Origin of the sequence: Prevotella sp. AM34-19LB (assembly GCF_003468525.1) — a bacterium.
Taxonomy (GTDB): domain Bacteria; phylum Bacteroidota; class Bacteroidia; order Bacteroidales; family Bacteroidaceae; genus Prevotella.
Genome location: NZ_QSIG01000011.1, coordinates 1 through 57,671 on the forward strand (window position 1 = coordinate 1; position 57,671 = coordinate 57,671).

A 57,671-nucleotide genomic window follows, 5' to 3' on the forward strand; every position below is an offset into this window, starting at 1 on the left:
AAGATACGAAAAATATTTCATATATGCAAATATATAATGTTAATATTCAATAAGTTATAGTGATACACCATAGATATTGACGAGTAAAAGATTTAATGCGTCTGCCCTGTAGTTGTACGATAACAAGGGGTTGCCACTAGGCTCGACAGAGGTGCTGACAGCAGTCAGCAGACCTGCTGACTAGGCTCGGCAGAGGTGCTGAGCCTAGTAGCAACAGTTGGGAAGATACTTGATTGCACCCGACAAGATACTTACTTCAACCCAAAAGGATACTTACTTCAACCCAAAAGGATGCTTACTTGCACCCCAAAAGATACTTACTTGAACCCCAAAAGCCGTTTACTTCAACTTCCTATCATCATTCCTTCTTTCTCAAACGATAGATCGTAACAGGACCTTCTTTGGTAGCATACATTCTGGCTGCCGGTTCCTCACAGAGATCATTCAATACCTTATTGGCATGATAGCGGGTGACACCGAATTTGCGAATCATATCCTTCACCGTGATATATCCCTGCTGCTGGCAAATCTCCACAATGTCGGCAAACTCCTGATCCGCCTCCTTCGGAGCAAATTTCACATTCCAATACTGGCGACTACAACCGTTAGAACGACGTTTCAATCTTTCCAGGAATTCCTTTGTGGGCTGAATTTCCAAACCGCAGACAGCTACTTCGTTGGCAGGAATCAGGTCGCCCTCATGATAGGTCTTCTTCCATTCATTTCCCTCCTTATCCTTATGCTTCACCACGCCCAGTTTAGGCTTGACGATAAACATATCACCTACCCTCACCTCGTTGCCGTCAGCCAAGGCATAAAGCGTTTCATCCTCCAGCGTTTCCAATGCAGAGATAAAGGAGGAAACATTCATCGCACAATGATCGCGAACACGTTTCTCCATCTTCTCCTGGTCAACGACATCCCGCTTCACAAACATCGGATGTATCTGATACTTACCGCTTTCGTCCTTGAAGGGCGTGCGATGCTCCAAATAATTGATTGAACCTGTTGCTCTTGCCATATTCTTAGTTTTTTGATTCTTTAAAAGATTATGCACCCACCCAAGTGGTATTTGGACGCAACACAGAACGTAGATTTCATTCTTGCCGTGGGTATGAATTCACACTACCTGCTACTGCAGGTTTACGAATCTTTGCTTCCATCATAATGCTTACCAAAAATAATCCGATGAACTCTTAGTTTCTGATACTCAGTAATACGCTTTTTTTTATGAATTACGAAGATTCTCAATGATTTTCAAAGGTAGCAGAGTTGCCTTAGCAACCTGTTCTGCAGAAAGTCCCATAGCCAGCAAACGTTGGGCTGTTTCTGTATTAGCTTCTATTTTACCTTCTCTTTTACCTTCTCTTTTCGCAGTATCAATGGAATTCTTGATGTCACGATATGCCATCTTACTTGCTTCATACTCCCTCATTTCCTGCGGGGTAAACTTGGCAATCTCGGCTTCCTCAAAGAGACGGTCGAAAATCTTATCGCACAGCTCTTTCGGGCGCTGGGTAAGCTTATAGAGGTTCTTCAGCGCATAAAGCCATTTGTCATATAGCGTTTCCAATTCTTCCAGGGTCTTGTCGAACTTGGCAATCTCTACATAGATAAACTCCAGCTTATCATAGAATACCTTGTGGGTAGCAGTATCGCACAACTGTACATGATGGCGGATTTTCTCCTTGTCGAAGGCATCCTCGTTCATGTTGAAGTTGAGCAGGGCAACAGTATAGACATGATTGAGCTTGAAATCCCAGTCACTACCCTTGGGAGCCTGTTCACGAATAGGGAAAGTCGAGTAGAAGAGTGAGCGGTCCTTGAAATATGTTTGATAGGCATTCTGCATTTCTACGATGAATTTCTCGCCGTTTTCTCCTTCACAATACACGTCGAAGATGGCCTTTCGATCGGTATAGACATCTCCCACGTGCTCAGGATTCAGATACGCCACATCCTTCACAACCTGTCTGCCATTAAACAGGCTGTTGAGGAAGCAAATGAGCAAATCCTTGTTCATTGCCGTTCCAAAAATTCGCTTGAAGCCGAAATCGGTCAGCAGGCTGATGTATCTTTCCTCAATCTGTTTCATAAAATTGTCTCCTTATCATTTATCACTTGTTTGTTCCGAGATATTCGGTTTTCTTCTAAGTCTGCTGCAAAGATAAGGTTTTTATTCTTATTGAGCAAGAAAATCGTGGGATTTTTTCTTGAATTCAGCACTTCTGCTCCTCATACAGATATCAGGCTACTTCCAGAAAATCGGGAGAGCGGGATATCTTGACCACCACTGCACGGTGACGCACAAACTGCATACGGATGCGAGCAATGCTCTCCATATTCATGTAAATAATATTCAAAGAAGAGAGAATCAGGCGGAAACGCCCGAAAAATGGGGAAAAAAGAGATGGAGAATTTTCCCTTAAGGGTTTTTATTTTTTTCCTTAAGGGAAAATATATTTTTCCTTAAGGAAAAAGAAAGTTTCTCTTAAGAGATTTTTCCACCAAATTTAACTTGTAAAGTTATTTATTACTAACAAAGCTATACCCCCACTCCATAAACTCATCTCTCGCAGCATATCCCTTGGAACGGCTGTGAGGACAGTAGAGGTGAGCAAGCTCCTGCCAGCTCATCACTCTACGTTCTACGAACCTATCTTTTACTCTATTTCCTCTATTCTTGCCAACTCCCAGCCCTTAAACTGCATGATAATCTTATGAAGCGTTGTGCCCTGGCGAAGAGACTCAACCCTTGGAGCATCGGCATATCGCCTAATCTGTTCCACAGCATCCAACCATTGCTTCTCCGACTTCTTCATAGGGCTACCATCTTCCTTCAAGACATCCTTCAACTCTTCATCAAACTCCTTTCTGGAGAGAACCTTGAGTTCGATGATATAGCTGTGCTGACTGGCATAATGGGTATGATCAGGCAACAGGAAGAAATCACAATAGCCATGATTCAACTCCAATTCGGGAGCCGTGATGTAATAATCGTTGAGATTCAAGTATGCCATAAAGAAACCTTGCAGATTTCGCTCCGATTCTATTCCGTCACGCACAGAAGAAACCTTAGCGTAGGCATCAGCCATGAAACGCAGTCCTTCCTCCCATACTCCTTCATAAGCCATGTCGTAATAGTAATCCGTCAATCTGTTGGTATCTACATACGACTTTGCCTGATACTCTTCTTCCAAATATCCGTAATATTGTTTGCGAACATTATTATTAGGAATGCCCAAAATCAACTTAGAACCACGTGTACCCTTGATGGTCAACATACCATAATAAAACAGCAAACTTGGGAAGATTTCAGCCTTCGGTATCTGATAGGCAGAGAACTGTTCCTCCAGTTGGGCAACAATCTGTCCCTCTTCCGCAATCTTGTGGATGATACCCTTGCGCTCGCCATCCAACTTATCGAATTGTAAGAGCTTCTTCATCTTGCCATAATCGGTCTTGGTATTCGGGTCTATCATCTGCCGAGGAGAGCGTCCGTAATCCATGTAGTTGCGGAGATAGTAGAGCACCATGTCGCAATTAAACATTCTGACACTCTTATTCAATGCTTCTTCTGCAAAGCAATAGTTGTCGTACCAAGGCTTCATATCGTTGACGATGGCTTCCACATCACTATCTGCAGGAATGCTTCCCATCTCCTTATAATAAGTGAACATCTCGACTACATCCTTGGTAGAGAAGCCCAGCATCTCGTCGAACTCTGGCTTTACGGAGATATTCCATCCCACATTATACCCACTTGTCACATCATCCAGGGTTACAGGACTGACACCCATCATGAAGATGCGCTCGAAGTTTCCCTTGAACTTCTTGAAGACATCCCGATAGAAACCATCAGCATGAGTAATGGCATGATACACTTTCTCACCATGCTCATTGAGCACTACATTAGTAAAATTATCATATTCATCGATGATAAGATAAAGCTGAAAATGATTTGCCTTGGCTGCATCAAAGATTATCTGCATCTTATCAGCATACTGTGTCTTAGTCTTGATTTCCTGAACCTTCTTATCACCATAATATGCAGCATACTGCTCTGCAAAACTATCCAACTTGATACAGAGATAGGCGTTGAATCTTTCCTCCAAAACTTCTATCTTACCTGTAATTTGAGAAAAATCCAGGAACAGTACCTGGTAAATTCCTTGCAGGGATGTAGGATGCTGGCCTATCCACAAATTACCGAAGAGTTTTTCGAAATTCTCCTTCTGATTACAGTCATAGTAAGAGTAGAGCATACTGAGAAACAGGCTTTTTCCAAAACGACGGGGACGAACGAAGAAGAGATTGCGAGGCTGCTTCTCCAGCTCTGGCAAAAACATCGTCTTATCGACATAATATAGATTCTGACTCATCACCGTGGCGAAATCAGACACTCCGTATGGTACTTGTTTTACTTGCTGTTTCATCATGCTATGAAATTTAACCAGTTTATATGTGCAAAGTTACGGCTTTATTTTGAAACAACCAAAGTTTTCACGGCTTTTTTGTTTAAAATCGAGTAGCAGGAAAACGAAGTAGTTTTCTTCCTACTCTCGTTTTCCGAACTCTTACACCACCGTACGTGCCGTTCGGCATACGGCTGTTCCTATTTTTGGTGCCACTCAAGATATATCCTCATTAAAGTAGATTTCTCTTGGCATATGTCCTGCTAGTTTGAACAAGAATCTCCACAAGCCAACTTATTCTTGCAGTCTGCTACTTATGGCTTTACATTGATAAACTTTTGGTAGTCAGCTTCACTTATTTCAAAATATTGTTTGTCAATGTCCGCATCATGCGAGTTCTTTATGAACTTAAATCTGATAGAACAACCATCTGTTGCTTTATAAATAATGAAAGACAGTTTCAGTGGATACAACTTACTCATAGAAGTCTGGATGATGTCTTCGTCTATTATATTTCTTTCTAATTCACTTTTCATTGGAGCTAGAAGATTCAATATAATTGGTGAATTGGAAAGGTTTCGAAGTATCTTCATATCTTCCTCGGTAAACATTAAGAAAATCTTTTCTTTCCAATATTGCCAATCTTCACGAATATTAGGATATCTATATGCTCCGTTATATTTTTCCCATACCAAAACATAATAAGGAATATTATTTAGTTTTATAGTTTTAAATTGAAGACTAATAATATTGTTAAAACAATCTGACAAGAAGATGGCATTTTGTTTTGTCTGAGTTCTGATTTTTTTGCTAAGTTTTTTAGCTTTTATGCAGTTAACCCAGTCAATCCATTCACCTGTATTGTGGTCATAAGCCCAACCAATAACTTTGTTAAGTATTACCCCTTCATTGTTAAAATAAACTTTAGGCCGGTTCACTCTTTTTTGTCCTAAGCATGTTATAGAAAATACAATGCAAAGTGAAAGAATTAAATAACGTTTCATCTTATCCTAATTTCCGCAACACTATAATTTAACACTTTTTACAAGCACCCTAGCAACAAAAAGTTGCACAGATTTTTGCCATATCAGAAATTTCACTTATTTTAGTGTTGCATTTAAAAACAAATAAAACTCTGAATGACATGGCAAAAGTACAAATAAAATCTGAGAAAATCACTTCTTTTGAAGTTTTTTTTCGATTATAGAGTTATTTGATGCTGCAAAATTACGACTTCATTTTGACATACCAAAAGTTACCACTGCTTTTTTGGTGCACCCTTAACATTTGATTATAAATCTCAAAAATTACTAGAAAAGTTTGGTAGTTTCGAATATTCAGCGTATCTTTGCAACAATAATAAAAGAAAGGAAAGCTATATGGAAACAAAAGACAAGAAAATACAAGTTCATACCATAGACTACAAAGACATCGACAAGTTTTTTCCTGCTCGTAGCGAAATTACAATGTCTCCACTTCCGAAAGGACACATAGCACGACTCGCTACCATCCACAAGGTTAAGGCTCAATAAAAAACTTCAAGATGAAAAAGTCTATTACACAAAAATATCCAGCAAAGGCTGAAAGCATCCTGTCAAGTTGTTTTGTGATAAAACCTGCAACAAACAATAAACTTGAATATTGCGAAGCCAAGGATGTTCTTTGGGATACAGGTGCTACAAACACTATTATATCAAGAAACATAGCAGATGCTTTAGGACTGGAACCTATCCAAAAAGCCATAATTGCAGGAATTGGCGGAAATGTAGAGGCTTACACTTATAAAATAAGCCTATATTTTGCCAAAGAAGGTGCTTGGATAAAAGATTTGGAAGTTCTTGCCTGTGATTTGGAAGACAATGACATTATCATTGGCATGGACACTATTACACGAGGAGACTTAGCTATCACCAACAAAAATGGAGAAACATGGTTCTCTTTCCGTATTCCTTCACAAGAGCATATTGAATTTGAGTAAGACGTTTATTATCTAAAAAATCCCTGCCATAGGAAGCCTTTCCTACAGCAGGGATTTTTCTATTGGGAATCATCAAGAATGACTTAACTGTCAATTCTTAACTACTAACTATCAATTCTTAACTATTAACTATCAACTATTTATACTCTCCCCAAGCCTTGATGTCGATATCCTCGAGCTTAGTGGTGCAGAATGCATAGATGAACGCACTCGCCAGACGGCTGTTGGTAATCAATGGCACGTTCAGGTCGATGGCTGCACGACGAATCTTGTAACCATTGCTCAACTCGCTGCTGGTCAAGTTCTTTGGAATATTCACTACCATATCAATCTCGTGGTTGTGGAGCATCTCCAAAGCCTTAGGCGCACCGCCTTCTGCCTCCTCTGATGGCCAGAGTACACGGGTGTTCTCAATGCCGTTCTCGGTGAGGAACTTGCTACTACCACCAGTTGCATACAGCTTGTAACCATGCTTAACCAGCATCTGGGCAGCATCGAGCAAATCTACCTTCTGCTTGGCAGAACCTGTAGAAAGCAGGATGTTCTTGGCTGGAATGCGATGACCCACAGAAAGCATACTCTTCAAGAGAGCGGTAGATGTATCGTCGCCCAAGCAACCTACCTCACCTGTACTGCTCATATCCACACCCAATACAGGGTCTGCCTTCTGCAGACGGTTGAAGCTGAACTGGGATGCCTTGATACCTACATAGTCGAGATCGAAGAGGTTCTTGTGGGGCTTCTCTACTGGCAAACCGAGCATCACACGGGTAGCCAACTCGATGAGGTTAATCTTCAATACCTTGCTCACGAATGGGAACGAACGGCTGGCACGCAAGTTACACTCGATAACGAGAATATCATTGTCACGAGCCATGAACTGGATGTTGAACGGACCGTTGATGTGCAACTCCTTGGCAATCTGACGACCTACTCGCTTCACACGACGAACTGTCTCAACATACAACTTCTGAGGAGGGAACTGGATGGTTGCATCGCCTGAGTGAACACCGGCAAACTCGATGTGCTCGGAAATCGCATAGGCAATCACCTCGCCATTCTTTGCCACTGCATCCATCTCAATCTCCTTGGCATGTTCGATAAACTTACTTACTACCACTGGGTGATCCTCACTTACGTTGGCTGCCAACTGCAGGAATCGCTTCAGCTCTTCCTCATTAGAACATACGTTCATCGCAGCACCAGAAAGCACGTAGCTAGGACGAACCAATACTGGGAAACCTACACGCTCGATGAAGTTGTCGATGTCCTCCATAGAGGTCAGGGCGCTCCACTCTGGCTGGTTGATGCCGTTGTTGGTCAACATCTGAGAGAACTTGGCACGGTCCTCAGCATTATCGATGTCCTTGGCAGCAGTACCCAGGATTGGCACGTTCTGTGCATCCAGGTGCATAGCCAAGTTGTTTGGAATCTGACCACCGGTAGATACGATGACGCCATGAGGCTGCTCCATCTCGATGATATCCATCACACGCTCGAAGGTCAACTCGTCGAAGTAGAGACGGTCGCACATATCGTAGTCGGTAGATACGGTCTCTGGGTTGTAGTTGATCATCACTGAGCGCCAGCCTTCCTTGCGGATGGTGTTCAATGCCTGAACGCCACACCAGTCGAACTCTACGGAAGAACCGATGCGGTAAGCACCTGAACCGAGTACGATGATAGAACGGTGGTCGTTCTCGAAGGTGATGTCGCTCTTCACGCCAGCGTAAGTTACATAGAGGTAGTTGGTCTGAGCAGGATACTCTGCTGCCAGGGTATCAATCTGCTTCACTACAGGCAGGATGCCATAGCTCTTGCGCTTGTTGCGAACCAGGAGGGCAGCCTTGTGCATATTGCCCAACTCCTGCTCCAAGCCAACGGCACGGGCTACCTGGAAGTCGGTGAAACCATAAACCTTAGCAGAACGGAGCAGATTCTGACCGATGGTATTGATGTTGCACTTCTTCATCGCCTCGTCGATGTCGATGATGTGCTTCAACTTCTCCAGGAACCACTTGTCAATCTTGGTCAAGTCGTGAATCTGATCTACGGTATAGCCCTTGTGCATTGCCTTTGAAATCACGAATACACGCTTATCTGTTGGCTCCCGCAAAGCTGCATCGATATCGTCGATTTCAAGCTCCTTGTTCTCTACGAAGCCGTGCATGCCCTGACCAATCATACGAAGACCCTTCTGGATGGCCTCCTCGAAGTTGCGGCCGATGGCCATTACCTCACCTACTGACTTCATAGATGAACCCAACTCCTTATCTACGCCACGGAACTTAGACAAGTCCCAACGAGGAATCTTACAAACTACGTAGTCCAATGCTGGCTCAAAGAAGGCTGATGTGGTCTTGGTTACAGAGTTCTTCAACTCGAACAGACCGTAACCCATACCGAGCTTGGCTGCAACGAAGGCAAGAGGATAACCGGTAGCCTTAGAAGCCAAGGCAGATGAACGGCTCAAGCGGGCATTCACCTCAATCACGCGATAGTCCTCGCTCTTAGGGTCGAAGGCATACTGCACGTTACACTCACCCACGATTCCGATGTGACGGATAATCTTGATGGCGAGGGCACGGAGCTTATGATACTCAGCATTGCTCAGGGTCTGAGATGGAGCGATGACGATACTCTCACCGGTATGGATTCCCAGTGGGTCGAAGTTCTCCATGTTACAAACTGTGATACAGTTGTCGTAACGGTCACGAACCACCTCATACTCAATCTCCTTCCAGCCCTTCAAGCTCTTCTCTACCAATACCTGTGGAGAGAATGAGAAAGCCTTCTCAGCGAGCTTGTTCAGCTCCTCCTCGTTGTCTGCGAAACCGGAACCGAGTCCACCCAAGGCGTAAGCAGCACGGATGATGACAGGATAACCGAGCTCGGCAGCAGCCTTGCGGGCCTGCTCGATGTTCTCGCAAGCCTCGCTCTTGATGGTCTTCACGTTGATTTCATCCAGCTTCTCTACGAAGAGCTCACGGTCCTCGGTATCCATAATAGCCTGAACAGGAGTACCCAACACCTTGACATTATATTTCTCCAGAATGCCCTGGCGATAGAGTTCCACACCACAGTTGAGGGCAGTCTGACCACCGAAGCTGAGGAGGATTCCGTCTGGCTTTTCCTTCTGGATGACACGCTCTACGAAGTATGGCTGCACTGGCAGGAAGTAAATCTGGTCGGCAACACCTTCTGATGTCTGTACGGTTGCGATATTCGGGTTGATGAGCACAGTCTCGATACCTTCCTCGCGCAATGCCTTCAGGGCCTGCGAACCTGAGTAGTCGAACTCACCTGCTTCACCGATCTTCAAGGCTCCAGAACCTAAGAGGAGCACCTTCTTTATATTTTCGTCTTTCATCTTTTTTCCTAATTATTTAAGTGTTTCTACAAACTTATCAAACATGAACTCAGTATCCACAGGGCCTGAGCAAGCCTCTGGGTGGAACTGGCTTGAGAACCAAGGGTTCACCTTGTGGCGGATACCCTCGTTAGAGCCATCATTCATATTTACAAAAAGCTCCTCCCAGTCGTTGCCCAATGTCTTGGCATCCACGGCATAACCGTGGTTCTGAGAGGTGATGTAGCAATTGTTGGTTCCTACCATGCGCACTGGCTGGTTGTGTGAACGGTGACCATACTTCAACTTGTAGATAGTAGCACCAGCTGCCTTTGAAAGCAACTGGTTACCCATACAGATACCGCAGATAGGCTTGCGGCTCTGGCTGATTTGCTTGCGAATAATGTTTACTGCATCCTCACACATGTCTGGGTCGCCAGGACCATTGGCAAGGAACAGGCCGTCGAAGTCCATATCGGTGTAATCGTAATTCCAAGGCACACGAATCACCTCAACGCCTCTGTTGATGAGGCAACGGATGATGTTTGCCTTCACACCGCAGTCAACGAGTACCACCTTCTTGCCGGCACCCTCGTTGTAACGGATAATCTCCTTGCAGCTCACCTGGTCAACGAAGTTACACCCTCGTAGTTAGCCTCAGGGATATTGTCTGGTTCATCATCAAAGAGAATCTTACCCATCATCACACCATGCTCACGAAGCACCTTAGTCAACTCACGGGTGTCGATGCCTGTGATTCCTGGCACCTTTTCGCGCTTCAACCAGTCGGCAAGACTCTCCACAGCATTCCAGTGGCTGTACTGCTCGCTGTAATCATTCACGATGATGGCAGAAGCATAAATCTTGTCACTCTCCATGAAGGTTGGCAAACCGTTCTCCTCGAAAGTAAATGGTGACACACCATAGTTTCCCACGAGAGGGAATGTAAGTGTCATCAACTGACCGGCGTAAGAAGGGTCGGTCAAACTCTCTGGATATCCCATCATGGCTGTGTTGAACACAACCTCGCCCGCTACAGGAGCATCATATCCAAAAGATTTGCCATGGAACTTGGTTCCATCGCTCAAAACTAAGGTTACTTTTTTCATATCTGACATTTGATTCTTTTATTTCATACTTATAAGAGCAAATGAATTCTTCACTCTTCGTTCTTCACTCTTCACTTATTTATGATAAACGTTTTCGATATAGTTCACAAACGACTGGTTGCAGAGTTTCGTGCCGCCTGGGGTTGGATAATGACCGGTGAAATACCAGTCGCCCTTGTGGTTTGGAATCGCCTCGCGCAAGCCCTCGATGCTCTGGAACACGAGCTGGATAGGAGTGGTCATGCCCTCTGGGCGAAGCATCTCTACTATCTTCTCGTTGATTTCCTCGATGGTGAATGGCTTGTAGATGGCGCGCACCGGGTTCACCTGCTCTTCCTTCGGCTTGGCAAGTTCTAACTTGCATGCCTCGTAGGTCTGCTCGATGAGGTCCTCCATCTTTCTGTCTTTCAGCAGCTGGATGGCTGCACGGAACACGCAGAACTCTTCCAGTCTTGCCATATCGATGCCGTAATAATCCGGATAGCGGATCTGAGGGGCACTGGATACGACTACTATCTTCTTAGGATGCAGACGGTCGAGGATGCGCAGGATGCTCTCCTTCAGGGTAGTACCGCGCACGATACTGTCGTCGATGATAACGAGATTATCCACATTCGGCTCGATGCTTCCGTAGGTTACATCATACACGTGGCTCGCCAGGTCGTTGCGGCTGTTGCCCTCGGTGATGAAGGTACGGAGCTTGATATCCTTCCATGCAATCTTCTCCGAACGGACGAAATCGCCGAGAATATCGTATAATTCTTCCTTAGATGGAATATGGTCGAGGTTGGCAATCTGTTCTATCTTGCTTTCGTTGAGATACTTCTTGAAACCACTCAGCATGCCATAGTAAGCCACCTCGGCTGTGTTCGGGATGTAGCTGAACACGGTGTGATCTACATCGTAATCCACAGCTTTCAGGATAGGCTGGGTCAACTGCTCGCCCAATTGTTTTCGCTCCTGATAAATATCCTTGTCGGAACCACGACTGAAGTAGATGCGTTCGAAAGAGCAGGCTGAATCACCCTTCTGCTCCATGATGCGCTCGATGCTGCACTCGCCGTTCTTCTTCACGAGAAGTGCCGTGCCCGGCATCAGTTCCTGCACATCCTCTGCCTCCAGGTCGAAGGTGGTCTGAAGCACAGGTCGCTCGCTGGCTACTACCACGATTTCATCGTTCTTGTAATAGAATGCAGGACGGATGCCCCATGGGTCACGCATGGAAAACATCTCGCCCGAACCGGTGATACCGCAGACCACATAACCGCCGTCGAAGTTCTTCATCGTGGTCTTGAGCACGTTGCTCATCTTCACGTGGTCTTCGATGTAGTTGGTGATGTCGGTGTTCTCCATCTCCATCGCCTTGGCTGCCACGAAGTTTCGCTCCACCTCTCTGTCAAGTCGGTGGCCCATCAGTTCGAGCATGATGTAGGTATCGCTGTAGATGCGAGGGCTCTGTCCCTGCTTGGTCAGTTCCTGGAAGATTTCATCTACGTTGGTCATGTTGAAGTTGCCGCAAAGGCAGAGGTTCTTTGCCTTCCAGTTGTTGCGGCGCAGGAAAGGGTGTACATACTGTATGCCACTCTTTCCGGTGGTACTGTAGCGCAGGTGTCCCATGTAGAGTTCGCCTGCGAAAGGCAGTTCCTCTTGGGCAAACTTAGCATCAGCAAGCTGCTCGGGAGTCAAGTCCTTGAAGTTGGCATTCGCCTTGCCGAAGATTTCGGTCACGGCGTTCTTGCCCTCCGCACGCTCACGAAACATATACTCGTGTCCTGGCTTTCCGCCCAGTTTGACACAAGCCATACCAGCACCCTCCTGTCCACGGTTGTGCTGCTTCTCCATCATCAGATAGAGCTTGTTGAGTGCGTACATCCAAGTACCGTACTTCTGCTGGTAATACTCCAGTGGCTTGAGCAATCTGATCATTGCCACGCCACACTCATGTTTCAATGGTTCCATACTCTTTAAATTATCCTTTATCTTATTTAGTTAAATCTGAATATACCTATCCGAGGGATACCCCTCCAAAAAAAGGGAAACGTCAAGAAACGACGATTCCCTTTATATTTTTATTCGACAGTAACTGACTTGGCCAAATTTCTAGGTTGGTCAACATTCTTACCCTTACATACAGCTACATGGTAAGCTAGCAGCTGCAAAGGAATGGTAGCCAACAATGGCTCCAGGCACTCCAGAGTCTCAGGGAGTTCAATCACTTCGTCGGCAATCTTGGAAATGGTTTCATCGCCCTTGCTGACAATGGCAATGACACGACCCTGACGGGCCTTAATCTCCTGGATATTAGACAAGACCTTCTCGTACATGAAGTTGTGGGTAGCAATGACAACCACTGGCATATCGCTGTCAATCAAGGCGATAGGACCATGTTTCATCTCCGCTGCCGGATAACCCTCAGCGTGGATGTAGCTAATCTCCTTCAACTTCAAAGCGCCCTCCAGGGCTACAGGATACTGGAATCCACGGCCCAGATAGATAAAATTGCGAGCGTACGTAAAGGTACGGCTCAAGTCAGCTATCTTATTGTTGAGCTTCAGCACCTCCTTCATCTTTGAAGGAATGTTCCAGAGCTGCTCTGTAATCTTCTGATATTCGTTTTCGCTGATGGTTCCCTTCTCCTTACCGATGGCAAGTGCCAGGAGGATAAGGACGGTAACCTGACCAGTGAATGCCTTGGTTGAGGCAACACCTATCTCCGGACCTACGTGAATATAGGTACCCGTATCTGTCTCTCGTGCGATGGAAGAACCGATGGAGTTACAGATACCATAGATAAACGCACCGCTCTCCTTGGCAAGCTTGATGGCAGCCAAGGTATCAGCGGTTTCACCACTCTGGGAGATGGCAATAACCACGTCGTCCTTCGTTACCACAGGATTGCGGTAACGGAACTCAGATGCATATTCCACTTCTACTGGAATGCGGCAATAGTTTTCTATCATCTGTTTGCCGATGAGTCCAGCGTGCCATGATGTTCCGCAAGCCACGATGATGATTCGCTTGGCGTTGAGGAGCTGCTGGCGATGGTCGGTGATAGAACTGAGCACTACGCCCATCTCTGTCTCCGTCTTGCAGGTTGTATCGTCGCCGTCGGTCATCACACGGGTTTCCACGGTGCGGCTCACCACACGGCCACGCATACAGTTGCGCAGACACTCAGGCTGCTCGAAGATTTCCTTCAGCATGAAGTGAGGGAAACCACCTTTCTCAATCTGACCTAGATCGATATCCACGGTCTGTACCTCAGGGTTGAGCTTTACGTTCTGGATGTTCACCACCTGCAATTCCTGTCCGAGGCGCATCACGGCGATGTTGCCATCCTCCAGGTAAACCACCTTGTCGGTATATTCGATGATAGGGCTGGCATCCGAACCGAGATAGAACTCTCCGTCCTCGCCAATACCCACCACCAGCGGGCTCTGCTTGCGGGCAGCGATAATCTGGTCAGGGTTACGCTTGTCGAGAATAGCGATGGCGTAAGCGCCAATCACCTGACGGAGCGCAACCTGAACGGCGGTCAACAAATCAAGATCCTTCTTCACCTGGATGTATTCAATGAGCTGTACGAGCACCTCAGTATCGGTCTCGCTCTTGAACTCCACCCCCTTTGCCATCAGGTTCTTCTTGATGTCGGCATAGTTCTCGATAATACCATTATGAATCATGGCAAGGTTCTTGCTTGAAGAATAATGAGGATGAGCATTCACAGCTGAAGGCTCTCCATGGGTAGCCCAACGTGTATGGGCAATACCTACATGTCCTGAAATATCCTTGTCAGCGCAGAACGCTTCCAAATCTGCCACCTTGCCCTTTGCCTTATATACATTCAAAGAGCCGTCATTGCTAATAAGGGCAACTCCCGCAGAATCGTATCCGCGGTACTCCAGACGCTTCAAGCCCTTGATGAGGGCTGGATAAGCGTCTCCCTTACCTAAATATCCTACTATGCCACACATACTTATCTATATTTATGTTGTATTTCCGTTTGTTATTCCTGACCTTTTATCCCTTGCTGTTATCGCAGGATGTTGACAACCAATGATGCAACTGATGTCAAAATACTTACAGCAGAGAACCAGAGTGATGTGGCAGAACCAATAGCTGAGTTCTGTGCCTTCACCTTGTTAGGCTCTACATAGATAACATCATTCTGCTGCAGATAGAAATATGGAGAGTTGATGATGTTAGCATCATTCAAGTTCAGATAATGAATATGCTTCTCTCCCTGAGCATCCTCACGGATCAGCATCACATTCTCGCGCTTACCATAGATGGTCAAATCGCCAGCAGAAGCCAAGGCCTCGATGATGCTCATCTTTTCCTGAGGGACGGTTACTACTCTTGGAGCATTGACTTCACCCGTAACTACTACACGGTAACTTGCCATTCTTACCGTAACGATAGGATTCTCCTTATCTGACATGTATGGACGAACCTTATTCTTGATCAATTCCTCGCACTGGTTCTTGGACAAACCAGCTACATGAAGCTGACCAACAACCGGGAACTGAATATTACCATTGTTATCTACCAGGTAACCCAAGAGGGTTGGGGTACTTGTCAACTGTCCTTCCATACCAGTGGTCTTGGAGACAGTAAGGTTGAAAGGCATTGCAGCCTTTGGATCGGTAGTAGAAACGGTAATAGTTAATTCGTCCTTAGGCATAATCTTGGCGTCATAAAGCATCTTTGAAGCTGCTAGACTCACCTGATCAGCATTCTGGAAATAAGCTACGTTCTTGGTGCTTCCGCAACTGCTAAGCATCAAGACCATTGTCAAAGCGACAAGCGCTGAATAAATGACTTTTTTCATTCTCAACAAATTTCGTTATAAAATATTGGTGCAAAATTACAGCATTTTTTTGAATACTGCAAATTTTTGCACCAATATTTACTCCATCACATTATTTTTCTTAAAATAATGCCCTTTTTACTAGTCTTCAATGCCGTTTGATGGCAAATTGAAGGTATAGCTGTTATCGAAGATCTTCTTCACCTTGTTGATTTCTACGAAGGTGGTTCCTCCACCCTCACCGAAGCTACCACTCAGGTAAGCAATCTTATCTTCCTCGCCCAGGTAACCCTTCTGGCGGAGCATACGTACCGCTGCGGTAAACATAGCCTTGACAGAAACCTGATCCTTCTGATGGATTGGAATAATACCATAGCTCAGGTTCAACCAGCGCTGAAGCTTCTCCTTGTAACAGATGGCAAGCACAGGGTTAGGACCACGGAACGAAGCCAGGCAGCGGGCAGTCTGACCCGTCTCACCATCGGTGATGATGCCGGCAACGCCCAACTTCTTGGTTGCCTCAATGGCTGCATGAGCCAGGAAGAGCTTCTGGTCGATCTTTCCATCCTCCATCGGATCAATGTCGTTGAGAGGCGACTTGTCCTTCTCTGCCTGCTCTGCAATGCGCGCCATGGTCTGAACAGCCTCTACCGGATACTTACCGCTGGCTGTTTCGCCCGAAAGCATCAGGGCATCTGTACGGTAGAAGATTGCGTTGGCAATATCTGTAACCTCGGCACGTGTAGGACGAGGATTCTTAATCATGGTGTGGAGCATCTGGGTAGCTACGATTACCGGCTTCTGAGCCTTCACGCACTTGGCAATGATGCGGCGCTGGATACCAGGGATTCTCTCAATAGGCACCTCAATACCCAGGTCACCACGGGCAATCATGATGCCATAGCAGGCATCGATGATCTCATCGATGTTATCTACACCCTCCTGGTTCTCGATCTTAGAGATGATCTTGATGTCGCTGTGGTGAGCATCGAGAATATCCTGCACGGCCTTTACATCTGCTACATTGCGCACGAATGAGTGAGCAATGAAATCAATATCCAGTTCGATGGCAAGCTCGATGTTTCTGCGGTCTTTCTCAGTAAGCGCAGGCAGGTCGATGTGCTCGCCCGGTACGTTCACGCTCTTGTGAGCCCCCAGTATTCCCTCGTTCTGCACCTCAGCCACGAGCATAGGACCCTGAATATCAACAACCTTCATGTCGAGTTCGCCATCATCAAACAAGATGTCGTCGCCCACCTTCAAATCGGCAGCAATATCAGGATAGCTCAAGTTCACGGTATCATGAGAAGAATCTACATCAGGACGACCGAAGATTTTCACCACGTCACCTATATTATAATGTATAGGCTCCTTTACGTCGGTAGTGCGCACCTCCGGACCCTTGGTATCAATCATGATACCAATATGTGGAGATACAGCTCTAACGTTCTTGACAATGGTACGGATTCCATCTTCTGTAGCATGTGCGGTATTCATACGAACTACGTTCATACCCGCAAAAAACAGTTTTCGGATAAAATCTTGATCGCATCTGCGATCGCTGATGGAAGCAACAATCTTTGTTTGTTTCATATTTGTAATTACCTTATAGAAATTTCAATGTTATCGTGACATTTCTGCCACTTTTCTCAAATTTTGTGCAAAGATACAAAGAAAATCTGAAATACGAATCATCTGAAATACAAAATATATATAAAATATGGCGATTGTAACAGATTGAAAGGAAGCGATAACAAAAAATCCAGCCAAAAGGATGTTTATCTCCCTTTGGCTGGATTCCTTACTGATTCATCCGGTGCCTAGATATCCAGGTCTGGAGCCTTCTCGGCACCAGCTGCTGCTTCAAACTTAGGCATTACATTGAAATTGAAGATGCCGGCGATGATGGCATTAGGCATCTTTCTAACCGTCTGGTTATAAGACTGTACAGCCTCATTATACTTACGGCGAGCCTCGCTGATTCGATTCTCAGTGCCTTCCTCCTGAACCTGGAGAGCCTTAAAATTCTCGCTTGCCTTCAACTCAGGATATCTTTCAGCCACCAGCATCAGCTTGGAGAAGGCATTTGCCAACTCACCCTGAGCAGCTGCATACTGCTTCATGCTAGCCTCCGTGAGATTATTCACATCCAGCTTCACCTGGCCTACAGAAGCACGAGCCTTGGTCACCTCCTCGAAGGTCTCCTTCTCGTGCTTGGCATAAGCCTTTACGATCTTAGCCAACTGAGGCATCATATCGGCACGACGCTGATACTGAGCCTGCATGTTAGACAACTCGGTAGTAGCCTTCTCCTGCTCTCCTACCATACCATTATAACCACTGAACACCCAGAGCACCAACACTACGATGACGCCTAAGATAATCCATCCTGTTTTCTTCATACTTTTCAATTATTGATTAATGATTATTGATTAATTATTATCTACCAATTATAAACTATTAGCTATCAGCAACTACCAGCTTCCGCCGGAGCCGCCGCCAGAGAATGTTCCGCCGCCAAAGGAGCCGCCCGAGAAGCCGCCTCCTCCACCACCGGAGAAGCCTCCGCCGCCCATGAAGAACGGCGGCAACCAGTCGTCATCATCATTTCTTCTTCGCGACTGTTTTCTCCCCTTTCCCTTCGGTCTTGGTTTAACCAGACCCACCTGCTCCAGGATGTAACGGACGAAGTAATAGATCGGGATTCCGAAAAAGAGAAGGAACAGGATAACGACCAGTGCCCAATCCTCTTCATCATTCACCGTCCCCTCATCTACCGATTCAATTCCGGTGCGCCCGTTTTTCACCTTATTATATATAGCACGGCTCACAGAGGCAACAGCCTCGCCTGGGGCATCCTCGCGCATGTATTTCACGATGCAGGCACGGGCAATATCATCGCAGTCCACATCCGTCAGCTCTCCCTCCAGTCCGCTGCCGGGAGCGATGAAGTACTTGTGGTCTTCCACTGCAATCACGATAACCAGTCCCCTGCGGCTCTTCTTGTAGCCGATGCCATACTTGTTGCCCACATCCTGCGCCATCCTGAAAGCATCCTGGTTAGCCACCCTGCCCACGATGATGAGCACATTCTGCACACCACACTCCAGCTTCAGCTTCTGCAGGTAGAAATTAGCCGAATCCTTGAGCGCCCTATCCACATAGCCATCGGGATCGGAAACATACTGCGTGGAGTCCTGGAGGAAGGGAATCGGCACATTATCCGCATTCCACTCCTCTTTGGCAGACAGCGATAATACGCTGAAAGCCATCCATATCATCACTAAAAAATGTCTCTTAAAAGCCATAAATTCTCAATTTTAGTGCAAAAATACAGAATAAAAACCTAATATGCAAATACTTAGAGCATTTTTTTTGCAAAAAAAGCCTTAACTATTTTGTTATATCGCAAAAAACTTGTATCTTTGCACACCGATTTGAGATTATTAAGTATAAAAATAAATAAAAGAAGAGAAATGACCAAAGCAGATATCATAAATGAAGTAGCAATCGCTACTGGTATGGCTAAGAAGGAAGTTAGCATAGTAGTAGAGTCGTTCATGGAGGAGGTGAAGAAGAGCCTCATCCAGAACAAGGAGAATGTTTACCTGCGTGGCTTCGGTAGCTTCAACATCAAGCACCGTGCAGCTAAGACCGCTCGCAACATCTCTAAGAACACCACTCTCACCATCCCAGCTCACGATTTGCCAAGCTTCAAGCCATCTAAGAGCTTCATCGAGGAGATGCAGAACGCTCAGTAAGAGAATTAACATTTTTATAATAACAATATTTTAAAATTTTAAAATCATGCCAAACGGAAAGAAAAAGAAGGGCCACAAGATGGCTACTCACAAGCGTAAAAAGAGATTACGTAAGAACAGACATAAGAGCAAGTAAGCTTTTCTAGAAGCAGAAAATGCTCTCAGTCGGTTCCACAGACTGAGGGGGCGTGTCATATCAACATGGATAGGCATGCCCCTTTTTGTAAAGTGTTATTAGTAACTTTAAGTAAAAAGATTATTGAAGAGTATGACAAGCGAAGTTGTAATTGACGTCCAGCAGAAGGACATTTCTATCGCTCTCATGGAGGATAAGCAGCTGGTGGAATACCAGAATGAACCACGTGAGGCTTCGTTCTCTGTGGGAAACATCTACATCGCAAAGGTTAAGAAACTCATGCCGGGACTTAACGCATGCTTCGTAGATGTAGGTTATGAACGCGACGCCTTTCTTCATTATCTTGACCTGGGAAGTCATTTTAATTCCTACCAGAAGTACCTTAAACAAGTACAGAGCGACAGAAAGAAACTTTTCCCATTCTCTAAAGCCAGCAAACTGCCTGAATTGGAAAAGGACGGCAGCATTCAAAATGTTCTCAAAGTGGGACAGGAAGTGCTGGTGCAAATCGTAAAGGAACCAATCTCTACCAAGGGTCCTCGTCTTACGGGCGAAATATCATTCGCAGGACGATACCTGGTACTCATGCCATTCGGTGATAAAGTTTCTGTCTCGTCGAAAATCAAAAGCGGTGAAGAACGCTCCCGACTCAAACAACTCATTCACAGCGTAAAACCAAAGAATTGCGGTGTAATTGTCCGCACTGTGGCTGAGGGAAAGAGAGTCGCTGAGCTCGATGCTGAGCTGAAAGTCCTGGTGAAGCGATGGGAGGATGCTATCGCCAAGGTGCAGAAGACCCAGCAGCGCCCGCAACTCGCTTTCGAGGAGACCGGAAGAGCCGTCGCTCTCCTGCGTGACTTGTTTAACCCATCTTACGAGAACATCTTCGTCAACGATGAAGGTGTGATGAACGAGGTGAAGGACTATGTTTCTCTAATAGCCCCTGAAAAGGCGGGCATAGTCAAGCTCTACACCGGTAAGGTGCCTATCTTCGACAACTTCAGCATCACCAAGCAGATCAAGGCTGGTTTTGGAAGAGTTGTCAACTACAAGCATGGTGCGTATCTCATCATCGAGCATACCGAAGCCCTGCATGTGGTAGATGTAAACAGCGGCAACCGTACTCGTGAGAAAGGTCAGGAAGCGAATGCTCTCGATGTAAACCTCGGCGCTGCCGATGAATTGGCCAGACAATTGCGACTCCGTGATATGGGAGGAATCATTGTGGTGGACTTCATCGACATGAATCTTGCCGAAGACCGACAGCTGCTCTATGAGCGCATGTGCAAGAACATGCAGAAGGACCGTGCCAAGCACAACATCCTGCCTCTGAGCAAGTTCGGACTGATGCAGATTACCCGCCAGCGTGTACGCCCTGCCATGGACGTAAACGTAGAGGAGACCTGCCCTACCTGCTTCGGTTCGGGCAAGATCAAATCGAGCATCCTTTTCACCGACCAGTTGGAAAGAAAAATCGACCGCCTAGTCAACAAGATTGGCGTCAAGAAATTCACTTTGTATGTGAATCCTTACGTAGCTGCCTTCATCAACAAGGGCTTCATTTCCCTGAAGCGCAAATGGCAGTTTAAGTATGGTTTCGGCTTCAATGTAATTCCATCTCAGAAACTGGCGTTCCTCCAGTATGAATTCTACGACAAGGACAACCAGTATCTGGATATGCAGGAAGAACAGGAAACAAAGTAAGTTTTTAATTCTCAGAAAAAAAGCTCCATTCGCCATTTCAGATGCGAATGGAGCTTTTATTATTTCAGTTTCTCTACACCTTATTATATATAAGGCATTTTAGTACTCTATCTCATTATTCACCATTTTCTCTGTGTCCCAAGGTGCAGGAGCACCGCCGAGATAGCGATGGAACCAATCGAGGTGCGCATTGTAATAGAGCGGCATCGACTTCAGGTTGCTTGGCCAGTGACCATCATACTTCAAGACTATCAGTCGAGAAGGAATGTTCAGGGTCTGCAATGCCGTGAAATACTGCAAGCTCTGCGTATAAGGTACACGATAGTCCAACTCGCCCGTCATCACGAGGGTTGGCGTAGAGAAGTTCTTGATATATGAGGATGGCGACCACTTCTCGTAGAGATCGGAATTGTAAGGCTGTCCCTCCAGCTCAAAGTTAGGGAACCATACCTCCTCGGTACTGCCCCACATAGAACGCAGGTCATATACGCCCATCATGGAAGCCAGACACTTGAATCGCTTGGTATGGCCCTGCAGCCAGTTCATCATGTAGCCGCCATACGACCATCCCATCGCTCCCATCCTGGTGGAGTCAACATATTCCAGGGTTGCCAGCTTGTCGGTAACCTTCATCACATCCTCAAATACCTTTCCGCCCCAGTCGCCGGAAATGGCACGTGTAAAGGCCTGCCCATATCCAGTAGAACCGTGAGGGTTAGGATAAGCCACCACATAACCGGCAGCAGGATAAACCTGCCAGTCGCCACGGAAGGAATTCATCCACTGCATCTGTGGACCGCCATGCACATTGATGATAAGCGGATACTTCTTGCTGGCATCAAAGTTGTGTGGTTTCACGATGAACACCTGTACCTTGTCGCCGCCAGCGCCATCCACCCAGATGCTCTCAGATGGACGGATATCCACCTCATCCTCCAACTTCTGGTTGAGGAAAGTTATCTGCTGTTCCTTGCCGCGAGCCACAGGAGTTCCATTCCACTTCTTCATCTGCTGACGATACAGAGCCGATGGCTTGCCTGTCGTACTGTAAGTATAATACACCATCCCCTTATTGTCGAAATCAAACTCAGAGATAGCCTTGCCTGTCACTACTGGCGAAATGGTCTTTCTGGCAATGTCGAGCTTGTAGAGTGGTTGTGCACCCCGTACCTCACCCAGGAAGTAGATACTCTTGCTGTCTGGTGCCCATTTGTAATCATCCACCCAGTTGTCAAACTTCTCTGTCAGGATAGTAGATTTCCTTGCAGCACGGTCGTAGATGGCAAGACGGAAACGATCAGACTCATAGCCAGGTACTTGCTGCAAGCGGTAAGCGATATACTTGCCGTCGGGCGAATAGGTTGGAGTACCATCCCATGCCTTGTTTTCCTTCGTGATGCAGACAGGTTCTCCCCCATTCACAGATACCGTCCACAGGTCGGCATTGGTGCTAGCCTCCTGATGCTCATCGTGGTTGGAGACAAAACAGATTTCCTTGCTGTCTGGAGAAAAATCATAGGCGATTCCGCCACCGGCCATGAATATCAGCGAATAATTACCCGGAGTCAGATCCCTGTAAGTCTTCGTCTGTGTATCGAAAAGGATGAGATGACTGCATCTGCCATCGCTATAGCTCGTCCAATGGCGATAGAGCAACTTGTCGGCAATATGCGCCTGCACAGGTCCCTTGTCCTTCTTCTCCATCCGGGCTATGTTGGCCTTGGCATCAGCTCCCAGGTCGGGATATACCTCGGCTGTAAAGGCGATGTATCGCTCATCTGGAGAGATAACCGGATTATCTATACCCAACTCATAATCAGTTACTTGTTCCGCCTCGCAGGTAGCCAGATTCATGCGATAGACCTGAGCCGTCCCCTTCTCATAATTGGTAAAGAAGATACTCTTTCCATCCTTACTCCACACGGCAGAACTGCTTTTGCCATCCTCGGTGAAAGCCTTGGCATGAGAGCCATCTGCATTCATGATGTAGATGTCGGAGCTAGACTTCTGGTTCTTCAGGTCGGAAGAACTGGAGGTATAGCAGATAGTTTTACCATCTGGCGAAAGGCTCACAGAATATACACCCTTCACCTTGTACAAATCCTCGATGGTAAACGCCCTTTTCTGAGCGTTTGCCGAAAGCAGCGCCATCACGAGTGCTGCCGAAAACATCAATTTTTTGTTCATATAACCTATAAATATTAAACTTTCGATGCAAAAGTAACAAATATTTTTGGATTTCCTGCAACCTTTTGCTATCTTTTATCGTCTAATCTATAATTAATATTGATAATAGCATAAAAAGAAAGGAAAATATTATGATTTTAAGTACAACTCCAACCATAGAAGGCCACCCTATCCGTGAATATCGTGGCGTAGTGACTGGCGAAACCATCATCGGTACCAACTTTGTGAAGGATTTCTTTGCCAGTGTTCGTGATGTAATCGGCGGAAGAAGCGGTTCTTACGAAAGCACCCTCCGCGAGGCAAAGGATACAGCCCTCAGAGAGATGGCCGACCGTGCCGCATCCCTGGGCTGCAACGCCATCGTAGGCATCGACCTGGATTACGAAACCGTGGGCAACAGCGGTTCCATGTTGATGGTAACGTGCAGCGGAACAGCGGTGATTATCTAAGTTCTGCGACTGTACAAAAGAACAAAACATGCTTGAAATGGGGCGGTAACGACCTAAAAAATCGAGTTACCGCCCCTGTTCAGATATATTTTTATCTATATAGTGTGGTGACATACACCTGATGAAGGTCACCAACTTTCTTCTATTTCATTTATTCTATCACCCAATCCTCTATACTTCGCTGGTTTTCCGAGAAGTTAATACCCACTTTCACAACCTTCCGCCCATCATCAGCAAAAGCTTTGGCATAGTCCTTGTCGATGATTTGCGCCATGGCGATGTCGGCAGACTTCTTATATTTCAACTCAAAGATAAAAATACTCTTATCCGTCTTGAGCACAAGGTCTATTCTTCCATCAGAAGTGGTATGCTCCACCTTCACATCTTCGCCAAGCATGGTGAAGATGGTGAATATCACGGCTTGATAGTGACGCTCATTATTGTTGATAATCGTATATGGGAACTTATCATAGAATGCCTTCAAGTGAGGCATAAAGGCTCCCATGTCGTCATTGATGAGCACATTCTTGGAATAAGCATACACAATGGCATCATATCTGTTCATGTCTTGCGCAGTATAATACCTGACGAGACTTTTCGAGAAGCCTTGTCTTACTTCCTGATTTGGGAAACAGAGATGATACAATTTTCCTCTTCGCTCATATTCTTTAATGGTAAGATAACCACTTTGGAAAAGAACTGGAATCGGGTCTGTAAGCTTTTCTGTAGGGGTATCAAAACGATCGTCATTAACCCAAAGGTCGTCCAGATTGAGCATGTCCAAATTTTTCTGCTGCAACAACTCTACCAGGAACGTAGGCGTACCGGATGTAAACCAATAGCTATTAAACTCCTTATCGTCCAAAGCATTGATGATGCTGTAAGGATTGAAGATATCCTCGCTATTGATACTGAAGTGGTAGCCATCATAATGCTGCTTGAGTTGTTCTAAGGTCTCCTCATAAGTAAGCCCATTATGTTCAGCCATCTCCTCAATACCCTCACGGAAATACTGAGACAATTCACTCTTGGTAATACCACAACAGCTGCTGTATTCATCCTTCAACGTGAGAATCTTGAGATTATTCAACTCGCTGAAGATGCTGAGCTGACTAAACTTAGAGATGCCTGTGATGAATACAAAGCGAATGTTTCCCTCTTGCTGCTTCAAGGGACTGAAGAAATCTCGCATGATGTTGCGGATGGTCTTCTGCAAGTCTTCGTCACTTACAGAATCATGCATCGGGGCATCATACTCATCGATGAGAACGACAACTTGCTTACCGGTTTGAGCCGTGGCAGCCAGCAAGATATTCTTGAGACGTGCGCCAAAAGACTTCTCATCTATCGGATTAACCTTTAAACCATATTTTTTCTCTTCTATTTCTAGTATTCCGTTTAGAATTGAATATGTATTCTCCAAACTATAATACTTACCGCAGCTCAGATCCAAGTGGATGACGGGATATGCCGTCCACTCCTTCTCCATCTGTTCGATGGCAAGTCCCTTGAACAGTTCTTTCTTACCCTCGAAGTAAGCCTGGAGGTAGATACAAACAAGGATTTTCCGAATCGACGTGGGCGACTCAGAAAATGAAACTTGGCATAATGAGCCAGCTGATAGACGATAGCCGTCTTGTCAGCATAGAAGTAATTCCCCTTCACGATTTCGGAGAACGTTTGTATTCCCAAAGGATATCTCTTTGAAGCCATAATCTTACTCTTAATAATTAATGTACAAAGATACAGATAATATTCCAGAAAACAAGCGTTTTTCTGATTATTAACAATATATCACTGCAAAAATAGAACCGCAATTCAACAAAACATGCTGAAACGGGGCGGTAACTGCCTTAAAAAACGACCCGCACATTTGAGCATCGTTGAGAGGCTTGGTGGGGGACTGACGGTGCAAAAATACGAATAATCTTTGATTATACAAACTTTTTAGAAGGAAAATAGAAAAAGCAAAGTGGATTTCTTTGCTTTTTCTATTTTAAATCAAATATCTTCTATCTCACCAGATATTTCGCAACCAAATCTCTGAGCATCGTCTCCGGAAGATTCGACAATCCCGTCTCTTGAATCGTAGCATATTCGGGCTTGTTCTTTCCGATAATAAACTTACAGTCTCGCCCATCTATGCTTGCATACAAATGGAAGTTGCCTTTGTAAGCCTGCTCTATGCGAACATCAGTACAACTTTTGCCATCTATCTCAAAAGAAGCAGAACTGTTGTCTTTATCCTCCAACCCCCATGAAACGAGATGAGCATTTATCGCTGATTCTATGGAACTGATCCACCTATCATCGTTTTGTATGACGTATTCTCTGTGCCTTCTTCTTATCCTTTCTCATCAAATAAGGTGAAGGGGGTAGTTCTGGAAGCACATCATTTATGGCATCAATCTGCCCCACCACCTTCAACAAGAGAAGAAAAGTGGCAAGCGAAAGATTGCCCGCTGTTCCATTCTCAAACTTGTGAATGGTGGTCAAACCAAGCCCCGTAAGCTTGGCTACCTCTTTCTGGGTGAGATTGCATCTCATTCTATATTCCTTGAATCTCACTCCCAGCAAGCGTACCAACTCTGGAGTAGAATATTCATATAAATCTGCCATATTCTTTCATTTATTTATCTATCATTATAATGATATTTATCCATTATATCAGCCTTTATCTTCAATATACTGATATTTACGGATGCAAATATAACAAAAAGAAATGAGACGGACAAACTTTCAAGAGTTTTTTTCTAACTTTCTGTATTTTTCTGGAAAATGATGCGAGGAGCCGCTTACATTTCGATAGAAGTATCATCAAATCACCATAAAGCATTGTACAAAAACACAAAATTGTAGTCAACTACATATAGAAAAAATACGAATTCGCTTACTCAAAATAGTGCCCAAAAGTCATCCCATAAAATGGGCACTCGTTGCCCGCACTGTGGGCATCGAGTGCCCATCACTTGTTCTGTCGATGCCCATCACATGGTCTCTGCGTGCCCGTGTGACGGCACGCAGAGACCAGCCAATGTGCTTATTCCTAACTACAATTGTCAGTCTTCCAACTTATTCCTGGTTAATATTGACATACTAAATAAACTAGAAAGGTAGACACTATCAGTTTATAAACTGAAATAGTAGACATTATCAATTCTATAGAACTGAAATAGTAGACATTTCTTAGTTTTTACTCCTATTTTTCTAGACATAAATCCTCAAAAAAGGCTTTCTTGTAAGCGACTTACCTGAATTTTATGATACTTCTATTGAATTTATGATACTACTATGATACTTCTTTATAAAATAAACAGAAAAGTCTCATTTTCATAAACCATTATATATCAATCATGTACATCGGTTTTAGCCACAAATAATGAGACTTTGAGACTTTTTTCGAGAAAAACTTTTATGTGCACGAAAGAAAAGGAAAGAAAGAAAACGGTGATGATATAAAGAAAAAAAACAGCAATGGCTACTACTCCATTGCTGTTTTTTATATTATTGCACAATCTTGAAGCGGATACGCAAAGAATGCGCATGCTCATCCCAATTGGTACCAAGCAATACAAACTTGCCAATCTGAGCTGTTGAGCGGACATGCTTGCCAATACATGGACAAACATCATAATCGCCGATACGAACCAGACGCAAGGTTTCACTAGCATCATCAGGCAAACGATCGAGTTTCACCTCTGCTGGAATGTGGTCGCGATCCACAAACTCGTAAGTCACAGGCATATCAAGCTCTATCAGGCGATTCATCTCCGTCTCAATCTCCTTCTCCTCCTGGCGGGTAGGCTTGTGATCGACTACGAAGGTCATCTTACTCTTCTTGCGCTCAATATGTGCATTGCGGCTGCGCTCACAGCCAAACAGGCGAACCATCAACTGATTGAGCAGATGCTCAGCCGTATGAGCAGGAGGGAATTCCTCCTTATGATGCTCATTCAATATGATATCACTTTCCTCCATCTTGACATTGAATTTATAGATTCTTACTCCGTTAGCATCCATTAATATCGGGAATACTCCATCCCTCTTCAACTCTACCTTCTTCTTGCCTCCCGAGAACAGTTCAGTTACCAGAACCTCCTCTTCCGTGATCTGGAAAAAATCGAAAGCATGACCGGGGATGCATACCTGCAGCTGGCGAGCCTCCTGGGCAAAGTTGAGCACGATGAGCATCACCTCATTATCCTTCTTGCGAAGGAAGGCAAAATTGGTACGTGGATCAAAGCCCTCTGAACCCGGATTCACATACATCAGGTCGAAGGTATCACCTTCGCGAAGCGCCTTCTCCTCATTGGCAAGACGGAGAAGCTGGCGATAGGTAGCAGCCAGATATTTCTGCTCTGCAGTATATGCTTCCTCCTCACCTTCCTGATAAGCATGGGTCAGGGTCTCCGGACTCCAGTAGTCGAATATCGTAGTACGGCCATCTCTGCCGCTGAATCCTTCCTTGTCCATACCCATCTCGCCAAACTCCTGTCCGCTGTAAAGCATGAAAGGATTCTTCTGGAAGAAGAGACTCATGGCTGCTGCAGGAATCGCCTTCATGGCGCTACCGCAGAAGAAGTCGCTGGCTATGCGCTGCTCATCATGGTTCTCCAGGAAGTAGAGCATGTGATCGCGGATGTCATCCACCACCTGCCACTCGTGAGTGATACTGGCTGCCGGACGCTCACCACGAATCACGCCGCGAAGACAATCATACATGCCCACCTTGTCGTAGAGATAATCAAATCCCGCCTTCACGTAGTTGCGATACTGGTTAGGATCATATACCTCACCGATAACAATGATATGAGGAAACTTGGACTTCAGAATCGCCGTAGCGTATGACCAGAATGCCGTAGGCACCATCTCTGCCATGTCGCAGCGGAATCCATCTACACCCTTGCTTGCCCAGTAGAGCAGGATATCCGTCATCTTACCCCAGGTGCTTGGCACCGGCTCGTAGTGATAGCTTCTGCCACCTGCATCGCAGTAATCCACACCATAGTTGAGCTTCACGGTCTCATACCAGTCGTTGCAACCCGGGCGGTTGTCGAAACGGTCGTTTCCCGTAGCTCTTGCCGGACTCTCCTCGTATGGCTCATAGATTCTGGCATCCTTAGCATTATAAGCCTTGAACTCCGGTTTAGAGCGGCGAACTTCATTCAGGTCGAGATCGCCCCATGCATAATAGAAATTATTCTTCGTAGAGAAGTGCATATTGGTATCATCATCTTCTCCTAAATCTCGTACACCTGCCGGCTTGCAGATGGAATGATACTCACGAGCCACATGATTCGGCACAAAGTCCATGATGACCTTCATGCCAGCCTTGTGCGTACGCTCGATAAGACTCTCCCACTCCTTCATTCTCAGGCTGACATTCACTGCCAGATCCGGGTCGATGTCATAATAGTCGGTAATAGCGTATGGCGATCCTGCCTTGCCCTTTACCACCTCAGCATGCTGGGTAGGGATTCCATAAGATGAGTAGTTTGTCTGTGTAGCGTGACGAATCACACCTGTAAACCAGATATGAGTGAAACCCATGTCATGAATACGGGCCAACACCTCATCACTAAAGTTATTAAGCTTTCCGCAACCGTTTTCTTCAATGGTGCCATTCTCCTTACGAGTGGTATTCCTGTTACCAAACAATCGGGGTAGCACCTGATAAATAACTATTTTTTCCTTCATTTAGCGGTCGTTACTTAAATGATAAAACGCTTTACCCTCCCGGCAACGCCTTTGCCGGGAAGATAAAACGCTTGATTATTCTGATAGATGATTATGCAATACCGTGATTACCTACAGTCTTGTCGATGCGACCGATCATACCCTGCAAAGCCTTGCCAGGACCACACTCTGTGAAATCGTCAGCACCATCTGCAATCATTGCCTGAACAGAAGCTGTCCAACGTACTGAGCTTGTGAGCTGAGCGATAAGGTTCTGCTGAATCTCAGCAGGATCTGTATGAGGCTTGCCATCTACATTCTGATAAACAGGGCACTTAGGAGCTGAGAAAGCAGTCTTCTCGATAGCTGCCTGAAGTTCGTCCTTTGCTGGCTGCATCAATGGAGAGTGGAAAGCACCACCTACCTTCAATGGCAGGGCACGCTTGGCACCGGCAGCCTTCAACTGCTCGCAGGCAGCATTGATAGCATCAACATTACCAGAGATAACGAGCTGACCAGGGCAGTTGTAGTTGGCAGCAACTACAACGTTGCCCTCTGTGCTAACCTGAGCGCAGATTTCCTCAACCTTCTCATCAGGCAAACCGATGATGGCAGCCATAGTTCCAGGATTAGCCTCGCAGGCCTTCTGCATAGCGTTGGCACGTGCAGCCACCAGCTTCAAGCCATCCTCGAAGGCCATAGCACCTGCAGCTACCAAGCTGAGAACTCACCGAGAGAGTGACCAGCTACCATAGCAGGCTGGAACTCATCGCCCAGGCAAAGAGCAGAGATAACAGAGTGGAGGAATACTGCAGGCTGGGTAACCTTGGTTTCCTTCAACTGCTCATCTGTACCAGCGAACATGATATCAGTAATCTTAAAGCCGAGAATCTCATCAGCCTTATCGAAAAGTTCTTTTGCCAATGCGTTGTTGTCGTAGAGGTCCTTACCCATACCTACGAACTGAGAACCCTGACCAGGGAAAACAAATGCTTTCATTTTTATCTATTTTAAAAATTTATTATTAATAATTTCTTCTTTAAAAGCGAATTCCATGAATTCGGCTGCAAAGATACAATATTTTTCTGAGAATCGGGAGAGAATAAGCTAAAATAAAGTTATATATATACTAAATTACCATTCTATTATACGATTTTACCGAGCAAAAGCTTCGCAGAATACCTAGAAAACAAAAAAAATCCCTAATGCCTTTCGGCAAAAGGGATCTTTATATTAATTTGCTTTACAGTGCGAAAATTTTCGTACTTGTGTCGATTTGAGATTATATTATTGAGGATTACTCAGCTGCTGGAGCCTCTTCCTCAGCTACAGCCTCAGCTGGAGCCTCCTCAGCAGCAGGAGCTGCAACAGGAGCGTTCTCAGCAACAACGTTAACTGGAACCTTAACCTCAACCTCCTTGTGATAGTGTACAGTAGCCTCGTACTCGCCTACCTTCTTAGCATCCTTCATAGTGATGATCTTGCGATCAACCTCGATGCCCTTCTTAGCGAGCTCCTCTGCAACAGTTGCAGCGTTAACTGAACCGTAGAGCTGACCAGTAGCACTAACCTTAGCAGCGATAGTAAGAACGACGCCATTGAGAGCCTCGCCCTTCTTAACAGCCTCAGCCTTGATAGCCTCAAGCTTGTGAGCCTGCTGCTTCAAATCCTCAGCCAACTGCTTCTTAGCAGATGGAGAAGCGATAACAGCCTTACCTGTAGGGATAAGGAAGTTACGACCATAACCACTCTTTACATTTACGATATCGTTCTTGTATCCAAGACCGATAATATCTTGCTTCAAAATAATTTCCATTCTTCTTCTCCTCCTTAAATTACTTCATCAAATCGGTTACGTAAGGAAGCAAAGCGATCTGGCGAGCACGCTTAACAGCCTGTGCCACGCGGCGCTGATACTTCAAAGATGTACCTGTGATACGACGTGGAAGGATCTTACCCTGCTCGTTCAAGAACTTCTTCAAGAACTCTGGGTCCTTATAGTCGATGTACTTAATACCGCTCTTCTTGAAACGGCAATACTTCTTCTTCTTTGTGTCGATAGAAGGAGCGGTCAAATAACGGATTTCTGATTTCTGATCTGCCATGATTAAGCCTCCTCTTTTTTACCAAGCTTTGCACGACGCTTCTCTGCGTAAGCGGCAGCATACTTGTCAAGTTTAACAGTCATGTAACGAATTACTTTCTCGTCGCGGCGATAAGCTGTCTCGAGCTTAGCGATAACAGCTGGCTCAGCCTTGAACTCAACCAAGCTGTAGAAGCCTGATGTCTTCTTCTCGATGTTGTAAGCCAACTTCTTCAAACCCCAAGCCTCTTTGTTCAGAATCTCAGCACCATTATCGGTGAGTACCTTCTCGAACTTAGCGACCGTTTCCTTCATCTGTTCATCAGACAAAACGGGAGTCAAAATGAAAACGGTTTCGTATTGATTCATACTACTTTTGTAAATAATTAAAAAATTAATATTAAAATTCTCTTGCAAAACATAGAAATGTGTGCGTAAACACACCCCATTTCACGAATTGCGGTGCAAAATTACAACTTTTTCTTGAATTAACCAAATATTTTTTGTACTTTTGCAGAAAATAATTGTTAATTGTACGAAAATATGGATAAAAGACTCAAAAAATCGCTTCATACCCTCCCTTCCATGGGTATGACCTTCATCGTTTTGGGCGTTCTGCTGCTTGCGGCCAGCTTCGCCTTCGCCATCAAGAACAACATCATGCTGTTTGCAGGTCTGTTCTTCATCCTGGCTGGCATTGCCGGATTTGTCTATTCGCTGAAGAAGGGATAAGAAACGGAACCTGGACATGATGTTTCAGATAAGACGATTCAGAAATGAAAGAAAAAAAGGGATAGGTTTTCTGCAAACTTATCCCTTTTCTCTTTTTCCATAGATAGCTTTCTACTGCTTTATACAGTTTACTGCTTTTCTGTCAATCCATATTCCTAATCCATATCCGGCACGATGAGCTTGTAGCCCTTACCATGGATATTGATAATCTCAATCTGCGGATCTTCCTTCAGATGCTTGCGGAGTTTGGTGATATACACATCCATAGAGCGCGCATTGAAGTAGTTGTCGTCAATCCAGATGGTCTTCAATGCGAAATCACGCTGAAGAATCTCGTTGGCATGAGCACAGAGAAGAGCAAGAAGCTCATTCTCCTTGGTTGTCAGCTTGGTCTGCTCATCACCGATGGTAAGCAGCTGCTTCTGTGTATCGAAGGTAAACTTACCGATGTGGTACATGGTAGATTCCTTGGTCTTCTTGCCACGTACACGGCGAAGGATAGCCTCTACACGGAACACCAGCTCCTCCATAGAGAAAGGCTTGGTGATATAATCGTCAGCACCTATCTTGAAGCCTTCCAGAATATCCTCCTTCAAAGTCTTGGCAGTAAGGAATACGATTGGCAGATCTGCCGTCTGCTGGCGAATCTCCTGAGCCAGGGTAAAGCCATCCTTCTTAGGCATCATCACATCGAGTACGGCAATATCATACTTGTTCTTGGTGAACTCCTTGAAGCCTGCCTCACCGTCAGGGCACAATGTTGTAGCAAAGCCCTTGGTCTGCAGATACTCACGAAGCAACATACCCAAATTCTCATCATCCTCGCAAAGCAGGATTTTTACTGTCTCTTCCATATTCTTATTATTTTTACTTGTTAATATTCTATTTATCATTGTCTTTTAATCATGTATCACCGGCAGCTTGATGGTAAAGGTAGTACCCTTGCCCAATTCGCTGTCAACCTTGATTTCTCCACCATGCAATTCCACGATTTTCCTCACATAGGCGAGACCGAGGCCGAAGCCTTCACATCATGCACATTGCCCGTATGTACGCGGTAGAACTTGTCGAAGATCTTCTTCAGGTTCTCCTTCTTCATACCCAAACCCGTATCATTGATAGAGAGATAGAGATGATGCTCATCATTCCATGTCTTCATCGTGACAAACAGAGGCTCTTCGGGTTTACGGTACTTCACGGCATTGTCCATCAGATTGAAAATCACATTCTGGAAATGCACCTCATCCACATAGAGCGTAGAGTCTATCGCCTCGATATCCACGTAAATCTTTCCTCCCGTATGCTCTACGCGGAGGGCGAAAGAGTGAGCCGCATTCTCAACGATTTCATTCAGATCGAGCTCCTTCTTCTTGAACACTGCCTTCTTGCGGTCGAACATACTCATCTGCAATACCTTTTCTACCAGGAAGCGGAGGCGCTTCGATTCATCATCTATCACACCACCCAGATGCTTCTGCATCTGCTCGCTCTTGGAAACCGACGGGTCGTTGAGCATCTGTGCCGCCAGACTGATGCTGGCAATAGGCGTCTTCAACTCATGGGTCATATTGTTGATGAAGTCATTCTTGATCTCCGTATATCGCTTCTGCCGGAAGATGACCACGATGGTGAAGATAAAGGTAATGAGCAATACCAGCGTAAAGATGACACTAGGAATCATGAAGCGCACACTGGAGAAGATGTAGCTGTTCATATCTGGGAAGTGAACCTTTACGACTCCCATCTTCGACTGCGGGTCGTTGCGGAAGAGTACCTGAGAATAGCTGTATTCCTCACCCTCGTCGGTATAATCCGGGCAACGGTACACCTCCCTGCCATCCTGGGTTGTTACCGTAAAGTGATAAGGGATATTGATTCCATTGTTCATCATCTCTGCCTTGAGATCCTGATCCAACTGCTTGAAGTTGATTCGTTCCTTCAATGGTTTATCGGATGCCGAGTAGAGAATGGAATAAACCACTTCGTCGAGCAACGCTTTCTGATACACATAGCGATTCTTCACAATCTCCTGCAAGGACTTCTGAGTCTCATTAAGCGAATTCTTGTCGCTGCGCAGAATCATCGCCTCGGCTTGTTGGCAGGATTGGTTGCAATGGTCTTCAACTCGAAGGATGAATAGACCGTACCATCCTTACCTACCACAGAATACTGATGAGAGTGCTGGATGGTTCCATCCAGCTGACCGCTGCGGGTTCCCACAGAATCCTTCTTACTAGCCTTGCGTTCAGTCTCATTGACATCCTTTTCAAGATAGCGCAAAGTTTCATTCAGCTCCAAGTTTCTTGAAGCTTGATATAGGGCTCTGTTGACCGACTCGTCAAACTGTTCCTTCTTCATGTTCACCATTTCCTGGATGTAACTGAGCTGCAGGAATAGCAGCGCAAGGAACGAAAAGCCCATAATAACGGCTATGGTCCAAATCGTTTTCTTTTTCATAGGGGCAAAGATAGGAAATTTCTTAATTGGTTAACACAAAACAGTTAATTATTTCATTTCAATTTGCTCAAATTAACAAAAACAAACGGTTATAATTGCATATATAAAAATAAAAGAGAGCCGACATATCACATGCAGGCTCCCCATTGGTCATATCAACATAAAATTTTAATTTATATAAGAGAGATAATTCGAAGTTATATTTCAAACAACATTTTTATCATAAAGATGAAATATCTTTTCTACTCTATTCAGCCTCCTTAGCCAGTTCAGCCTCATGATCGGCAATCAGCTTGCTCTGGATATCGGTAGGAACCAACTCGTAGCTGGCAAACTTGGTGGTGAACGAAGCACGACCACCGGTAAGCGAGCTGAGGGAGATAGAATAGTTGGCAAGCTCCTTGAGTGGAATCTTGGCACTCAACTTCTGGTAACCTGCCTCAGAATCCATACCCATGATAAGGGCACGGCGTCCCTGAAGATCACTCATCACATCACCCATATAGTCGGCTGGCACGTAAACCTCCAAATCATAGATAGGCTCCAGAATCTTTGGACCTGCCTGCTTGAAGGCATCGCTGAAAGCACGACGGGCAGCCAGCATGAATGACAACTCATTGCTATCTACCGGGTGCATCTTGCCATCATATACGATAACTCGGACATCACGGGCGTAAGAACCTGTAAGAGGTCCATGCTCCATACAATCCATGATACCCTTCAGGATAGCCGGCATGAAACGGGCATCGATAGCTCCACCAACCACAGAGTTGAGGAATACCAACTTGCCACCCCACTCCAGGGAAACTTCTTCACGGCTCTTGATGTTCATCTTGAACTCCTGACCGTTGAAGGTGAATGATGTCGGATCTGGCATACCCTCTGCGTATGGCTCAACGATGAGGTGAACCTCACCAAACTGACCAGCACCACCACTCTGCTTCTTATGACGATAGTCGGCACGAGCCTTCTTGGTAATGGTCTCACGATATGGGATGCGAGGCTCCTCGAAGACTACATTGAGCTTTTCGTTGTTCTCCAGACGCCACTTCAATGTACGGAGGTGGAACTCACCCTGACCGCGTACGATCACCTGGCGCAACTCCTTGCTCTGATCCACAACCCATGTTGGGTCTTCCTGACGCATCTTGAGAAGAGCAGCCATCAGCTTCTCTGTATCCTGGGCATTGACAGCCTTGATGGCACGAGAGTACTTAGGATTAGGATACTTGATGAAATCGAAGCGCCACTCAGCACCCTTTCCATTCAAGGTATTGCCCGTCTTCACGTCCTTCATCTTCACGGTACAACCGATATCACCGGCATTCAACTGATCTACAGGCACACGGTTGGCACCCGCACAGGCATAAATCTGTCCGATACGCTCCTTGGAACCACGGTCAGAATTGGTCAGGTCGTCACCACTCTTGATAGAACCACTCATCACCTTGAAGTAACTTACCTCACCGATATGTGGTTCCAAGCCTGTCTTGAAGAAGTAAACACTCTCAGGACCATTGGTATCAGGAGTAATTTCCTCACCACGGGTATTATACACCTTAGGCATCTCGCTTACGAAAGGAACAACGTTGCCCAAGAACTCCATCAGGCGGTGAACACCCATAGACTTGCCTGCGCAAACGCAGAATACAGGGAAGATGCTGCGAGTTACCAATCCCTTGCGGATACCCTCACGAAGTTCATCCTCTGTCAAGCTTTCACTCTCGAAGAATTTCTCCATCAAGCCCTCGTCGTTTTCGGCAGCAGCCTCAACGAGTGCAGCATGAAGTTCCATTGCCTTGTCCATTTCCTCCTCAGGAATATCCTCGATGATAGGAGCACCGCCTTCTGGTTTCCAGGAATATTTTTTCATCAATAACACGTCAATGAGAGCATTGAAGCCAGGACCTGTCTCGATAGGATATTGTATCTGCACACACTTAGAACCATAAATGTCCTTCATGGTGGCAATGAGGTTGTCAAAATCGCACTTGTCTGAGTCAAGCTGGTTAACGAGGAAAATAACAGGCTTGTTCAACTTCTCTGTATAACGGAAGTTGTTCTGGGTGCCTACCTCTGGACCATACTGACCATTGATAAGGATGACTGCCTGATCGGTAACATTGAGTGATGTAATGGCACCACCTACGAAATCATCGCTACCAGGGCAATCTATAATGTTAAGCTTCTTATTGTTCCACTCCACATGAAAAACGGTAGGGAACACTGAGTAGCCATACTCCAACTCTACTGGGAAGTAGTCGCTCACCGTATTCTTCGCTTCTACAGAGCCTCTACGCTTGATAACGCCTGCTTCAAATAACATACTCTCGGCAAGTGTAGTCTTGCCGCTACCCGCACTGCCCAGCAATGCAATGTTTTTAATCTCATTAGTCTGATATACTCTCATGACGCTTATAGATTTTTAAGGGTTATACTTAAAATTGCTAGTTATTCGACAGTCCAATCATACGATTTTTCTGTTTCGTGCTACTAAATTACACATTTTTCGGCAATCCTGCAAATTTTTTCACAAAAAACTTGCTCTAAATTAAATTATATTAGTAATTTTGCATCTTGTTAAGACATATTTCTAGGCTTATACCTTATTATATATAGAAAAAGATAAGACTAAAGCCAGAAATGCCGATTAGGAATTCAGACTTAAAAAACATGGCAGGACTATACATACATATCCCATTCTGTGAGAGCCGCTGCATCTACTGCGGTTTCTACAGCACCACATCCCTCAGCATGCGGGATGATTACGTTGATGCTCTGTGCAAGGAAATGAAGATGCGCCCCTTCAAAACGGCAACTGATTACGATTACAGTTTAAGAACCATCTACCTGGGGGGTGGAACTCCCAGCCAGCTTACCCACGATCAGCTCATCCACCTTTTCGAAGGTATCAAGAAGGCTTATTTTCCTCCAGATCATCCGGAAGAAGAATTCTCTAAAATGGAAATCACGATGGAATGCAACCCCGATGATGTCTCAGAAGAATTCTGCAAGACTCTCCTGCAGCTGCCCGTAAACAGGGTAAGCATGGGAGCACAGACTTTCTCAGACCATCGCCTGGGCTTTCTTCACCGCCGCCACAAGGCTGCAGATGTCAAGGCTGCCATCAAAAGGTTGCGTGGCATCGACATCCATAACATCAGCATCGACCTGATGTTCGGATTTCCTGGCGAAACTCTGGAAGACTGGAAAAAAGACATTGATGAAGCCATCAAACTGGAGGTAGAACACATCTCTGCCTACAGCTTGATGTACGAAGAAGGAACGACTCTCTACAGAATGCTGAAACGGGGAAAGATTGAGGAAATCGATGAGGAAACCAGCCGACAGATGTATGAGCTACTCATCACCCAACTCACCTCTGCCGGTTACGAGCATTACGAAATCAGCAACTTTGCCAAGCCAGGCTACCGATCACGCCACAACAGCAGCTATTGGCATGAAGTGCCCTATATCGGAATAGGTGCAGCCGCCCACTCCTACAGACGAGAGACTAAAAGAGGTGAAGAAAACAAGATTGAAGCCACCAGAAGCTGGAATGTGGACAATATCAGGGAATACATCGCTTCCATCCAAAAGGGAGAATTGCCTAGTGAAACCGAATCCCTGGATCTTTCTACAAGATACAATGACCTTATCACCACGGCATTACGGACAAGCGATGGTATTGATATAGAAAAGATGGAAAAGGAGTTTGGTGACCAATTAGCTTCACAGATGATGCAGGAAGCTGAGAAGCATATTCATAGAGGACTCATGAAGATAAGCAACGGGAAGCTATCACTTACCCATGAAGGTCTCTATATATCAGATGACATCATGAGCGACTTTATGATCGTATAAAAATACATCATCACATAAAAAATGGAGCCTTAATTCCAAGGCTCCATTTTATCCAGACCATATTTCTTATATCTTTCGTAGTAATACTGTTTAATTTGCTCAATTGCCTGAATGGTTGACTTCTTTTTCTGAAAAAAAGGCTTTACCATCTGCAAAAGAACAAACAGTACCACCACTATCAATAAAATAATGGCCCAAGACAGCACCTCACTCTTCAGATTGACATGAGGCTGAATGAGAATACCTGCAGCCACGGGAAGGATATAACACACCCAATCCATAGGCGTATCTAATTTCGTTGATTCCAGGTATTCCTGCCGCAGGTTGCCAGGAGCATTCAAAAGCATTCTCTTGCTGTGTGCGCTCCAATACTCTTCAAATTCTTTTTCCATTAACTTTTATTACTCCTCTTATTTAGGTACCAGTCTAATAGGCTATCTACAGACATCACCTATTCTCTTATACTCTTATTTATTATAACAATTTACTATTGTAGTCTTGCATTTCATGCAATTCGTCGACAAAGATACTACATTTATCTGTAATCCGCAAATATTTATCTCCAAGCATCAGTTTCTTAACTATATTTCACTAAAATATTTTTTTAAAGCCGTTTTTAAAACAAGATACGCTATTTAGTATCGAAAAAAAGACTACAGCCAAAAAGAAAAGCATATTCCCCCTGTACACACCAAATAAAAGGGCAATACTCATAGAAGCATTGCCCTTTTTAAATACTATGTATTTATTATTTGATGTATTTTTTATCTCTCACCCAATGGAGTATAATCCAACTCACCCAAAATATTCTTGTAAGCAGGACGGATGATGCGGCGACCCTCGAAGTTGAGTTCTTCGATGCGATGGGCAGTCCAACCCACGATACGCGCCATAGCAAAAATAGGGGTATAAATCTCCTGTGGAAGACCAATCATCTCATAGATGAAACCGCTATAGAAGTCGAGGTTGGCACAGGCAGGCTTGCTGCCGCCACGATGCTCCTGCAGGCACTTGATACCCTCCTGCTCAATAAGCTTCAGAAAGTTGTACTCATCCTCCCTACCCTTCTCCTTGGCAAGCTCGCCAGCCAGGCGCTTCAACTCTACGGCACGAGGATCGCTCAAGGTATAAACCGCATGGCCGATACCATAGATAAGACCCGTCTTATCATAAGCCTCCTTGTTGAGCATGCGCTTCAGGTAGATATCGAGTTCGTTGACATTGGTCCAATCCTTGATAGCCTCCTTCAGATGATGGAACATATTGATAACCTTGATGTTGGCACCACCATGAAGAGGACCCTTCAAGCTACCGATACCGGCAGCGATGGAGCTGTAGGTATCCGTGCGGGTAGAAGAAGTAACACGCACCGTAAAGGTAGAGTTGTTACCACCACCATGCTCTGCCTGGATGATGAGGAGCAGATCGAGCATACGCGCATCCAACTCTGAGTAGTTCTCGTGCTTCATCATATAGAGGAAGTTCTCTGCGATAGAGAGATTCTCGCGTGGATGACGAATGTGCAAGCTTCTGCCCTGTACAGAGTGACGATAGATGTTGTATGCATAGGCGATGATCGTTGGGAACTTCGCAATCAGCTCCACACTCTGACGCATCAGGTTGTCGCGGCTGATATCGTCAGGGTTCGGATCGAAGGTGTACATTTCGAGCACGCAACGAGCCAGGATGTTCATGATGTTAGAACCCTCCAGCTCGATGATGTGAGTAATGGTACGGTGGTCGAGCGGCATGTTGTCGTTCAGGAGTTCCTTGAAAGCCTCCAACTCCTCCTTATCCGGCAGCTGACCGGAAAGGAGCAGGAAGGCAACCTCCTCGAAACCGAATCGTTTCTCCTTCAAGAGAGGAGTAACGAGGTCGTCAAGCTCGTAGCCACGATAATAGAGCTTACCCTCGGTAGGCTTCAGCTTGCCATTCTCATCGCGCTCGTAACCCACAACGTTACCGATGTTGGTCAATCCTACCAGCACACCAGAGCCATCCTCATTACGAAGTCCACGCTTTACATTGAACTTGGTGAATGCATCCTTATCAATCTTACATGAGTTCTTTACCTCATCACTTAGTTTATATATTAAATATTCTTTATTCATAACTGTTACTTTTTAGCTGCAAAGTTCAATGCAGAACCAGCCTTGAACCATGCAATCTGTGTATCATTATAAGTATGCTCTACCTCGAAACTATCCTCAGATCCATCCTTGTGCTTCAAGGTGACGGTGAGTTTAGAACCTGGAGCAAACTCCTTCAAACCGGTGAGTGAGATGCGGTCGTCTTCCTGTACCTTATTATAATCATCCTTATTGCAGAATGTAAGGGCGAGCATACCCTGCTTCTTCAGGTTGGTTTCGTGGATACGGGCGAAACTCTTGGCAAGAATCACCTTCACGTTCAGGAAACGAGGCTCCATGGCTGCATGCTCACGAGATGAGCCTTCACCGTAGTTATCCTCAGCCACCACGATGCTGCTGATGCCCTGCGCCTTGTAAGCCTTGGCTGCGGTAGAAACCTCCACATACTTGCCATCCAACTGGTTCTTCACCTTGTTGCTCTCGCCATTGAAGGCGTTGACGGCACCCATCAGCAGGTTATCAGAGATATTCTGAAGATGTCCGCGGAACTTCAACCATGGACCAGCCATTGAGATATGGTCGGTGGTACACTTGCCCTCGGTCTTGATGAGGAGAGGCATATCTACCAGGTCCTTTCCATCCCAAGGAGCGAATGGAGCCAATTTCTGCAGGCGGTTGCTATCTGGAGCAATTACCACCTCAATATTAGCATTTGCTTCGCTAGGAGCGATGAAGCCCTTGTCTTCTACAGCAAATCCCTTAGGAGGGAAGGTGAAACCAGCAGGCGCATCGAGCTTCACGCTATTGCCATCCTTATCTAATAAGGTATCGGTGGCTGGATTGAAATCCAGGCGGCCGGCAATGGTGAGTGCCACGGTGAGCTCAGGGCTACCGATGAAGGCAAATGTATTAGGGTTGCCATCAGCACGACGGCGGAAGTTTCTATTGAAAGAGGTAACGATGGCATTCTTGCGGGTGTTGTCATCAGTGTGACGCTTCCACTGTCCGATGCAAGGGCCGCAGGCATTGGTCATGATCAAGGCACCAATCTTCTTGAAGTCATCGAGGATACCATCACGCTCGGCAGTATAGCGAATCTGCTCAGAACCAGGGTTGATGATGAGCTGTCCCTTTACCTGGATGCCCTTCTCGTAAGCCTGGCGTGCCACACTTGCCGCACGGGCCAAATCCTGATAGGAAGAGTTGGTACAGCTTCCTACCAATCCAACTTCTACCACCATAGGATAATCATTAGCAGGACCCTTCGCCTTCATGTGAGAGATAGGGGTTGCCGCATCTGGAGTAAACGGACCATTGAGATGTGGCTCGACCTTAGAGAGGTCGATTTCTACAATCTGGTCGTAGAAGGCAGATGGATTGGCAAGCACCTCGTCATCAGCACGAAGTTCGGCAGCGTTCTTCTGGGCAAGAGAAGCAATCTCCTCACGACCCGTCTTGCGGAGATATTCGCTGGCATTCTGGTCGAATGGGAAGATAGAGCAGGTAGCACCCAGCTCTGCACCCATGTTACAGATGGTAGCCTTACCCGTGGTAGAGATGCCGTCGAGGCCATCGCCAAAGTATTCGAGGATGGCATTGGTACCACCCTTCACAGTGAGAATGCCCAAGATTTCGAGAATCACATCCTTTGGAGTAGCCCAGCCAGAGAGCTTACCCGTGAGATGCACACCGATGAGGCGAGGCATCTTGAGTTCCCAAGGCTGACCTGTAAGTACATCCACGGCATCAGCGCCACCGACACCCACAGCTACCATACCGAGACCACCGGCATTTGGAGTATGGGAATCTGTACCCACCATCATACCGCCTGGGAAGGCATAGTTCTCGAGTACCACCTGGTGGATGATACCAGCTCCTGGTCCCCAGAACCCGATGTGATATTTCTGAGATACCGACTTCAAGAAATCATATACCTCCTTGTTGGTCTTACATGCTTCAGGAAGGTCTTGAGTAGCACCCACGTCTGCACGAATCAAGTGATCGCAATGTACTGAAGCAGGAACAGCCACTTTATCCTTACCTGCGTTCATAAACTGCAAGAGCGCCATCTGAGCGGTAGCATCCTGCATCGCCACGCGGTTAGGTCGGAAATCCACATATTCTATACCTCTTTTATATGGGCGCAACTCAGCAGGGTCGAAAAGATGCGCAAAAAGCACCTTCTCGGCATAAGTGAGAGGTCGTTTCACAGTAGCCTTAGCCTGTTTTACACTTTCCGAATACGAAGCATAAAAGCTTCTCAGCATTTCAATGTCCAGTATCATCTTATTCACTAATTATTTGATTAACTATACATTCGTGTGCGCACACCATACAACAGCATAATACGCACTACCGAACTTTTTTGTTTGCAAATATACGACTTTTTCTGCAAATAGTAGCACATTTTATTGAAAATTTATCATTTTGCTAGCATTTTTCTTGATTCTTGATGAATTTGTTGCATATTTATACGAAAGATTGCTGTTTTTCCACTATAAATAAAGAATTCAAAGTAAAAACATCAGAAAAGCAAGAAAACAATAGTAAAAGCAGAAGAAAATCAGAAAACAATCGCAGAAGAAAAAGAAAAACGATAAAACATTTGGCGCTATACACATTATTTATTATCTTTGCAGATGTTATGAGAATAGACATTATTACAGTATTACCAGAGATGCTGGAGGGATTCTTCAATGAATCCATCCTGGCACGTGCGCAGAAGAAGGGCCTCGCAGAGATCCATCTCCACAACTTGCGCGACTATACATTAGATAAATGGAAACGAGTGGACGACTATCCATACGGAGGAAGCGCCGGAATGGTGATGCAATGCGAACCAATAGACCGATGCATCACTGCCCTGAAGGCAGAGCGTGACTACGATGACGTCATCTATGTATCTCCGGATGGCGAGACCTTCAACCAGAAGATAGCCAACGAAATGTCGCTGGGTGGAAACCTCATCATCCTCTGCGGTCACTACAAGGGAATCGACCAGCGCGTGCGCGACCATCTTATTACCAGAGAAATCAGCGTAGGTGATTATGTGCTCACGGGCGGCGAACTGGCAGCAGCTATTATTTCAGATGCGGTAATCCGCCTCGTACCAGGAGTCATCAGCGATGAACAGAGTGCCCTCTCCGACTGCTTCCAAGACGACATTCTTTCTGCTCCTATCTACACCCGTCCTTCAGACTACAAGGGTTGGAAGGTTCCTGAAATCCTGCTTAGCGGCAATGAAGCAAAAATCCGCCAGTGGGAATTTGACCAGGCAATGGAACGAACCAAGCGATTAAGACCCGACTTGCTTAAAGAATAATAGGCTAATAGGCAGAAGCCAATCTGCAGGATGGGCATATATAAAAGATAAGTACATATATTAAGGGGAGTATATATAAGGTGAACATATATACAAGAATAGCCTGTTCTCAAAACACGACTTTTTGTTTTGAGAACAGGCTGTTTTATAATGAGAATTTCAAACTAGGAATCTATGACGCAAACTTCATCATAGGAATTTCTCACAAAACTTTTCTCCCAGCATAAATCCTTCTTCATAGAGACGCTCTAATTTATCCGTATCCTTTTCTATGCGCCCTACTTCCATTGGACGAATCGGACGGATACAAGTTATTTTGCCAGCAGCCTCCAAATCATCAATCAGTTGAATCTGCTCATTATAAACCTTATGCCGATGACTCAAGACCACTCGCAGGCGCGGATAGTTCTTATATAAATAAGGTAGCTTTCTATCTTTGCCAGTATCTCTCCAACCTTTGTTGCGGGTCAAGACAACCACATTGTGCTCATAACCTTTGTCTATAGCTCTCATCACGGGAATACTGTCTGATATTCCACCATCGAGCATTGGGATACCATCCACATCCACGATTTTACTCACGTATGGCAAACTGCTGGAAGCCCGTACAATATCGAGGGCACGCTGCCGATCATGATTTTCCGAAAGATACATAGGCTTGCCCGTAAGACAATTCGTGGTAACCATCTCGAATCGGTCGGCATATTTAAAATAGGTATCAAAATCGTAAGGAAGCAACAGATTCGGAAACTTATCGTAAAGCAACTCACGGTCGAAAATACACCCTTGCGTTACCAGATGTCGGATGCCGATATACTGATACCTCGCCAAATAATCGATATTTGAGATACGGGCACGACGCGGCTGGCGACTGATGTACGACATACCATTACATGCACCTGCCGACACCGCCACCGTATATGGGAAATAAACATCATGCTTCATAAAAGCATCAAGTACGCCACTGGTAAAGACGCCACGCATACCTCCACCTTCCAAGACCAAACCAGTTTTTTCCAAATTCAACTTCATAACCTTTATTCTTCCACTGTTTTTTGATTGCATTACACTAATCAAGATTCATACTCTTACAGATTATCACTCTCTGCATTACTAACGATTTGCACTCTGAGAAAACTCATTTTCTTACATTTTGTCCCTCAAAAAGAGCATTTTTATATTAATTATTTATAAATTCGCTAGTTTTTTCTATTTTTGATTGCAAAGATAATACATTTTTGCGAAATAATTGCTAACTTTGCAGCAAAATAAAGTAAAATTCTAAAAATATGTTTAGCAAGGACACTTATATCAGCCGCAGACAAGAGCTTAAGAAGCTCGTCAAAAGCGGCGTCATCATTCTTTTCGGAAACAACAATTCACCTTGTAATTTCCCTAATAACGGATATTACCCATTCCGCCAGGACTCAACATTCCTGTACTATTTCGGTTTGCAGCGAGACGGTTTGGTTGGTGTAATTGACATAGATAACGACATCGAAACTTTAATCGGTGATGATATCGACTTGGTAGATATCGTATGGTACGGAAGCGTAGATAGCGTCCACAATCTCGCAGAGCAGGTGGGCGTACATAATTCTGCACCAATGAAGAGTCTGAAGACCATCTGCAATGATGCTATGGCGAAGAAACGCAAGATTCACTTCTTGCCACCTTACCGCTATGATATCAAGCTTCAGGTATTTGACCTCCTTGGAATTCATCCAAACCAGCAGAAAGAGGAAGCCAGCATGGATCTCATCAAGGCGGTTGTCAAGATGCGTTCTACCAAGACTCCTGAGGAAATTGAGGAATTGGAGCGTGCTTCTGTTATCGGATATAAGATGCACACTACTGCTATGAAGCTCGTCCGCCCCGGAATCACAGAAAAATATGTAGCAGGACAGGTAAGCGGAATTGCTCACTCTTATGGAGCAATGGTTAGTTTCCCTACTATCTTCAGCCAGCATGGAGAGATTCAGCATGGTTATCCATCTATGAATCTGCTCGAGAAAGGAAGACTGGCACTTTGTGATGCAGGTGCAGAGACTATGAACAATTACTGTTCAGACCATACTCGTACAATGCCAGTCAGCGGTAAGTTCAGCCAGCGCCAACTGGAAATCTACTCTATCGTAGAGGCTTGTCACGACTACGCTCTGGAAGTTGCAAAGCCAGGTGTGAAGTGGGCTGATGTCCACTTTGCCGTATGCCGCTTGCTCTTCGACCGTATGAAAGAGTTAGGTCTTGCCAAAGGTGATACAGAAGAGGCTGTACGTGCTGGTGCCCACGCTATGTTCCTGCCTCACGGATTGGGACACATGATGGGTATGGATGTTCACGATATGGAGAACCTCGACCAGATAAACGTTGGCTTTGATGATGAAGTTCGCCCTAACCTGGAACAGTTTGGTACAAACTGCCTGCGTATGGGCCGTCGCCTTGAAGAAGGCTTCGTAGTAACAGATGAGCCAGGTGTTTACTTCATTCCAGCTCTCATCGACGAATGGAAAGCTTCAGGTCATTGTGCAGAGTTCCTCAACTTCGATAAGATTGAGACCTACAAAGACTTCGGAGGTATCCGCATCGAGGATGATGTACTCATCACCAAGGATGGTTGCCGATTCCTCGGAACCGACCGTATACCTTACCATCCAAAGGATGTAGAGGAGTATATGGCTGCCCACAGAGGAGAGATTCTTTAAATAGAAAAATCCATTCAAGCAAATGAACGAAGAACCCTCAAGGTTTTCAATACTTGAGGATTCTTCATAGAGAGATATAAGTATAGAATAACATTATTAATTTAAGAGAAAAATTTCATGAAGAAATCAATGATCGTTGCAGCTATGTTGGCCATGGTTGCCACTGGCGCAAATGCGAAATCAGCAACTGATTCTGCAACTATTGCAAAGAACAAGCCTGTATTCACTGTAGTGAAACAGAATCCTATTACAAGCATCAAGGACCAGAACCGCAGCGGTACGTGCTGGGCTTACTCTACACTCAGCTACTTCGAAAGCGAGATTCTGAAGCATACAGGTAAAACCTACGACCTCAGCGAGATGTTCGTAGCTAACAAGACTTATATGGACCGCGCCACTTTGGCTGTAAGAATGCACGGTGACGTAAGCTTCTCTCAGGGCGGTAGCGCATACGATGTACTTTATGCTTTGCAGCACTACGGAATCGTACCGGAGGGCGCAATGCCAGCTCCTGGTACTTTGACAGGCGACTCACTCGCTAACTTCGGTGAATTCTTCGACGTAATGACTCCATACGTAGAGGCTGTAGCCAAGAGCAATGCAAAGAAGATTTCTTCTGCCTGGAAGAGCGGTCTTCAGGGTATCATCGACTCATATATCGGCAAGACTCCAGAGAAGTTCACATACCAGGGCAAGCAGTATACTCCACAGTCATTCTGCCAGAGCCTCGGCTTGAACCTCGATGATTATGTTACCATCACCAGCTACACTCACCACCCAATGTGGAGCAAGTTTGCTGTTGAGGTACAGGACAACTGGCGTTGGCCTTTGAGCTACAACGTACCAATGGATGACCTTTGCAAGATCATCGACAACGCTATCAACAATGGCTACACTGTAGCTTGGGGTGGCGACGTAACAGAGGACGGTTTCACTCGTAAGGGTCTCGGTATCGCATACGACGTCAAGAAGGTTCGTTCTATGGCAGGTACAGACGCAGACCACTGGTTCAAACTCTCTAAGGACGAGAAGAAGGAGAAGTTCGATTCACTTGGTGTAAACGCACCAGAAGTTGTTCCTACTCAGGCTATGCGCCAGGAAGCTTTCGACAACTGGGAGACTACAGATGACCATGGTATGCACATCTATGGTATCGCTAAGGACCAGAACGGCAAGGAGTACTATATGGTAAAGAACTCATGGGGTGAGTATGGTGACTACAAGGGAACATGGTATATGACCAAGGCTTTCGTAGCTTACAAGACAATGGACTTCATGGTAAACAAGAATGCCATTCCTAAGGATATCCGCAAGAAGCTCGGCATCTAATTTATTCAAAATAAACATAACCAAAGGCAGCAAACAGTAGAGTTTGCTGCCTTTTTGTTTACCTGCAAGTATTATTTTTACTTAAATCTAGGTATTTTTAAATAAAATACTTCATAAACATTTTCGATTGTCACTTTATTTTCGTAACTTTGGGGGCAGAAATAAAAAATAATTAAAATGCATTTTAAATGGAATTACGAAGAACCGACACCAGAGCTGGAGAAATCGGCTAAAGAACTAGCCGACAAACTCAGTATCAGCCCTATCCTAGCCAAGCTTCTCATCCATAGAGGCATTACGACAGAATCTGCAGCCAAGCGGTTTTTCCGCCCCCAGCTGTCTGATCTCATCAATCCATTCCTGATGAAGGATATGGATATCGCTGTTGATCGCCTCAACGATGCTATGGGAAGAAAGGAGCGCATCCTGGTCTATGGAGACTATGATGTGGATGGATGCACGGCTGTAGCATTGGTGTACAAGTTTCTGCAACAGTTTTATTCCAACATTGATTACTACATACCAGACCGATACGACGAAGGCTATGGAGTAAGCAAAAAGGGAATAGACTTTGCGCACGAAACAGGTGTAAAACTCATCATTATCCTGGATTGCGGCATCAAAGCTATCCAGGAGATAGAATATGCCAAGAGTCTTGGCATAGATTTCATCATCTGCGACCATCATGTCCCTGACGACGTGATGCCACCAGCTGTGGCCATACTTAACCCCAAACGCCCGGATGATCCGTTCCCATTCAAACATCTCTGCGGTTGTGGCGTAGGATTCAAGTTTATGCAGGCTTTTGCCAAGAACAACAACATTCCTTTCTCACGCCTCATCCCATTACTCGACTTCTGTGCCGTGAGCATTGCTGCCGACATAGTGCCTGTAGTGGATGAAAACCGAATCCTTGCCTTCCACGGACTCAAACTTCTCAATACCAATCCAAGTATTGGACTCAAGGCGATTATCGATATCTGCGGACTCAACGGAAGAGAGCTGTCTATGAGTGACATCGTCTTCAAGCTAGGACCACGCATCAATGCATCAGGACGTATGGAGAACGGTAAGGAAAGCGTAGATCTGCTGGTAGAGCGAGACTTCGGTCAGGCTCTGAAAATGGCAAAGCACATCAATGAGTACAACGAGCAGCGCAAGGATATAGACAAGCAGATGACAGAAGAAGCCAATCTAATCGTGTCACGACTGGAGACACAGAAACACAACTCCAGCATCGTACTCTATGATGAAGGTTGGAAAAAGGGAGTCATCGGCATCGTTGCATCCCGACTTACGGAAATCTACTTCCGTCCTACCGTAGTATTGACCCGTGACGGAGACCTTGCAACAGGTTCGGCTCGCAGCGTTACAGGATTCGATGTATATTCTGCCATCAAGAGTTGCCGCGACCTGCTTATCAACTTTGGAGGTCACACCTATGCCTGCGGACTTACGATGAAATGGGAAAACGTGAAGGAGTTTAGAGACAGATTCCACCAGTACGTGGCAGAACATATCGCTCCCGAACAGACGGAAGCGATGCTCAACATAGATGCGATGATAGACTTCAAGGACATAACGAAGCAGCTGCACTCAGATTTAAAGAAGTTCTCACCTTTTGGTCCATGCAATAGCAAACCCGTATTCTGCACGCAGAACGTATATGATTACGGCACCAGCAAGGTGGTGGGCAGAGAGCAAGAGCATATCAAACTTGAACTGGTAGATTCTAAGTCGAGTACCGTAATGAACGGAATTGCCTTCGGGCAAAGCGCGGCAGCCCGATACATCAAAAGCCGCCGCAGTTTCGACATTGCATACACCATTGAGGACAATATTTTCAAGAAGAATCAAGTCCAACTTCAAATAGAGGCTATCAGGCCAAATGACTAAGAAAAAATGGCAGATCAATTTCAACTTATTCTGCAAAAGTATTGGGGGTATCCTGATTTCCGAGGCATTCAACGCAATATCATCGAAAGCATTGCCTGCGGACGGGATACCCTCGGTCTTATGCCGACAGGTGGCGGCAAATCCATCACATTCCAGGTGCCTGCCTTGGTCAAGGAAGGTGTATGTATCGTCATCACCCCTCTCATCGCCCTGATGAAAGACCAGGTACAGCATCTTAGAGAACGAGGTATACTGGCTGATGCCATCTATGCAGACAAATCGAGAAACGAAATTCTTCAGACGCTCGACAACTGTATCTTCGGGGGCGTAAAGATTCTCTACGTTTCACCAGAACGACTCGCATCAGAACTCTTTCAGACCAAGCTCAAACACATCCATGTAAGTTTCATCACAGTAGATGAAGCCCATTGTATCAGCCAATGGGGCTACGATTTCCGCCCTTCTTACCTGCAGATAGCCAAAATCAGGGAAATGATTCCCCAGGTACCTATCCTTGCTCTTACAGCGACTGCGACTCCAGAAGTAGTGGATGATATACAGGAAAGACTCCATTTTGCAGAAAAGAATGTGTTTAAGATGAGCTTCGAACGCAAGAACCTCGCTTATGTTGTACGCAACACTTCCAATAAGCAGGGTGAAATGGTGCATATCCTGCAAAGCGTGAAAGGCTCAGCCATAGTCTATGCCCGAAGTAGAAAACGCACCAAGGAAATGGCTGAACTATTGTCTAAGAAAGGTATTTCCGCCACCTTTTATCACGCCGGACTCGCTCCTGATGAGAAGGATGTGCGACAGAAAGCCTGGCAGGCAGACGAAGTAAGGGTGATGTGCGCCACAAACGCCTTTGGAATGGGAATAGACAAACCCGATGTGAGGATGGTGATTCACATAGACTGTCCCGATTCACTTGAGGCTTACTTCCAGGAGGCTGGACGTGCCGGAAGAGATGGGGAGAAATCCTATGCAGTACTGCTTTTTGACAGAAGCGACGAGTCGAAACTCAAGAAACGAATAGATGATACCTTTCCACCTAAAGAAATGATACAGGACGTTTACGAACATCTTGCCTACTTCTACCAGATAGGTGTAGGTAGCGGATGTGGCAAGACCTTCGAGTTTGACATCGATAAATTCTGCATCACCTACAAGTTTTTCCCCACCAAAGTAGATTCGGCACTCAGGATTCTTGAACGAAGCGGCTATCTGCACTACGAGGACGATCCAGACGGTAAAGCCCGCGTTATGTTTCTCCTGGGCAGAAACGAACTTTACATACTCGATCAGCTTCCTCCTACACAGGAGGCGGTCATCACAGCATTACTGCGCAGCTACGGCAGTCTGTTTGTGAATCTTACCTTCATAGACGAGCATCTTATTGCCCGCCAGGCGGAATTAAACATCCAGCAGGTATATTTTGCATTAAAGAACCTGGCAGCCCGCCACATCATCAAATTCATCCCCCGCCGCAAGATACCTTTCATCAGCTATACACGCGACCGAGTAGATGGCAACAAGGTACAGATTCCGCAAGAGGTATGGGAAGGCCGAAGAGAGCAATATATGAAGCGTATTCAAAGCATGCTGCAATATGCCAAAAATGATGAGATATGCCGCTCACGCCAGTTGCTCGCCTATTTTGGTGAACATAATGAAACGAAATGCCAGCAGTGTGATGTTTGCCTGGCGAAGGAAACGGAAGAGAAAGAAAAGGAATTCCGCAGAAAGATTGCAGAAGAAGAAATCATCATAGAAGACCTCAAAGTCATAGAAAAACGAAAGGATGATTGAAAAGATAAAAGGATGATTGAAAGCCGAAAGGATGATTGGAAAAGCAACCTCCTTTCGGCTTTATCATATACGTAAAAGGGAGCGACCCATCGCGGACCGCTCCCTTTATAACATTATGTACGAGAAAAAAATTAATTATTCTCAGGACGAAGCTTACGTACAGTAACACCAGCCTGCCACATCTCCTTGTTGCGCATAGCCTCGAGTTCTGCGTTCAACTTCTCACGGTAATCAGCCTGAGAGTTCTTGTCGATAGAAATCTGAGCCTCATTACCAGTCTTAACAGAGTAATACAACCATTCCATAACAGGCTTGATAGCCTCACGGAAACGAGGAGCCCAATCAAGAGCACCACGCTGAGCTGTTGTAGAACAGTTAGCATACATCCAATCCATACCCTTAGCACCGAAGAGAGGGCCAAGGCTCTGAGTCAACTCCTCAACAGTCTCGTTGAATGCCTCAGATGGAGAGTGACCGTTCTCACGGAGTACATCGTACTGAGCCTCCAAGAGACCCTCGATAGCACCCATCAAAGAACCACGCTCACCAGTAAGGTCAGAAGTAGCCTCACGCTGGAATGTAGTCTTGAACAGATAACCTGCACCGATACCGATACCGAATGCAATAGTCTTTTCCTCTGCCTTGCCAGATGCATCCTGGTAAACAGCGTAAGAACAGTTCAAGCCACGACCCTCGCAGAACATAGTGCGGAGAGAAGTACCAGAACCCTTAGGTGCAACCATAATAACATCAATATCCTTAGGTGGAACAACGCCTGTGCGATCGCTCCAGTTGATAGCGAAACCATGTGAATAATACAAAGTCTTACCTGCTGTGAGGTGTGGCTTAATTTTTGGCCAGCAAGCAATCTGACCGGCATCAGAAAGCAACATACAGATGATAGTACCCTTCTCAGCAGCTTCCTCGATAGAGAACAAAGTCTTGCCTGGTACCCAGCCATCCTTCAAACATTTCTCGTAGGTCTTACCCTGACGCTGTCCGACGATGACGTTGAAACCATTATCGCGAAGGTTGCAAGCCTGACCAGGACCCTGGATACCGTAACCGATAACTGCGATAGTTTCGTTCTTCAATACTTCACGTGCTTTCTCCAATGAAAATTCATGACTAGTGACAACAGTTTCCATTACGCCACCGAAATTCATTTCTGCCATAATTGTAACTTAATTTTTGTGCGGCTTGCCTATTGTGGAGCCGCGGGTTATACTTGTCCATACGGATGCGAGCTGTATTCTTATCCAAAGAGAGCCTGTTTGATCCGTCCACCACCTACACGAGGAAGCGGCACTGGGTTTATTTTTTATTTCGAGTGCAAAGGTAATGAATTTCTATGAAACCACCAAATTTTTCTTTCATTTTTTCATAAATTTCACCTTACTTCTTACAACTTCCACCTCAATATCGCTATTTTGGCTTATTTTTGTTATTTTTATGCAAAATTCTTCCATTTTTTGAGGTTCGTTAACAGAAGCTTCTTTTTCTGTTTTTCCCCCATCACCCACCTTCTCTACATAGAAATTCAGCTGATCGCCTGATGACTCTCTGCTACGTATGCGATTTCGAAGCGCTGTAAAAAATGAGTCTTATAATAATCCAGGTCAAAAAGATCGAGTACATGCTCGATATATTTCACAGAATTAATATGGCCATTTACATCCACATCATTATAATAGGTATGAATAGTACGTACCAATTCTGCATCCTTACCCATCTTGACACGAGAGCTGGCTGCAATAGGACAAGGTTTCTCTGTTTCTATATATTCCTTGATAAGTCCATCATGGATACTGAAAATATCCACTGGCTGACGGGTCTCTGTATCAATCATCGCCCAGACACTTTTACCATAGCCATATACCTTCTCAGCTTCAGAACCATCCGAAACTGATGCACAGATCTTAAAGTTTCGGCTAGTGAAGTACTTCATCGCACTCTCTACCCAGGTCTCTACATAAAACTTATCATAAGACTTTGGCATTTCCTGCATCTCGATAGCGAGACGACTCAAGACCCAGGTTTTGTGTCGGGGCATCAGATAGTTCATTCCATAACCACGATCGTTACTATGGAAATCGGCAGCATTCAGAAGATGATTTCCCAAATGCCCCATAAACAGACGACTTGCAAAATCGCAATGGAAAGGTTCTGCCAGAAACTCGTAGCAACCTACCTTATCTAATAATTCCTGTTTCATATTCTTCGGTTTTTGATTTATTGTTTTATACCTTATTATATATATAACGAAGCCACCTATATCTTTATTACATACAAGAAACTAAAAAATCCCTCTGCTCTTGGTCTTCCAACCAGGTAAGCAAAGGGATTTTCCTCGTTTAAATCTGTTTGTTCCAGAATCAATATATTCTTTCAGAATTCCTGTCCGAGACTATTCTTCTGAATTCTTTTTCAGATAATCAGAGATAGGCTCATCGAAGCTTCTTGTAACGGCAATTCTACCACTTCTACTGTACTGCAAAAGACAATCGAAACTGTTGAGCTGATGGAAAAGATCAGCGATATCCTCAGTAAGCCCCGCCAAGAGCACAGTACTGTAGGTAGGATTCACCTCCATCATACGGGCATCGTGCTTGCGGATAGTACGGGAAACCTCAGGATTCTCCAAGAGGATAGGAGTAGAAATCTTGTAGAGTGCTACCTCGTGGATGAAAATCTGATCATCTGCATAATAATCACTCTTCACCACATCAATTTTCTTCTCTATTGCCTTGTTGATTTTCTCAATCTGCTCAGCATCACTCCATACCGTGATGGTATATTTGTGGATGTTCTTGATACTGCTAGCCGACACATTCAAGCTCTCGATATTTACCTGTCTTCTTGTAAATACAGCGGTAATCTGATTCAGAATACCTGCAATATTCTCAGAATAGACAAGCAATGTATATAATTTCTTATCGTTGTTATTCTCCATTTTATTTCTATTGTTTAAAATGTATGGTTACACCTTATTATATATATAGCCGAAAGCCATTAATAGTGGAGCTCAAGCAGCATTTCATCCACACTCTTTCCCGGCAGAGTCATAGGAACAATATCCTCATCTTCCTTAATGGCGCATTCCAAAAGGTAAGGGCCCTTGGTGCTGACCATCTTCTCAACCTTCGCCTTCAGATCCTTGCGGTCGATTACCACATCGTAAGGAATGCCGTAAGCCTTGGCAATTTCCTCATAACGAGGGTTCAGCATGTGGGTGAAAGAGCGACGTCCCTCAAACATCAAATCCTGCCACTGGCGTACATTGCCCAGATAGTTATTGTTCAAGAGAATCATCTTCACTGGTGCCTGCTGCTCCATAATGGTACCCAGTTCCTGAATATTCATCTGAAAACCGCCATCACCGAAGAAACAGCAGATGGTACGGTCTGGTGCGCCGAACGTTGCACCGATAGCAGCAGGAAGACCGAAGCCCATGGTTCCGAAACCACCACTGGTAACAATACTCAGTTTCTTGGTAAACTTGAAATAGCGGCTACTGATCATCTGGTTCTGACCTACGTCGTTCACGAGAACAGCCTCATTATTGGTAGCTTCAGTCACCACATTGGTCACCTCACCCATCAGCAGAGGGCCTTCAGTAGGATGAATATCCTTCTCGATAACCTTCTCCTGCTCCTGCTTGCGATATTCCTCGAAGGAATCTCTCCACTCGCGATGGACATTCTTGTTCAAGAGACGGGTGATGGCAGGCAACGTCTGCTTGCAATCGCCAATCACAGCCACATCAGTCTTGATGACTTTATCGATTTCCGACTTATCAATATCAAGATGGATAATCTTAGCCTGCTTAGCATATTTAGAAGGAACGCCCGTGATACGGTCGCTGAATCGCATGCCGATGGCTATGAGCACGTCACACTCCTGAGTCTTCATATTGGTAGCATAAGAACCATGCATACCGAGCATACCCATATTAAGCGGATGGTTGCTAGGAAGAGCTGAGAGACCGAGCAGGGTACGACCAGCCGGGATATCAGCCTTCTCCAGGAATTCAACCAGTTCATTATGAGCACCACCCAGTTCTACGCCATGACCGACGAGAGCGAAAGGGCGCTTTGCCTGATTGATGAGTTCAGCAGCTTCAGCTACAGCCTTTTCATCAATCTTCGGATATGGATTATAAGATGTAACCTTCTCACATTTCACCGGTTCCCACTCACAAGTAGCAATCTGGGCGTTCTTGGTAAAGTCGAGTACCACAGGTCCCGGACGACCGCTACGAGCGATGAAGAAGGCACGGCTTACAGCCCATGCCACATCCTCAGGACGGCGAATCTGATAAGACCACTTAGAGATAGGCTGGGTAACGCCCACCAGGTCAACCTCCTGAAAGGCATCAGTACCCAAAGCACCCACACCTACCTGTCCGGCGATGACCACGATAGGTGTAGAATCCATCATGGCATCCGCAATACCGGTGAGCGTATTAGTTGCTCCAGGACCACTAGTAACGAGAGTAACACCCACTTCGCCGCTGACTCGGGCGTAGCCTGTGCAGCGTGAGCAGCAGCCTGCTCGTGACGAACCAAGATGTGATCGAACATCTTCTTCTCTCCTCTCGTGTAACCATACAGTGCATCAAACACTGGCATGATGCTACCACCTGGGTAACCGAAGATGGTCTTAACCCCTTCGTTATGCAGGGAGCGCATCAATGCTTCAGCTCCTGTTATTACTTCTTTTGCCATTTATCTATATCTTATTCTGAATAATTCAAAAACTTTATTTTCTTTGTTGTCAAAGACAAACCTTCTTGCCTGGGAAACCAGGAAAGGATTAGTCAATGATTCTTACACCACCCTTATCAGCAGAGCTTACGCTCTGTGCGTATGCACGCAAAGCCTTACTAACCTGACGATTACGCTTCAGCGGCTGCTGTGGACGAGCAGCAAGTTCCTCGTCGGAAAGCTTCACATTGATAGAGCGGCTAGGAATATCGATAACGATGATATCGCCATCCTTGATTTTGCCGATGTTACCACCAGCAGCAGCCTCTGGGCTGATGTGACCGATACTCAAGCCAGATGTACCTCCAGAGAATCGACCATCAGTGATGAGGGCACACTCCTTACCGAGGTGACGGCTCTTGATGTATGAAGTTGGATACAGCATCTCCTGCATACCAGGACCACCCTTAGGACCCTCGTGCGTGATGACAACACAATCACCGGAGTTCACCTTGCCACCGAGAATACCCTCGCAGGCATCTTCCTGAGAATCGAAGCATACAGCAGGCCCCTCGAAATGCCAGAGTACAGAATCAACACCTGCGGTCTTCACTACGCAACCATTCTGTGCGATATTACCGAAGAGCACTGCAAGACCACCATCCTTGGTATAAGCATGTTCGAGATCACGGATACAGCCATTCTCTCTATCTGTATCAAGACTCTCCACTGTGCATCCTGACTACCCATCTGAGTAGAGAATTTTCTGCCTGGAGCAGAATGATAGATGCGGTCAGCCTCTGGATCAATCTCGGCACCTGTGATATCGTATTTCTTCATCTGCTCATCGAGAGTCTTGCCATCCACACGCTTCACAGCACCATTGATAAGGCCACCCTTATTAAGTTCATTCAGGATACTCAGGATACCACCGGCACGGTTACATTCCTGAACGCTATACTTCTGAGTATTAGGAGACAACTTGCAGAGGCAAGGAACCTTGCGACTGAGCTGATCGATATCTTCCATCTTGAAATCGGCACCTGCTTCCTGAGCTACAGCCAAGAGATGGAGCACTGTATTTGTACTACCACCCATTGCGAT

At 45.4% G+C, this 57,671-nt stretch carries 39 protein-coding genes and 7 pseudogenes (1 of these 46 running past the window's edge); 11 read left to right on the plus strand and 35 right to left on the minus strand.

Annotation, left to right across the window (positions count from 1 at the left end):
• Nucleotides 1–358: 358 nt before the first annotated feature.
• The 5 genes from DW830_RS04950 to DW830_RS04965 all read right to left on the minus strand — a co-directional run bounded on the left by DW830_RS04950 (nucleotide 359) and on the right by DW830_RS04965 (nucleotide 5,419).
• Nucleotides 359–1,021 (minus strand): hypothetical protein, encoded by a 663-nt coding sequence (locus tag DW830_RS04950; RefSeq protein ID WP_119249116.1) that lies wholly within the window; start codon nucleotides 1,019–1,021, stop codon nucleotides 359–361.
• A gap of 207 nt (nucleotides 1,022–1,228) precedes the next feature.
• Nucleotides 1,229–2,095, minus strand: coding sequence for an Rpn family recombination-promoting nuclease/putative transposase (locus DW830_RS04955; protein ID WP_119249117.1), 867 nt, complete (start codon nucleotides 2,093–2,095; stop codon nucleotides 1,229–1,231).
• A 431-nt stretch (nucleotides 2,096–2,526) separates the two neighbouring features.
• Entirely contained in the window at nucleotides 2,527–2,637 is a 111-nt protein-coding gene (locus tag DW830_RS16345) for a DUF4248 domain-containing protein (protein WP_147487216.1), read from the minus strand.
• Nucleotides 2,638–2,663: 26 nt separating this feature from the next.
• The gene (locus DW830_RS04960) at nucleotides 2,664–4,436 is read right to left on the minus strand and encodes an ATP-binding protein (protein WP_199656062.1); all 1,773 of its coding nucleotides are present in this window, start codon (nucleotides 4,434–4,436) and stop codon (nucleotides 2,664–2,666) included.
• Between the two features lie 293 nt (nucleotides 4,437–4,729).
• The gene (locus tag DW830_RS04965; protein ID WP_158573444.1) at nucleotides 4,730–5,419 is read right to left on the minus strand and encodes a hypothetical protein; all 690 of its coding nucleotides are present in this window, start codon (nucleotides 5,417–5,419) and stop codon (nucleotides 4,730–4,732) included.
• A gap of 539 nt (nucleotides 5,420–5,958) precedes the next feature.
• Here DW830_RS04965 and DW830_RS04970 point away from each other — a divergent pair.
• Entirely contained in the window at nucleotides 5,959–6,393 is a 435-nt protein-coding gene (locus DW830_RS04970) for a retropepsin-like aspartic protease (protein ID WP_119249120.1), read from the plus strand.
• Between the two features lie 136 nt (nucleotides 6,394–6,529).
• Here DW830_RS04970 and carB read toward each other — a convergent pair whose 3' ends face one another.
• The 8 genes and pseudogenes from carB to DW830_RS05010 form a co-directional block, all read right to left on the minus strand.
• Complete coding sequence (gene carB, locus DW830_RS04975; RefSeq protein ID WP_119249121.1) at nucleotides 6,530–9,763, minus strand: carbamoyl-phosphate synthase (glutamine-hydrolyzing) large subunit; 3,234 nt, start codon at nucleotides 9,761–9,763, stop codon at nucleotides 6,530–6,532.
• Between the two features lie 12 nt (nucleotides 9,764–9,775).
• A pseudogene (gene carA, locus DW830_RS04980) lies at nucleotides 9,776–10,851 on the minus strand (glutamine-hydrolyzing carbamoyl-phosphate synthase small subunit).
• A gap of 75 nt (nucleotides 10,852–10,926) precedes the next feature.
• A complete protein-coding gene (locus tag DW830_RS04985; RefSeq protein WP_119249122.1) occupies nucleotides 10,927–12,810 on the minus strand; it encodes an amidophosphoribosyltransferase in 1,884 nt (627 codons plus the stop codon).
• A gap of 110 nt (nucleotides 12,811–12,920) precedes the next feature.
• Complete coding sequence (gene glmS / locus DW830_RS04990; RefSeq protein ID WP_119249123.1) at nucleotides 12,921–14,825, minus strand: glutamine--fructose-6-phosphate transaminase (isomerizing); 1,905 nt, start codon at nucleotides 14,823–14,825, stop codon at nucleotides 12,921–12,923.
• Between the two features lie 59 nt (nucleotides 14,826–14,884).
• Nucleotides 14,885–15,682, minus strand: coding sequence for a polysaccharide biosynthesis/export family protein (locus DW830_RS04995; RefSeq protein ID WP_089545242.1), 798 nt, complete (start codon nucleotides 15,680–15,682; stop codon nucleotides 14,885–14,887).
• Between the two features lie 120 nt (nucleotides 15,683–15,802).
• Nucleotides 15,803–17,254 (minus strand): pyruvate kinase, encoded by a 1,452-nt coding sequence (pyk, locus tag DW830_RS05000; RefSeq protein WP_119249124.1) that lies wholly within the window; start codon nucleotides 17,252–17,254, stop codon nucleotides 15,803–15,805.
• A 227-nt stretch (nucleotides 17,255–17,481) separates the two neighbouring features.
• Entirely contained in the window at nucleotides 17,482–18,063 is a 582-nt protein-coding gene (locus tag DW830_RS05005) for a LemA family protein (protein WP_089545244.1), read from the minus strand.
• Nucleotides 18,064–18,135: 72 nt separating this feature from the next.
• Nucleotides 18,136–18,969 (minus strand): TPM domain-containing protein, encoded by an 834-nt coding sequence (locus DW830_RS05010; RefSeq protein WP_119249125.1) that lies wholly within the window; start codon nucleotides 18,967–18,969, stop codon nucleotides 18,136–18,138.
• A 168-nt stretch (nucleotides 18,970–19,137) separates the two neighbouring features.
• Between DW830_RS05010 and DW830_RS05015 the strand changes: the two genes are divergently transcribed.
• Nucleotides 19,138–19,422: an HU family DNA-binding protein gene (locus DW830_RS05015; protein ID WP_089545246.1), complete on the plus strand. Its 285-nt coding sequence runs from the start codon at nucleotides 19,138–19,140 to the stop codon at nucleotides 19,420–19,422.
• A gap of 268 nt (nucleotides 19,423–19,690) precedes the next feature.
• Nucleotides 19,691–21,262 (plus strand): ribonuclease E/G, encoded by a 1,572-nt coding sequence (locus DW830_RS05020; RefSeq protein WP_117661859.1) that lies wholly within the window; start codon nucleotides 19,691–19,693, stop codon nucleotides 21,260–21,262.
• A 99-nt stretch (nucleotides 21,263–21,361) separates the two neighbouring features.
• Here the strand turns inward: DW830_RS05020 and DW830_RS05025 are convergent, their stop codons facing one another.
• Nucleotides 21,362–23,449, minus strand: a complete 2,088-nt coding sequence (locus tag DW830_RS05025; RefSeq protein WP_119249126.1) for an alpha/beta hydrolase family protein — start codon at nucleotides 23,447–23,449, stop codon at nucleotides 21,362–21,364.
• A 131-nt stretch (nucleotides 23,450–23,580) separates the two neighbouring features.
• Between DW830_RS05025 and DW830_RS05030 the strand changes: the two genes are divergently transcribed.
• Nucleotides 23,581–23,898, plus strand: a complete 318-nt coding sequence (locus DW830_RS05030; RefSeq protein ID WP_006847412.1) for a heavy metal-binding domain-containing protein — start codon at nucleotides 23,581–23,583, stop codon at nucleotides 23,896–23,898.
• Nucleotides 23,899–24,049: 151 nt separating this feature from the next.
• Here the strand turns inward: DW830_RS05030 and DW830_RS17270 are convergent, their stop codons facing one another.
• The 9 genes and pseudogenes from DW830_RS17270 to rpsF form a co-directional block, all read right to left on the minus strand.
• Nucleotides 24,050–24,676, minus strand: a complete 627-nt coding sequence (locus DW830_RS17270) for a PD-(D/E)XK nuclease domain-containing protein (protein WP_410524487.1) — start codon at nucleotides 24,674–24,676, stop codon at nucleotides 24,050–24,052.
• Between the two features lie 141 nt (nucleotides 24,677–24,817).
• Nucleotides 24,818–25,611, minus strand: a pseudogene (locus tag DW830_RS17275) (AAA family ATPase); the annotation flags it as partial.
• Nucleotides 25,612–25,910: 299 nt separating this feature from the next.
• A complete protein-coding gene (locus DW830_RS05040) occupies nucleotides 25,911–26,150 on the minus strand; it encodes a hypothetical protein (RefSeq protein WP_119249127.1) in 240 nt (79 codons plus the stop codon).
• Nucleotides 26,151–26,205: 55 nt separating this feature from the next.
• On the minus strand, nucleotides 26,206–26,517 hold the full coding sequence (locus DW830_RS05045) for a helix-turn-helix domain-containing protein (RefSeq protein WP_119249128.1): 312 nt from the start codon (nucleotides 26,515–26,517) through the stop codon (nucleotides 26,206–26,208).
• Between the two features lie 885 nt (nucleotides 26,518–27,402).
• On the minus strand, nucleotides 27,403–29,595 hold the full coding sequence (locus DW830_RS05050; protein WP_119249129.1) for an alpha-amylase family glycosyl hydrolase: 2,193 nt from the start codon (nucleotides 29,593–29,595) through the stop codon (nucleotides 27,403–27,405).
• Between the two features lie 91 nt (nucleotides 29,596–29,686).
• A pseudogene (gene fabD, locus DW830_RS05055) lies at nucleotides 29,687–30,573 on the minus strand (ACP S-malonyltransferase).
• A 298-nt stretch (nucleotides 30,574–30,871) separates the two neighbouring features.
• A complete protein-coding gene (gene rplI / locus DW830_RS05060) occupies nucleotides 30,872–31,390 on the minus strand; it encodes a 50S ribosomal protein L9 (RefSeq protein ID WP_119249130.1) in 519 nt (172 codons plus the stop codon).
• 19 nt (nucleotides 31,391–31,409) lie between these two features.
• The gene (rpsR, locus tag DW830_RS05065; RefSeq protein WP_006847399.1) at nucleotides 31,410–31,679 is read right to left on the minus strand and encodes a 30S ribosomal protein S18; all 270 of its coding nucleotides are present in this window, start codon (nucleotides 31,677–31,679) and stop codon (nucleotides 31,410–31,412) included.
• A 2-nt stretch (nucleotides 31,680–31,681) separates the two neighbouring features.
• Nucleotides 31,682–32,026 (minus strand): 30S ribosomal protein S6, encoded by a 345-nt coding sequence (rpsF, locus tag DW830_RS05070; protein WP_117587115.1) that lies wholly within the window; start codon nucleotides 32,024–32,026, stop codon nucleotides 31,682–31,684.
• A 174-nt stretch (nucleotides 32,027–32,200) separates the two neighbouring features.
• On the opposite strand from rpsF, the gene DW830_RS05075 reads away from it, so the two are divergent.
• Nucleotides 32,201–32,389, plus strand: a complete 189-nt coding sequence (locus DW830_RS05075; RefSeq protein WP_089543578.1) for a hypothetical protein — start codon at nucleotides 32,201–32,203, stop codon at nucleotides 32,387–32,389.
• 155 nt (nucleotides 32,390–32,544) lie between these two features.
• Here the strand turns inward: DW830_RS05075 and DW830_RS05080 are convergent, their stop codons facing one another.
• The 3 genes and pseudogenes from DW830_RS05080 to DW830_RS05090 form a co-directional block, all read right to left on the minus strand.
• Nucleotides 32,545–33,243 carry a response regulator transcription factor gene (locus DW830_RS05080; protein WP_089543577.1) on the minus strand — a complete coding sequence of 233 codons (699 nt, stop codon included), beginning with the start codon at nucleotides 33,241–33,243 and terminating at the stop codon, nucleotides 32,545–32,547.
• 45 nt (nucleotides 33,244–33,288) lie between these two features.
• Nucleotides 33,289–34,846, minus strand: a pseudogene (locus DW830_RS05085) (sensor histidine kinase).
• A gap of 247 nt (nucleotides 34,847–35,093) precedes the next feature.
• Nucleotides 35,094–37,256: an elongation factor G gene (locus DW830_RS05090; RefSeq protein ID WP_119249131.1), complete on the minus strand. Its 2,163-nt coding sequence runs from the start codon at nucleotides 37,254–37,256 to the stop codon at nucleotides 35,094–35,096.
• A gap of 263 nt (nucleotides 37,257–37,519) precedes the next feature.
• On the opposite strand from DW830_RS05090, the gene hemW reads away from it, so the two are divergent.
• Nucleotides 37,520–38,710: a radical SAM family heme chaperone HemW gene (gene hemW / locus DW830_RS05095; RefSeq protein WP_119249132.1), complete on the plus strand. Its 1,191-nt coding sequence runs from the start codon at nucleotides 37,520–37,522 to the stop codon at nucleotides 38,708–38,710.
• Nucleotides 38,711–38,739: 29 nt separating this feature from the next.
• On the opposite strand, the gene DW830_RS05100 is transcribed toward hemW, so the two are convergent.
• The 3 genes from DW830_RS05100 to DW830_RS05110 form a co-directional block, all read right to left on the minus strand.
• Nucleotides 38,740–39,102 (minus strand): hypothetical protein, encoded by a 363-nt coding sequence (locus DW830_RS05100; RefSeq protein WP_119249133.1) that lies wholly within the window; start codon nucleotides 39,100–39,102, stop codon nucleotides 38,740–38,742.
• Nucleotides 39,103–39,474: 372 nt separating this feature from the next.
• Nucleotides 39,475–40,821 carry a citrate/2-methylcitrate synthase gene (locus tag DW830_RS05105; protein ID WP_089543572.1) on the minus strand — a complete coding sequence of 449 codons (1,347 nt, stop codon included), beginning with the start codon at nucleotides 40,819–40,821 and terminating at the stop codon, nucleotides 39,475–39,477.
• 5 nt (nucleotides 40,822–40,826) lie between these two features.
• Nucleotides 40,827–43,085: an aconitate hydratase gene (locus DW830_RS05110; RefSeq protein ID WP_119249134.1), complete on the minus strand. Its 2,259-nt coding sequence runs from the start codon at nucleotides 43,083–43,085 to the stop codon at nucleotides 40,827–40,829.
• Between the two features lie 359 nt (nucleotides 43,086–43,444).
• On the opposite strand from DW830_RS05110, the gene trmD reads away from it, so the two are divergent.
• Nucleotides 43,445–44,122, plus strand: a complete 678-nt coding sequence (trmD, locus tag DW830_RS05115; protein ID WP_089543570.1) for a tRNA (guanosine(37)-N1)-methyltransferase TrmD — start codon at nucleotides 43,445–43,447, stop codon at nucleotides 44,120–44,122.
• 189 nt (nucleotides 44,123–44,311) lie between these two features.
• On the opposite strand, the gene DW830_RS05120 is transcribed toward trmD, so the two are convergent.
• Nucleotides 44,312–45,154 (minus strand): patatin family protein, encoded by an 843-nt coding sequence (locus DW830_RS05120; RefSeq protein ID WP_119249135.1) that lies wholly within the window; start codon nucleotides 45,152–45,154, stop codon nucleotides 44,312–44,314.
• Between the two features lie 257 nt (nucleotides 45,155–45,411).
• On the opposite strand from DW830_RS05120, the gene DW830_RS05125 reads away from it, so the two are divergent.
• The 4 genes from DW830_RS05125 to DW830_RS05140 all read left to right on the plus strand — a co-directional run bounded on the left by DW830_RS05125 (nucleotide 45,412) and on the right by DW830_RS05140 (nucleotide 51,861).
• Nucleotides 45,412–46,827 carry an aminopeptidase P family protein gene (locus tag DW830_RS05125; RefSeq protein ID WP_119249136.1) on the plus strand — a complete coding sequence of 472 codons (1,416 nt, stop codon included), beginning with the start codon at nucleotides 45,412–45,414 and terminating at the stop codon, nucleotides 46,825–46,827.
• A 117-nt stretch (nucleotides 46,828–46,944) separates the two neighbouring features.
• Nucleotides 46,945–48,156 (plus strand): aminopeptidase C, encoded by a 1,212-nt coding sequence (locus tag DW830_RS05130; protein WP_119249137.1) that lies wholly within the window; start codon nucleotides 46,945–46,947, stop codon nucleotides 48,154–48,156.
• 177 nt (nucleotides 48,157–48,333) lie between these two features.
• Nucleotides 48,334–50,052: a single-stranded-DNA-specific exonuclease RecJ gene (gene recJ / locus DW830_RS05135; RefSeq protein WP_119249138.1), complete on the plus strand. Its 1,719-nt coding sequence runs from the start codon at nucleotides 48,334–48,336 to the stop codon at nucleotides 50,050–50,052.
• A 6-nt stretch (nucleotides 50,053–50,058) separates the two neighbouring features.
• Entirely contained in the window at nucleotides 50,059–51,861 is a 1,803-nt protein-coding gene (locus DW830_RS05140) for an ATP-dependent DNA helicase RecQ (protein ID WP_119249139.1), read from the plus strand.
• A 131-nt stretch (nucleotides 51,862–51,992) separates the two neighbouring features.
• Here DW830_RS05140 and ilvC read toward each other — a convergent pair whose 3' ends face one another.
• The 5 genes and pseudogenes from ilvC to ilvD all read right to left on the minus strand — a co-directional run.
• The gene (gene ilvC / locus DW830_RS05145) at nucleotides 51,993–53,036 is read right to left on the minus strand and encodes a ketol-acid reductoisomerase (protein WP_089543564.1); all 1,044 of its coding nucleotides are present in this window, start codon (nucleotides 53,034–53,036) and stop codon (nucleotides 51,993–51,995) included.
• 198 nt (nucleotides 53,037–53,234) lie between these two features.
• A pseudogene (locus tag DW830_RS05150) lies at nucleotides 53,235–54,076 on the minus strand (acyl-[acyl-carrier-protein] thioesterase).
• A 192-nt stretch (nucleotides 54,077–54,268) separates the two neighbouring features.
• Entirely contained in the window at nucleotides 54,269–54,814 is a 546-nt protein-coding gene (gene ilvN / locus DW830_RS05155; protein ID WP_089543562.1) for an acetolactate synthase small subunit, read from the minus strand.
• A 59-nt stretch (nucleotides 54,815–54,873) separates the two neighbouring features.
• Nucleotides 54,874–56,588 (minus strand): annotated as a pseudogene (gene ilvB, locus DW830_RS05160) (biosynthetic-type acetolactate synthase large subunit).
• A gap of 88 nt (nucleotides 56,589–56,676) precedes the next feature.
• Nucleotides 56,677–57,671 (minus strand): annotated as a pseudogene (gene ilvD, locus DW830_RS05165) (dihydroxy-acid dehydratase); it runs 807 nt beyond the window's last position.

Coding starts and splice junctions, on each gene's coding strand:
- DW830_RS05090 (WP_119249131.1), bottom strand. CDS start 37,256: ATGAGAGTATATCAGACTAATGAGATTAAAAACATTGCATTGCTGGGC.
- DW830_RS05130 (WP_119249137.1), top strand. CDS start 46,945: ATGAAGAAATCAATGATCGTTGCAGCTATGTTGGCCATGGTTGCCACT.
- DW830_RS05010 (WP_119249125.1), bottom strand. CDS start 18,969: ATGGCTTTTAAGAGACATTTTTTAGTGATGATATGGATGGCTTTCAGC.
- DW830_RS04950 (WP_119249116.1), bottom strand. CDS start 1,021: ATGGCAAGAGCAACAGGTTCAATCAATTATTTGGAGCATCGCACGCCC.
- DW830_RS04970 (WP_119249120.1), top strand. CDS start 5,959: ATGAAAAAGTCTATTACACAAAAATATCCAGCAAAGGCTGAAAGCATC.
- ilvC (WP_089543564.1), bottom strand. CDS start 53,036: ATGGCAGAAATGAATTTCGGTGGCGTAATGGAAACTGTTGTCACTAGT.
- recJ (WP_119249138.1), top strand. CDS start 48,334: ATGCATTTTAAATGGAATTACGAAGAACCGACACCAGAGCTGGAGAAA.
- rpsR (WP_006847399.1), bottom strand. CDS start 31,679: ATGGCAGATCAGAAATCAGAAATCCGTTATTTGACCGCTCCTTCTATC.
- DW830_RS05030 (WP_006847412.1), top strand. CDS start 23,581: ATGATTTTAAGTACAACTCCAACCATAGAAGGCCACCCTATCCGTGAA.
- DW830_RS05020 (WP_117661859.1), top strand. CDS start 19,691: ATGACAAGCGAAGTTGTAATTGACGTCCAGCAGAAGGACATTTCTATC.
- DW830_RS05075 (WP_089543578.1), top strand. CDS start 32,201: ATGGATAAAAGACTCAAAAAATCGCTTCATACCCTCCCTTCCATGGGT.
- pyk (WP_119249124.1), bottom strand. CDS start 17,254: ATGAAACAAACAAAGATTGTTGCTTCCATCAGCGATCGCAGATGCGAT.
- hemW (WP_119249132.1), top strand. CDS start 37,520: ATGGCAGGACTATACATACATATCCCATTCTGTGAGAGCCGCTGCATC.
- DW830_RS17270 (WP_410524487.1), bottom strand. CDS start 24,676: ATGCTCAATCTGGACGACCTTTGGGTTAATGACGATCGTTTTGATACC.
- rplI (WP_119249130.1), bottom strand. CDS start 31,390: ATGGAAATTATTTTGAAGCAAGATATTATCGGTCTTGGATACAAGAAC.
- DW830_RS04965 (WP_158573444.1), bottom strand. CDS start 5,419: ATGAAACGTTATTTAATTCTTTCACTTTGCATTGTATTTTCTATAACA.
- DW830_RS05140 (WP_119249139.1), top strand. CDS start 50,059: ATGGCAGATCAATTTCAACTTATTCTGCAAAAGTATTGGGGGTATCCT.
- DW830_RS05100 (WP_119249133.1), bottom strand. CDS start 39,102: ATGGAAAAAGAATTTGAAGAGTATTGGAGCGCACACAGCAAGAGAATG.
- DW830_RS04960 (WP_199656062.1), bottom strand. CDS start 4,436: ATGAAACAGCAAGTAAAACAAGTACCATACGGAGTGTCTGATTTCGCC.
- DW830_RS05050 (WP_119249129.1), bottom strand. CDS start 29,595: ATGAAGGAAAAAATAGTTATTTATCAGGTGCTACCCCGATTGTTTGGT.
- DW830_RS05080 (WP_089543577.1), bottom strand. CDS start 33,243: ATGGAAGAGACAGTAAAAATCCTGCTTTGCGAGGATGATGAGAATTTG.
- DW830_RS04995 (WP_089545242.1), bottom strand. CDS start 15,682: ATGAAAAAAGTCATTTATTCAGCGCTTGTCGCTTTGACAATGGTCTTG.
- carB (WP_119249121.1), bottom strand. CDS start 9,763: ATGAAAGACGAAAATATAAAGAAGGTGCTCCTCTTAGGTTCTGGAGCC.
- DW830_RS16345 (WP_147487216.1), bottom strand. CDS start 2,637: ATGAGCTGGCAGGAGCTTGCTCACCTCTACTGTCCTCACAGCCGTTCC.
- rpsF (WP_117587115.1), bottom strand. CDS start 32,026: ATGAATCAATACGAAACCGTTTTCATTTTGACTCCCGTTTTGTCTGAT.
- trmD (WP_089543570.1), top strand. CDS start 43,445: ATGAGAATAGACATTATTACAGTATTACCAGAGATGCTGGAGGGATTC.
- ilvN (WP_089543562.1), bottom strand. CDS start 54,814: ATGGAGAATAACAACGATAAGAAATTATATACATTGCTTGTCTATTCT.
- DW830_RS05120 (WP_119249135.1), bottom strand. CDS start 45,154: ATGAAGTTGAATTTGGAAAAAACTGGTTTGGTCTTGGAAGGTGGAGGT.
- DW830_RS05015 (WP_089545246.1), top strand. CDS start 19,138: ATGACCAAAGCAGATATCATAAATGAAGTAGCAATCGCTACTGGTATG.
- DW830_RS05025 (WP_119249126.1), bottom strand. CDS start 23,449: ATGAACAAAAAATTGATGTTTTCGGCAGCACTCGTGATGGCGCTGCTT.
- DW830_RS05045 (WP_119249128.1), bottom strand. CDS start 26,517: ATGGCAGATTTATATGAATATTCTACTCCAGAGTTGGTACGCTTGCTG.
- DW830_RS04985 (WP_119249122.1), bottom strand. CDS start 12,810: ATGGAACCATTGAAACATGAGTGTGGCGTGGCAATGATCAGATTGCTC.
- DW830_RS04955 (WP_119249117.1), bottom strand. CDS start 2,095: ATGAAACAGATTGAGGAAAGATACATCAGCCTGCTGACCGATTTCGGC.
- DW830_RS05125 (WP_119249136.1), top strand. CDS start 45,412: ATGTTTAGCAAGGACACTTATATCAGCCGCAGACAAGAGCTTAAGAAG.
- DW830_RS05110 (WP_119249134.1), bottom strand. CDS start 43,085: ATGATACTGGACATTGAAATGCTGAGAAGCTTTTATGCTTCGTATTCG.
- glmS (WP_119249123.1), bottom strand. CDS start 14,825: ATGTGTGGCATAGTAGGATATTTAGGTAAGGGAGACGCTTATCCAGCC.
- DW830_RS05005 (WP_089545244.1), bottom strand. CDS start 18,063: ATGAAGAAAACAGGATGGATTATCTTAGGCGTCATCGTAGTGTTGGTG.
- DW830_RS05105 (WP_089543572.1), bottom strand. CDS start 40,821: ATGAATAAAGAATATTTAATATATAAACTAAGTGATGAGGTAAAGAAC.